Annotated in this window: 36 protein-coding genes, 1 pseudogene and 2 riboswitches; of the genes and pseudogenes, 20 read left to right on the forward strand and 17 right to left on the reverse strand. The window is 77.0% G+C overall.

Annotated elements, in window-relative coordinates; translation table 11 throughout:
* Positions 1-13 precede the first annotated feature (13 nt).
* Genes V9U69_RS02800 through V9U69_RS02815 form a run of 4 tightly spaced genes read right to left on the reverse strand, consistent with a single transcriptional unit; the run spans position 14 to position 3,727 of the window.
* Positions 14-979, reverse strand: a complete 966-nt coding sequence (locus tag V9U69_RS02800) for a helix-turn-helix transcriptional regulator (protein WP_442907560.1) — start codon at positions 977-979, stop codon at positions 14-16.
* A gap of 45 nt (positions 980-1,024) precedes the next feature.
* Positions 1,025-1,693 (reverse strand): response regulator transcription factor, encoded by a 669-nt coding sequence (locus V9U69_RS02805; protein WP_337059776.1) that lies wholly within the window; start codon positions 1,691-1,693, stop codon positions 1,025-1,027.
* Positions 1,690-3,291, reverse strand: coding sequence for a sensor histidine kinase (locus tag V9U69_RS02810; RefSeq protein ID WP_337059777.1), 1,602 nt, complete (start codon positions 3,289-3,291; stop codon positions 1,690-1,692). The genes V9U69_RS02805 and V9U69_RS02810 overlap by 4 nt, the downstream gene beginning before the upstream one ends.
* Entirely contained in the window at positions 3,251-3,727 is a 477-nt protein-coding gene (locus V9U69_RS02815) for a hypothetical protein (protein WP_337059778.1), read from the reverse strand. The genes V9U69_RS02810 and V9U69_RS02815 overlap by 41 nt, the downstream gene beginning before the upstream one ends.
* Before the next feature lie 183 nt (positions 3,728-3,910).
* On the opposite strand from V9U69_RS02815, the gene V9U69_RS02820 reads away from it, so the two are divergent.
* The 6 genes from V9U69_RS02820 to V9U69_RS02845 are packed head-to-tail and all read left to right on the forward strand — an operon-like array spanning position 3,911 to position 11,746.
* Positions 3,911-5,260, forward strand: coding sequence for a glycosyltransferase (locus tag V9U69_RS02820; RefSeq protein ID WP_337059779.1), 1,350 nt, complete (start codon positions 3,911-3,913; stop codon positions 5,258-5,260).
* A complete protein-coding gene (locus V9U69_RS02825) occupies positions 5,250-6,470 on the forward strand; it encodes a glycosyltransferase (RefSeq protein WP_337059780.1) in 1,221 nt (406 codons plus the stop codon). Before V9U69_RS02820 ends, V9U69_RS02825 begins: the two co-directional genes overlap by 11 nt.
* Positions 6,467-7,708 carry a glycosyltransferase family 4 protein gene (locus V9U69_RS02830; RefSeq protein ID WP_337059781.1) on the forward strand — a complete coding sequence of 414 codons (1,242 nt, stop codon included), beginning with the start codon at positions 6,467-6,469 and terminating at the stop codon, positions 7,706-7,708. Before V9U69_RS02825 ends, V9U69_RS02830 begins: the two co-directional genes overlap by 4 nt.
* Complete coding sequence (locus V9U69_RS02835) at positions 7,705-9,510, forward strand: ABC transporter ATP-binding protein (protein WP_337059782.1); 1,806 nt, start codon at positions 7,705-7,707, stop codon at positions 9,508-9,510. Before V9U69_RS02830 ends, V9U69_RS02835 begins: the two co-directional genes overlap by 4 nt.
* The gene (locus V9U69_RS02840; protein ID WP_337059783.1) at positions 9,507-10,661 is read left to right on the forward strand and encodes a phosphotransferase family protein; all 1,155 of its coding nucleotides are present in this window, start codon (positions 9,507-9,509) and stop codon (positions 10,659-10,661) included. Before V9U69_RS02835 ends, V9U69_RS02840 begins: the two co-directional genes overlap by 4 nt.
* The gene (locus V9U69_RS02845) at positions 10,655-11,746 is read left to right on the forward strand and encodes a hypothetical protein (protein ID WP_337059784.1); all 1,092 of its coding nucleotides are present in this window, start codon (positions 10,655-10,657) and stop codon (positions 11,744-11,746) included. Before V9U69_RS02840 ends, V9U69_RS02845 begins: the two co-directional genes overlap by 7 nt.
* A 30-nt stretch (positions 11,747-11,776) precedes the next feature.
* On the opposite strand, the gene V9U69_RS02850 is transcribed toward V9U69_RS02845, so the two are convergent.
* On the reverse strand, positions 11,777-12,328 hold the full coding sequence (locus V9U69_RS02850) for a 2'-5' RNA ligase family protein (protein WP_337059785.1): 552 nt from the start codon (positions 12,326-12,328) through the stop codon (positions 11,777-11,779).
* Positions 12,329-12,379: 51 nt separating this feature from the next.
* Between V9U69_RS02850 and V9U69_RS02855 the strand changes: the two genes are divergently transcribed.
* Positions 12,380-13,117: an LmeA family phospholipid-binding protein gene (locus tag V9U69_RS02855; protein WP_337059786.1), complete on the forward strand. Its 738-nt coding sequence runs from the start codon at positions 12,380-12,382 to the stop codon at positions 13,115-13,117.
* A gap of 74 nt (positions 13,118-13,191) precedes the next feature.
* Here V9U69_RS02855 and V9U69_RS02860 read toward each other — a convergent pair whose 3' ends face one another.
* Both V9U69_RS02860 and V9U69_RS02865 read right to left on the reverse strand, forming a co-directional pair.
* Positions 13,192-13,413: a hypothetical protein gene (locus V9U69_RS02860; RefSeq protein ID WP_337059787.1), complete on the reverse strand. Its 222-nt coding sequence runs from the start codon at positions 13,411-13,413 to the stop codon at positions 13,192-13,194.
* Positions 13,414-13,508: 95 nt separating this feature from the next.
* Positions 13,509-14,093 (reverse strand): TetR/AcrR family transcriptional regulator, encoded by a 585-nt coding sequence (locus V9U69_RS02865; protein ID WP_337059788.1) that lies wholly within the window; start codon positions 14,091-14,093, stop codon positions 13,509-13,511.
* Positions 14,094-14,220: 127 nt separating this feature from the next.
* Here V9U69_RS02865 and V9U69_RS02870 point away from each other — a divergent pair.
* The 4 genes and pseudogenes from V9U69_RS02870 to mgrA all read left to right on the forward strand — a co-directional run.
* Positions 14,221-14,664 (forward strand): annotated as a pseudogene (locus V9U69_RS02870) (GNAT family N-acetyltransferase); the annotation flags it as partial.
* 102 nt (positions 14,665-14,766) lie between these two features.
* The gene (locus V9U69_RS02875; protein ID WP_337059790.1) at positions 14,767-15,270 is read left to right on the forward strand and encodes a GNAT family N-acetyltransferase; all 504 of its coding nucleotides are present in this window, start codon (positions 14,767-14,769) and stop codon (positions 15,268-15,270) included.
* 61 nt (positions 15,271-15,331) lie between these two features.
* Positions 15,332-15,411: riboswitch (cyclic di-GMP riboswitch) on the forward strand.
* A gap of 11 nt (positions 15,412-15,422) precedes the next feature.
* On the forward strand, positions 15,423-16,103 hold the full coding sequence (locus tag V9U69_RS02880) for a hypothetical protein (RefSeq protein ID WP_337059791.1): 681 nt from the start codon (positions 15,423-15,425) through the stop codon (positions 16,101-16,103).
* Positions 16,104-16,166: 63 nt separating this feature from the next.
* Positions 16,167-17,207 (forward strand): L-glyceraldehyde 3-phosphate reductase, encoded by a 1,041-nt coding sequence (gene mgrA, locus V9U69_RS02885; protein WP_337059792.1) that lies wholly within the window; start codon positions 16,167-16,169, stop codon positions 17,205-17,207.
* Between the two features lie 48 nt (positions 17,208-17,255).
* Here the strand turns inward: mgrA and V9U69_RS02890 are convergent, their stop codons facing one another.
* Genes V9U69_RS02890 through V9U69_RS02905 form a run of 4 tightly spaced genes read right to left on the reverse strand, consistent with a single transcriptional unit; the run spans position 17,256 to position 23,251 of the window.
* A complete protein-coding gene (locus V9U69_RS02890; RefSeq protein WP_337059793.1) occupies positions 17,256-17,702 on the reverse strand; it encodes a DUF4383 domain-containing protein in 447 nt (148 codons plus the stop codon).
* Positions 17,703-17,754: 52 nt separating this feature from the next.
* Positions 17,755-19,926 carry a PAS domain S-box protein gene (locus V9U69_RS02895; protein ID WP_337059794.1) on the reverse strand — a complete coding sequence of 724 codons (2,172 nt, stop codon included), beginning with the start codon at positions 19,924-19,926 and terminating at the stop codon, positions 17,755-17,757.
* Positions 19,923-22,868: a hybrid sensor histidine kinase/response regulator gene (locus V9U69_RS02900; protein ID WP_337059795.1), complete on the reverse strand. Its 2,946-nt coding sequence runs from the start codon at positions 22,866-22,868 to the stop codon at positions 19,923-19,925. Before V9U69_RS02900 ends, V9U69_RS02895 begins: the two co-directional genes overlap by 4 nt.
* Positions 22,865-23,251, reverse strand: a complete 387-nt coding sequence (locus V9U69_RS02905) for a response regulator (RefSeq protein WP_337059796.1) — start codon at positions 23,249-23,251, stop codon at positions 22,865-22,867. The genes V9U69_RS02900 and V9U69_RS02905 overlap by 4 nt, the downstream gene beginning before the upstream one ends.
* Positions 23,252-23,542: 291 nt before the next feature.
* Between V9U69_RS02905 and V9U69_RS02910 the strand changes: the two genes are divergently transcribed.
* From V9U69_RS02910 to V9U69_RS02950, 9 genes are all read left to right on the forward strand, one after another.
* The gene (locus V9U69_RS02910; protein WP_337059797.1) at positions 23,543-25,513 is read left to right on the forward strand and encodes a sensor domain-containing diguanylate cyclase; all 1,971 of its coding nucleotides are present in this window, start codon (positions 23,543-23,545) and stop codon (positions 25,511-25,513) included.
* A 110-nt stretch (positions 25,514-25,623) separates the two neighbouring features.
* Positions 25,624-25,717: riboswitch (TPP riboswitch) on the forward strand.
* A complete protein-coding gene (gene thiM / locus V9U69_RS02915) occupies positions 25,710-26,537 on the forward strand; it encodes a hydroxyethylthiazole kinase (RefSeq protein ID WP_337059798.1) in 828 nt (275 codons plus the stop codon). (Overlaps the previous riboswitch by 8 nt.)
* On the forward strand, positions 26,534-27,190 hold the full coding sequence (thiE, locus tag V9U69_RS02920; RefSeq protein WP_337059799.1) for a thiamine phosphate synthase: 657 nt from the start codon (positions 26,534-26,536) through the stop codon (positions 27,188-27,190). The genes thiM and thiE overlap by 4 nt, the downstream gene beginning before the upstream one ends.
* Positions 27,187-28,014 (forward strand): bifunctional hydroxymethylpyrimidine kinase/phosphomethylpyrimidine kinase, encoded by an 828-nt coding sequence (gene thiD / locus V9U69_RS02925; RefSeq protein WP_337059800.1) that lies wholly within the window; start codon positions 27,187-27,189, stop codon positions 28,012-28,014. The genes thiE and thiD overlap by 4 nt, the downstream gene beginning before the upstream one ends.
* Complete coding sequence (locus V9U69_RS02930; RefSeq protein WP_337059801.1) at positions 28,011-28,694, forward strand: TenA family protein; 684 nt, start codon at positions 28,011-28,013, stop codon at positions 28,692-28,694. The genes thiD and V9U69_RS02930 overlap by 4 nt, the downstream gene beginning before the upstream one ends.
* A 199-nt stretch (positions 28,695-28,893) precedes the next feature.
* Entirely contained in the window at positions 28,894-30,135 is a 1,242-nt protein-coding gene (locus V9U69_RS02935; RefSeq protein ID WP_337059802.1) for an acetate/propionate family kinase, read from the forward strand.
* A 35-nt stretch (positions 30,136-30,170) separates the two neighbouring features.
* On the forward strand, positions 30,171-32,270 hold the full coding sequence (gene pta, locus V9U69_RS02940; RefSeq protein ID WP_337059803.1) for a phosphate acetyltransferase: 2,100 nt from the start codon (positions 30,171-30,173) through the stop codon (positions 32,268-32,270).
* A 216-nt stretch (positions 32,271-32,486) separates the two neighbouring features.
* Entirely contained in the window at positions 32,487-34,139 is a 1,653-nt protein-coding gene (locus tag V9U69_RS02945; protein WP_337059804.1) for a DEAD/DEAH box helicase, read from the forward strand.
* 138 nt (positions 34,140-34,277) lie between these two features.
* A complete protein-coding gene (locus V9U69_RS02950) occupies positions 34,278-34,715 on the forward strand; it encodes an OsmC family protein (protein ID WP_337059805.1) in 438 nt (145 codons plus the stop codon).
* Between the two features lie 81 nt (positions 34,716-34,796).
* Here the strand turns inward: V9U69_RS02950 and V9U69_RS02955 are convergent, their stop codons facing one another.
* The 6 genes from V9U69_RS02955 to V9U69_RS02980 all read right to left on the reverse strand — a co-directional run bounded on the left by V9U69_RS02955 (position 34,797) and on the right by V9U69_RS02980 (position 41,831).
* On the reverse strand, positions 34,797-35,873 hold the full coding sequence (locus tag V9U69_RS02955; protein ID WP_337059806.1) for a sugar ABC transporter substrate-binding protein: 1,077 nt from the start codon (positions 35,871-35,873) through the stop codon (positions 34,797-34,799).
* A 71-nt stretch (positions 35,874-35,944) separates the two neighbouring features.
* Positions 35,945-37,582, reverse strand: coding sequence for a methyl-accepting chemotaxis protein (locus tag V9U69_RS02960; RefSeq protein WP_337059807.1), 1,638 nt, complete (start codon positions 37,580-37,582; stop codon positions 35,945-35,947).
* Between the two features lie 135 nt (positions 37,583-37,717).
* A complete protein-coding gene (locus V9U69_RS02965; protein WP_337059808.1) occupies positions 37,718-38,635 on the reverse strand; it encodes an oxygenase MpaB family protein in 918 nt (305 codons plus the stop codon).
* A gap of 50 nt (positions 38,636-38,685) precedes the next feature.
* Positions 38,686-39,543: an NAD(P)H-binding protein gene (locus V9U69_RS02970; protein ID WP_337059809.1), complete on the reverse strand. Its 858-nt coding sequence runs from the start codon at positions 39,541-39,543 to the stop codon at positions 38,686-38,688.
* Between the two features lie 138 nt (positions 39,544-39,681).
* Positions 39,682-41,340 (reverse strand): catalase, encoded by a 1,659-nt coding sequence (locus V9U69_RS02975; protein ID WP_337059810.1) that lies wholly within the window; start codon positions 41,338-41,340, stop codon positions 39,682-39,684.
* Positions 41,337-41,831 carry a Fur family transcriptional regulator gene (locus tag V9U69_RS02980; protein ID WP_442907561.1) on the reverse strand — a complete coding sequence of 165 codons (495 nt, stop codon included), beginning with the start codon at positions 41,829-41,831 and terminating at the stop codon, positions 41,337-41,339. The genes V9U69_RS02975 and V9U69_RS02980 overlap by 4 nt, the downstream gene beginning before the upstream one ends.
* Positions 41,832-41,964: the final 133 nt, after the last annotated feature.

Genomic DNA, 41,964 nt, shown 5'->3' on the forward strand with positions numbered 1-41,964 from the left:
CCGGCGCAGCCCCTCACCGCGGCAGCGGTGAGGGGCTGCGCCCGTACAGGGAGGCCGTCGCCCGCGCTCGCGCGGCGACGGCCTCCCGCACGTCGGGCGGTGCGACGACCTCCACGTCCGGCCCGAAACCCAGCAGCGTCGTCAGCGCCCACTCGCGCGCGTCGAAGGGCACCCGCAGCTCCACCCGCCCGTCCGCGTCCAGCGGCAGGCCGTCCGCCACGACCGGCAGGTGCGGCTGCGCCGCCGCCGACGCCACCCGCCGCAGCCCCGGCAGCGCACCCGGCAGCGCCCGCACCGTCACCTCCAGCGCCTCGCGCGCCGCCTCGGCCCGCGCCAGGTGCGCGCGCCAGGCCCGGTCCAGGTCGAAACCCGCCGGCCGCCGCGCCGGCTCCTGGAGCACCTCCACCGCGCCCAGCCGCGAGACCCGGTAGGTGCGCGTCTCGCCGTCGCGCTGCGCCAGCAGGTACCACTCGCCCTTCAGGACCAGCCCGAGCGGGTCCAGCACCCGCTCGGTCACCTCGCCGGTGCGGCGGTGGTGGCGCACCCGCACCCGGCGGTCGTCCCACACCGCGCGCGCCAGCGCCACCAGCGCCGGCGCCGGCTCGGCCGTGCCGAACCAGCGGTCGGTGTCCAGGTGGAACCGGGACGCCACCCGCCGGGCGCGCTCGCGGCCCTCGGGGGTGGTGCCCGCCAGCAGCTTCAGCTGCGCGCCGCCCACCACGTCCGCGAACCCCAGGTCCTGCGCGACGCCGGTGAGGCCCAGGAACGTCACGGCCTCCGCCTCCGCGGGCGACAGCCCGCTCGTGCGGTGCCGGTAGCCGTCGGCGATGCGGTACCCGCCGGCGGAACCGCGCACCGTCACCACCGGGACCCCGGCCGCGACCAGTTCGGCGACGTCGCGCTGCACGGTGCGCTCGGAGACCTCCAGCCGCTCCGCCAGTTCGCGCGCCGTGACCAGCGGCCGCGTCTGCAGCAGCATCGCCATCGTCAGTAACCGGGCCGCGCGCACCGGACCAGGATGCCGTCAGCCGGTGCGCAACCGGTAGCCCATGCCGCGCACCGTCTCGAACCGCTCCGCACCCAGCTTCTTGCGCAGGTAGCGCACGTACACGTCCACCACGTTCGACCCCGGGTCGAAGTCGTACCCCCACACCGAGCTCAGCAGCTGCTCGCGGGAGAGCACCTGCCCGGGGTGGCGCAGGAACGCCTCGGCGAGGGAGAACTCCCGGCTGGACAGGCTCACCGAACGTCCCGCCACCGCGGCGGTGCGGGTCAGCAGGTCCAGCTGCAGCTCCCCGGACGCGAGCACCGTCACCTCCCCGGTGCGGTCCTCGCCCGGCCGCAGCCGCAACCGCACACGGGCCAGCAGCTCCTCGAACCGGAACGGCTTGGTGACGTAGTCGTCCGCGCCGCCCTCCAGGCCGGCCACGGTGTCGGTGACGTCGTCGCGGGCGGTGAGCATGATGACCGGCAGGGAGTTGCGGGCCTGCCGCAACCGGCGCAGCACCGAGAAACCGTCCAGCTCCGGCAGGCCCACGTCCAGCAGCAGCAGGTCGAACATCCCGCTGCCCGCCAGGTCCAGCGCGGTGCGCCCGTCGGGCGCGATCGTCGTGGCGTACCCGCCGGCGCGCAGGCCCTTCTCGACGAACGCCGCGATGCGCGCCTCGTCCTCGGCGATCAGGATGCTGGTCAACGGCCCTCCCGGGCGTGTTCGGCGGGTGGTGCGGTGCGCGGGGTGGTGGGTGGTGCGGTCGGGACCGGGTCGGCCGCCCCGGGGTCGCCGGGGATCTCCTCCACGGGCAGCGGCAGCGGTAGCGGTAGCGCCAGGGTGAAGGTGGCGCCCGCACCCGGCAGGCTCGCCACCTCCACCCGCCCGCCGTGCGCCTCGGCGATGGCCGCCACGATCGACAGCCCCAGGCCGGAACCCTCCACGCCCCGCCCGGACTCCGCCCGGCCGAACCGCTCGAAGATGCGCTCGACGTCCTCGGGGGCGATCCCGGGCCCGCTGTCGCGCACCCACAGCAGCAGCTCACCGTCGTGGACGGCGCTGCCCAGGGCGACGACGTCACCGGCGGAGGAGAACTTCACGGCGTTGGACACCAGCTGGATGAGGGCCTGCTGCACCCGTTGCGGGTCGGCCACGACCTCCACGTCGGCGCGCGCGTCCACCCGCCACCCCCGGTCGCCCAGCGGCACCACCTTGTCGAACGCGTCGTCCAGCAGCCGGCCGGCGTCCACGGGTTGCGGGTTGACGAAGTCCGGCTGGCGCGCCTTCGCCAGCAGCGTCAGGTCGTCCACCAGGCGCGTCATGCGGGTCAGCTCGTCCAGCACCAGCGCGCGGGTCTCCGCGACGTCGCGGGGGTCGGTGTCGTCCACGAGTTCCAGGTGGCCCTGCACGATCGTCAGCGGTGTGCGCAGCTCGTGGCCGACGTCGTCGAGGAAGCGGCGCTGCGTCTCGAAGGACGTCTCCAGCCGTTCCAGCATCGCGTTGAAGCTGCGCGCCACGTCGGCGACGTCGTCGTCGCCGTGGACGCGGACCCGCCGCGACAGCTCCGTGGCGCCGACGCCGACGGCCGTGGCGTGCAGGTCGTCCAGGGGGCGCAGCAGCCGCACCGCCGTCAGCCACCCGGCGGTGCCCACCACCAGCAGCGCGGCCAGGCCCAGCACCGCGAACGTGCGGGCGTTCTCGGCGACGACCGCGAACTCCGGGTCCAGCGCGTGGCCGACCACGTACAGGCCCAGCGCCGGTTCGCCGGGAGCGGCCCCGGGCAGCGAGACGGGCACCGCGATGATCCGGGTGGGGCCGGCCTCGGTCTCCACGGTCTCCTGCACCGGCGCGCTGTCCGGCGTGGTGGACCGCACCAGCTCCTGCACCCGCTCGTTCTCCTGCAGCGCGAACGGCGGCCGCCGCCCCGGCACGTACGTGTTGCCGCCCACGACGATGCCCACGGCCGACTCGTGCGCGTCGGCGATGTCGTTGCGGATGCTCGCCGCCAGCAGGGCGTCCACGGACGTGAACTGCTGCCCGTTGAAACCGCGGGCGGCCAGTTCGCGCAGCTCGGCGACCTCCTGGCGCATCGAGGCGTGCACGCGCGCCTCGGTGGCGTCGCGCTGCACGACGTACGAGACGACGCCGGTCAGGCCCAGCCCCAGGGCGGTCGCGCCGACCACGGCCAGCACCACCTTCGTCCGCACCGGGCGCAGCAGCGCCCGGACCCGGTGCAGCGGCGCCCCCCGGCGCGGCGCCACCTCAGTCGTCGCCGTCCCCGTCGTCGTCGTCCTGGTCGTCACCCGCGTCGTCACCCGCGTCGTCCCCGTCGTCGTCCTGCCAGTCGTCGTCGCCACCGACGACGACCGGCCCCGGCGGCGCCACCGGGACCACGCCCTCGCCGCCTTCCGCGCGCGGGGCGGGGTCCGGCACCGACGGTACGCCGCCGCCACCGCCGCCACCGCCGCCGCCACCGCCGGCGGGAGCGGGCGGGGGCGGGGGCGGCGCGGGCGCCGGGGGAGGCGGGGGCGGTGCGGTGCCGGCCGCGGCCTCGGGGACGTCCGACGGCGACGCGGACGGTTCGGGGGCCGGGGTGCTCGCGGGTGCGCTGGGCGAGGCGACGACGACGGCGTCGCCGAGGTCCTCGCCGGGCCGGTCCGCCCAGGCCATCGACAGCCCCAGGGCGGCGACACCCGCGGCGCTGACCGTGAGCGCGGCCACGACCAGTGGAGTTCGCATGCCGGGAGGCTCGCACCCGAGCGTGAGGCGGACGTGAGGCGGACGTGAGAGGACTCTCATCCGGGCGGGCGGCGGGAGCCACCGCCCGGATGAGAGCCCTCTCACCGCCGTGTCACCCGCCGCTCATCCGCCGTCGCCACAGTCGTCACCCGGAAGGCATCGCGACGACGGGCGGAGGACACCGTGCGAGGACCGGCAGAAGGTCTCCGGGAGGGACCGGGCGCCACCCGCGGGCCGCGGGTGGCGCTGTACGGGCACGACACGTGCGGGCTGGGTCACCTGCGCCGCAACCTGGCGCTGGCCGGTGCGCTGCGCGCCTCCCCGCTGCGCCCGGACGTGCTCGTCGTCACCGGCTCCCCGCAGGCGCAGCGCTTCGACCGGCCCGACGGGGTGGACCTGCTCGTGCTGCCGTCGGTGCGCAAGGACGCCACCGGCCGGTACGCCGCCGGTGCGCTCCACGTCCCGCTGGGCGACGTCGTCGCGCTGCGCCGCGCCGTGCTCACCGCCACCCTGACGGCCTGGCAGCCGGACCTGCTCGTCGTCGACAAGGTCCCCACCGGGTTCCGCGGGGAACTGCTCGACGCCCTGGCCGCCCTGCGCGCCGCCGGCCGCACCCGCACCGTGCTGGGGCTGCGCGACGTCCTCGATGACCCGGCGACCTCCCTGGCCGAGTGGCACCGCGACGGCGGGCCGGAAGCCCTGGCGCGGTCCTACGACGAGGTGTGGGTCTACGGCGACGCCGCCGTGCACGACGTGCGGGCCGACCTGCGCATGGACGCCGCCCAGTCCGCCCGCACCCGCTTCCTCGGGTACCTCGCCGCAGGCAGGCCCGCCGGCGGCGGCGCCCCGCTGCCCCGCCGGGACCCCGCCGCCCGCACCGTCCTGGCCACCGTCGGCGGCGGCACCGACGGCGCCGAGCTCACCCGGGCGCTGCTGCGCACCCCGCTGCCCGCGCGCACGGAACTGGTGCTGCTGCCCGGCCCGTTCGCGCCCGCGGACCTGGGCGCGGACCTGGCGGCCGCCGCGGCGCGACCCGACGTGCACGTCGTGCCGTTCAGCGACGCGGTGGGGGAGTGGGCCGCCGCCGCCGACGCGGTCGTGTGCATGGGCGGCTACAACTCCGTCGCCGAGGTGCTCGCCACCGCGACCCCCGCGCTGGTCGTGCCCCGCACCCGCCCGCGCCTGGAGCAGCAGGTGCGCGCGGCGGCGCTCGCCGCCGCCGGCCTCGTCGACACCGCCCCGCACCCCGAACCCGCGGTGCTCGGCGCGTGGATCGAGCGGGCCCTGCGCACCGGGCCCGTGCACCGCGCCGGCCTCGCCCTCGACGGGCTGGCCGCGGTGCGCCGCCGCGCCACCCGCCTGCTGCGCGCCCGCCCCGGCACCCGCGCCCCGTCGGTCCCGGCCCCGTCCGTTCCCGCCCCGTCCGTTCCCGCCCCGTCCGTCCCCGCCCCGTCCGTCCCCGCCCCGTCCGTCCCCGCCCCGTCCGTCCTGCCCGTCCCCGCGTTCGAGAGGAGCGTCCCCCGTGCCTGCTGAAACCCCCACCCGGCCCCGGATCGGCTACGTCGTCAAGGTCTACCCGAGGTTCTCCGAGACGTTCGTCGTGCGCGAGGTGCTGGCGCGCGAGGCCGCCGGCGAGGACATCGCGATCGCGTCCCTGCGCCCCACCACCGACACCCGCTTCCACGCCCTGCTCGCCCGGGTGCAGGCCTCCGTCACCTGGATCGGGGAGTCCGCCGGGCGGTCCGCCCCGCCGCTGTGGCAGGCGCTGCGCGAGGCGGCGGACCTGCCCGGGTTCGCGGACGCGCTGCCGCAGCTGCTCGCCGACGACGTCGAGGTCGCCGCCCAGGGGGCGCTGCTGGCGCTGTGGGCGCGGCGCGAGCGCGTCACCCACCTGCACGCGCACTTCGCGACCCTCCCCGCCCGCACCGCGCGGCACGCCGCTGCGCTGCTGCGGATCCCGTACTCGCTGACCGCGCACGCCAAGGACCTGTACGTCTCCGGCGGCGACGCCCTCACCGGCGTCCTCGCCGACGCCGCCACCGTCGTGACCGTCAGCGACCACAACGTGCGCTGGCTGGCCGAGAACCACCCCGCCGCCCGGGTGGTGCGCGTCCACAACGGCCTGGACCTGGCGGAGTTCCGCTTCACCGAACCCGTGGACCGGCCGCGCGTGGTGGCGGCGGTGGGCCGGCTGGTGCCGAAGAAGGGTTTCGCCGACCTGCTCGACGCGGTGGCGCTGCTGCGCGCCGCGGGCGACCCGGTCCGGCTCGTGATCGCCGGTACGGGCTCGTGCGAGGCGGCGCTGCGGGCGCAGGCCGCCGCCGCGGGTCTCGGCGCGGCCGTGGAGTTCCGCGGCCCGGTGCCGCAGCACGAGGTGCACGCGCTGCTGCGCTCGGCCGCCGTGTTCGCCGCCCCGTGCGTCGTCGCACCCGACGGCGACCGCGACGGCCTGCCGACCGTGCTGCTGGAGGCGATGGCGCTGGGCACGCCCGTGGTGTCCACGACCGTCACGGGCATCCCCGAGGCCGTCGTCGACGGCGTCACCGGGACCCTCGTGCCGCCCGGGGAACCGGTCGCCCTGGCTGCGGCCCTGCGCGACGCGCTGGACGACCCGGCCGCCGCCGCCCGGCGCGCCGCAGCGGCCCGCGCCCGCGTCGAGGACCTGTTCGACGCCTCCGCGCAGGCGGCGCGGCTGCGCGAGATCACCGCCGCCGCCGCGACCCCGGCCGGGGTGGCCCGGTGAACGGCCTGGGGCTCCTCGGCCCCGGCAGCGTCGTGGTGCACGCCTGCCTGGACCCGGGAGTGCCCGTGTTCGGCGGCAAGGGCTGCTCGGTGCACGTGCAGGAGGTGCTGCGCGTCCTCGTCGCCACCGGCGCGCAGGTCCACGTCGTGGCCGCCCGAACCGGCGGGGAACCGCCCGCCGGGCTGGAGGGCGTGCACGTGCACCACCTGCCGCTGCCGTCCGGGCGCCGCGGACCCGAGCGCGAGCGCGACCGGCGCGCCCTGGACGAGCGCGCCGGGCGGCTCGTGGCGGACCTGGTGCGCGGCAGCGCCTCCGCCCTCGTCTACGAGCGGTACTCCCTGTTCGCGCACGCCGTGCAGGAGAACGCCCGGGGGCTCGGTGTCCCCTCCGTGCTGGAGGTGAACGCGCCGCTGCCGCTGGAGCAGGCGCAGCACCGCACCCTGCACGACGCCGCCGGTGCCGACGCCTCCACCCGCCGCGCCCTGCGCGCCGCGACCCGCGTGGTCGCCGTCAGCAGCCCGGTCGCCCGGTGGGCCCGCGAGGTGGGCGGGACCGGTGTGGACGTCGCCGTCGTCCCCAACGGCGTCGACCTGGACAGGTTCCGGCCCGCCGCGCCCGGCACCCGCGCGGGCACGTCCGGGGGTTCCTCCGGGCGCTTCACCGTCGCGTTCGTCGGCGCCTTCCGCCCCTGGCACGGCGTGGACCTGCTCGTCGAGGCCGTCGGCCGGCTGACCGCGCTGCCCGGGGACCCGGTGCGGCTGCTGCTCGTCGGCGACGGCCCGCAGCGCGCCGCCGCCCTGGCGCGCGCCGCGCAGCTCGGCGTCGACGTGGTGGCCCCCGGCGCGCTGGACCCGGCCGACGTGCCCGCCGCGCTCGCCGGCGCCGGCGCCGCCTGCGCCCCCTACCCGCCGGGCCGGGCGTACTTCTCCCCGCTGAAGGTCGCCGAGTACCTGGCGTGCGGGCTGCCGACGGTGGCCGCGGCCGTGGGCGACCTTCCCGGTTGCTACCGCGACGGGCACGAGCTGCTGCTCACCGAGCCCGGCGACCTGCACGCCCTCACCGCTGCCCTGCAGCGGCTGCGCACCGATGCGGCCCTGCGCGCCCGCCTGGGTGCCGTCGGTCGCGCCGCCGTCGAGCAGCGGCACAGCTGGCGGCACACCGTGGAGCTGTCCCTGCCGGTGCCCGCCGCGGCGGCGACGGCCGCGACGGTGCCCGCCGCGACGGGGGAGGCCGCGTGAGCCGCGACCGCACCGCTGCCGGCAGCCGCGGCAGCCGCGGCCGCCGCAGCCGCCGGGACCGGCGCGGCGGCCCCTCGCCCCTGCGCCGCACCGTCGCGCTCGTCGTCCCCCACACCCGTGGCTCGCGCACCACCGCCGCCGGTGGCCTGCTCGCCCTGCTCGCCGAGGTCGCCTTCCGCCTCGCCGAGCCGTGGCCGCTGAAGCTCGTCCTCGACACCGTGGTGCCCGCCGCGGCCGGTGGCCGCGCGGCCCCCGACGCGGTGCGGCTGATCGTCCTGGCCGGCGTGGCCGTCGTCCTCGTCGCGATCGGCCGTGCCGCCGCCGCCTACCTGACCACGGTGGCGTTCGCGCTCGTCGGCTCGCGCACCACCACCCGGTTGCGCGCCACCGTCAACGACCGCCTGCTGCACGCCGCGCCCGCCTTCCACGCCGGCGCCCGCACCGGCGACCTCGTCACCCGCGTCGTCGGCGACGTCGGCCGCGTGCAGGAGGCCGCCATCACGGCCGGGCTGCCGCTGCTCGGCAGCGTCCTGACGTTCACGGCGATGGCCGTGGTGATGCTGGTGCTGGACCCTCTGCTGGCGGTGGCGGTCCTCGCGGTCGCCCCGCTGCTGCTGCTCACCGGCCGCCGCAGCAGCGAGCGCATCACCGGCGCCTCCCGCGACCAGCGCACCCGCGAGGGCGCGCTGGCCGCCGACGCCTCCGAGACGTACGCGAGCATCGCGTTCCTGCAGGCGTACGACCTGCAGGACCAGCGGGCCCGCGCCTTCCGCGCCGCGGACGACGGGTCGCTGCGCGAGGGGGTCCGCGCCCGCCGCCTCGCCGCCGGCCTGGAACGCCGCGTCGACGTCCTCGTCGGCGTCGCCACCGCCGTCGTCCTCGTCGTCGGCGCCCAGCGCGTCCTCGCCGGCGTCCTCACCGTCGGCGACCTCGTCGTGTTCCTCACCTACCTCAAGGCCGCGTTCAAACCCGTGCGCGACCTCGCCAAGCACACCGGCCGCATCGCCCGCGCCGCCGCGTCCGGGGAGCGGGTCGCCGAGACCCTGGAACGCGCCGCACCGCTGGCGGAGGAGACCGACGCGCGCCGGCTGCGCGTCCTGCACGGGTACGTGCAGCTGGAGGGCGTCACCGTCGAGCGCACCCCGGGCACGCCCGTGCTGCGCGGTGCGGACCTCCAGGTGCGGCCGGGGGAGCGGGTGGCGGTCGTCGGCCCCAGCGGCTGCGGCAAGAGCACCACCCTGCAGCTGCTGCTGCGGCTGCTGGACCCGGTCGCCGGGCGGCTCCTGCTGGACGGGCACGACGCGCGGCGGTTGCGGCGCCGCGACGTGCGCGACCGCACCGCCGTGGTGCTGCAGGAACCCGTGCTGTTCGCCGCGAGCGTGCGCGAGAACGTCCGCCTGGGACGCCCCGGCGCCAGCGACGCGGACGTGGAGGCGGCCGTGCGCGCCGTCGGTGCCGAGGGCTTCGTGCGCGCGCTGCCGCAGGGTTACGACACGCCCGTCAGCGAGCGCGGGGGGTCGCTGTCCGGCGGGCAGCGCCAGCGCCTGGCCATCGCCCGGGCGCTGCTGCGCGAACCCGGCCTGGTCCTGCTGGACGAACCCACCACCGGCCTGGACGGTGAGTCCGCGCGCACCGTCCTGCACGCCCTGGACCGGCTGACCGCCGGGCGCACCACGATCCTCGTCACGCACGACGCGTCGCTGCTGCCCTGGTGCGACCGGGTCGTGGAACTGCGCGACGGGCGGTTCACCGAACGCGCCCACGAGGCACCCGGGCACGGCGAACCGGCGGTGGCGCGGTGAGCGCGCTCGACGCCGTGGACGCCGTGGACGCCGTGCACGCGGTGGAGCGCGAACTGCTCGCCGCCGAACCCGCGCTGCCGGCCCTCGCGCTGGCGCTGGACGACACCGCGCTGCGCTCCTGGGCCGCCGCGCACGGCGTCGACCTGCCCCCCGCGGCGCGCGTGGACCGGTTGCGGCACAAGGCGGGCACGTCGGTGCGTGTCGCCGTGGACCCCGGCGACGGAGGCCCGTGGTGGCTGCTGCACGGGTACTGCGCCGACGCGGCCGGCAAGGCCGCCAAGGACGTGCGCCACGCCCGCGGCACCGGACCGGCCGTCCTCGACGAGCGCCTGCGCGCCGCCCTCGTCCCGGCGTTCGCCGATCGCGACCTGCCGGGACTGCGCGAACCCCGCGCGGCGGGATCGCGAACCCTGGCGCACAACCCCGGCCGGCGCGCCGTCCTGCGCCGCGGCGACGTCCTGCTGAAGGTGCACGCGACCGGCGGGACCGCGGCGCGAGCCGTCGCCGCCGCCGGGCTGCTCCGCGCGGCGGGCACCCGGACGCCCGCGACCGCGCTGCGCGGGGAGCGCACCGCCGAGCAGGCCGTCGCCGCGGGAACCCCCTTCGAGGCGGGGTCCGCGGCGGGCGCGGTGGAGCACCTGCTGCGCCGCTGGTCGCGCGCCGGGACGGGGACGCTGCCGGTGCTGGGACCCACCGGGATCGACACCGCCGTGCGGGACGTGCTGCGTTCCCCCGGCCCGCTGCCGCCCGCGGCGCGCGACCGGGTGCGCGCGCTGGGACCCCGGTGGGAGGTGGCGGTGCGCGAGCACGCGCCCGCGCTCGCCCCGCGGGTGCTGTGCCACGGGGACCTGTCCCCGGACCAGCTGCTGCGCGGCCCCGACGGGGAGCCGACGGTGCTGGACCTCGACCGCGCCGCCCGCGGCCCCGCCGGCTGGGACGCCGCCTCCTGGCGCGCCGCCTGCACCGCCCTCGGCGTTCCGCCCGGCGACGTCCCGGCGCCGCACCCGCTGCTGCTGGCGGCCGCGGCCCTGCTGCGGCTGCCGGAGCCGTTCCGGCGCCGCCGTCCCGGCTGGACCGCTGCCACCGCCGACCTGGCCGCGCTGGCGTCGGCCGCCCTCGACGAGCTCACCGGCCGGGAGGAACCGTGCTGAACCGCGTGCCGGCCGAGGACGGCGTGGTGTGGCGGCGCGCCTGGCCCGGTGGCCGGCCCGGGGAACCGGAGCGGCCCCTGGTCCTGGAGGGCGTGCGCCCCGGCGGGCGGGTGGTCGCCGCCACCGCCGAGGTGCGCGTGAGCGGCGGCGTGCTCACCGGCGCCCGGGTGCACCTCGTCGCCGACGACCACCGCCTGCCCGCGCTGGCCGCCGAGCGCCGCGCGGGGGCGGCCGTCGTCGGCCACCGCGCCGGCAAGCGGGCCGTGCTGCGCACCGGCCCGGCCCACGCACCTCGCGAGTTCGTCAAGGTCGCCCGGCCCGCCGCCACCCGCGACGCCCTGGAGCGGCTGGACGCGGTGCGCGCCGCGCTCGGCGAGCACCCCGACCGCCCTGGCCTCGTGGAGGTCACCGCCCGGTCCGAGGGCGTGCTGCGGCTGCGCCCCGCCGCCGGCACCGCGCTGAGCGCGCTGCTCGGCCCGCGCGCAGGCCCGGCGCACCTCGTGCGCTGCCGCGCAGCCGGGCACCGCACCGCCCTGGCCACCGGGGCGCTCGCCGCCGCTCCCGCCGGTGCGCTGCCCGAGCACGACGCTCACCGGGAAGCGGGCGTGCTGGAGCGCTGGGCCGGTGACGCGCGCGCCTTCGGCGTTCTGCCCCCGCCCCTGGCGGGACGGCTGGTCTCCCGCGCCGCGGAGGTCGCCGACCGGTTGCGCGCCCTGCCGCCCGCCCCCGCCGTCGCCTCCCACCGCGACCTGCACGACGGGCAGGTGCTCGTGCGGTCCGCGCCGGACGGGATCGCTCCGGGCGTGACGTTCCTCGACGTGGACACCGCCGCGCGCGCCCACCCGTGCCTCGACCCGGCGAACCTGCTGGCCCACCTGGACCTGGCGCTGGTGCGCGGCGCCGCACCGGCGGCCGTGGCGGCCCTGACCGCGGGGTTGCGCGAGGGGTGGGCGGCGGGCGGGCACCCGCTGCGCGCGACCGGCCCGGACGCGCTGGCGGCGTGGCGGGCGGCGGCGCGGCTGCGGCTGGTGGCGGTGCACGCCTTCCGCGGGCCGGTGGACGACCTCGCCACCTGGCTGGGCTGAGCGGAGCGGGGCCGGCTCGCGGGGCCGCCGTCAGCCGCGCAGCGGTGCCAGCGCCACGTCGCCCGCACCGCCGACCTCCACGACGGCCAGCGCCTCGACCCGCCCCGCCACCGGAAGGTGCTCGCGCAGCGCCGCCACCGCCGGGGCGGGCCGCACCCGCCGCGCCAGCGTGCAGTGCGGCACCCAGCGCCCCGGGGCGGCCGTGGCGAACGCGTTGACCAGCCCGGCCGACGTCAGGGCGGCGCTCGCGGCGGCGTGCCAGTCGCGCAGGGGGCCGGGATCGCGGCAGCCCGCCCACAGCACGGCGCCGCGCCCGAACGTGCCCGCCTCGTCCAGCACCACGTCCACCGCGGGCACGAGGGCCGCCGCTCGCGCCACCGCGTCCGCGAACCCCGCCGTGCCCCCGGGCGGGCAGGGGGCGCCGAGGACGGTCAGGTGCGGGCGGTGCCGCGGGGCGGCGGGGGTGCGCACCCCGGCGGTGCGCAACCGCCGGCGCACCTGCTCCAGCGAGGCGTCCAGCGGCGCGTCGAAGGCGGCGCACACCACCAGCGTCCGCTCGCGCGCCCCGGCTGCCTCACCCACCCCGGCAGGGTAGGTGGCCCGCGACGCGCCCGCCTGCGGCACAGTGGGGCCGTGGCGCGGTCCCGGAGCACCCTCGTGCGTGTCGTCGTCACCGTCGCGGCGCTGGCGGTGGTCCTCGTCGCCGCCGACCTCGCCGCCCGCAGCTGGGCCGTGGGCCGGGCCGAGCGGGAGCTGCAGGAGCGCCTGGCGCTGCCGCAGCCGCCGCAGGTGGACCTGGCGGGCGGCTCCTTCCTGTGGCAGGTGCTGCGCGGGCGCTACGAGGACGTCACCGTCACCGCGCAGCGGGTGCCCGCGGACGACCTCGTCCTCGACGACGTGCTGGTGCACCTGCCCGCAGTGCGGGCCCCCCTGGGGGCGCTGGTGAGCGGTGCGGGCGCGGTGGACGTGGCGGCGGGGACCTTCCGCGCCGAGGTGGGGTTCGAGGAGCTCGTCACCCGGGTGGACACCGGCTCGCTGGACGTGACGCTGACGCGCGACGGCGACGACGTGCGGGCGCTGACCACGGTGGGCGTGCTCGGCTTCGGCGTCGAGGTGGGGCTGACCGTCGAGCCGCGCCTGGTGGGCGAGGAGGTGCGGCTGGTGCCGGTGTCCGCGGAGGCCGCCGGGCGCGAGGTGCCGCTGAGCCGGGCGCGGCAGCTGCTGGGCGCGGCCGGCGTGGACGTCCTGGACGGCTGGACCGTGACCCTGGACGAGGTGCCCGAGCAGGTGCGGGTGCAGGACCTCGCGGTCGCCGACGACGGCGTCGTGCTGCGCGGGGCGGTGGCGGCCACCTCCGCGGAACTCGGCTGAACCCGGCCGGACGGCGCGACCCCCGCACCCGGGCGGGTGTGCGCCGGGCTGCGGGGGTCGTGGTGCCGGTGCGGCTACAGGCCGATCTTGCCGGCGAGGCCGCCGAGGCCCCCGCCCCCGCCGCCGGTGAACTTGGCGATCAGCTCGGACGGGTCGACGCCGAACTTGCTGAGCAGGCCGGAGTGCTGCTCGGTGTCGACCTGGCCGGGGAGCTGGGAGTCGGCCTCCTGCGCCTTGCCGTCGTCGTTGAACTTCTCCCGGATGAGCTGCAGGACCAGTTCCTTGGGGATCTGCACGGGTCTTCCTCCTCCTGCTGCGCGGACGCGGTCGCGCTCAGCCTGCCCCCGCACCGGTCGCACCGCACCCGGGCGGGGTCCCGCGCAGTGCCGTGTCACAGCGCGGCGGCGCGCACCGCGTCGTCGATCACGGCGCCCTGGGTGCGCGCGGGGTAGGTGGTGGGGTCCGCGGCGGCGAGCGCGTTGAAGCCCTCGACGAGCGCGACCAGGCCGCGGGCGCGCACCGCGCGCTGCGCCCGCGGCAGGTCCGGCCTCGCCCGTTCCAGCAACCGCTCGACGCGGCGGACGAACGCGCGGTTGTTCTCCCGGTGCACGCGGGCCAGCTCCTCGTCGCCGGCCGCCGCGGCGAGGAACGCCACCCACACGCGCGCGCCGTCGCGTTCGGCCGGTGTCAGGCAGGCGGCCCGGCGCAGCACGGCGCGCAGCTGCTCCACCGGCTCGCCGGCCGGTTCCTCGGCGGCGTCGAAGGCCGCGGCGGCGCGCTCGTGCAGCAGGCGGCGGGCGTGGACGAGGAGCTCGCGCTTGCCGGCGAAGGCGTGCATGACCAGACCGGTGGTGCAGCCGGCCCGCTCGGCGACGGCGCGCACCGTCAGCCCGTCCAGGCCGCGCTCGGCGAGCACCGACCAGACGGCCTCGGAGAGCATCTCCCGCTGGGAGTCGACGTCGCGTCGCCTGGGCACCCGGCCACCGTAGCGGAACAGGTGTTCCGGTCCCTGCCGGTCCGGTACCCACCCGCTCGGTAACGAATGTTACGGTTCGGACCGTCGTGGGACACCGGGTGGAGGAGGGGCCGTGGGGCGCTGGCGGATCGCCGTGGAGGACTGGGACGCACCGGACGCAGCCGCGCTGCGCGCCGCCCAGCGCGCCGAGCTGGACGCGCGCTACGGCTCGGACGACCACGAGCCCGGGACCGCCCCCACCGCGGCGGACGTCGCGGTGTTCCTCGTCGCCCGCGACGAGCGCGGGACCGCGATCGCCTGCGGGGGCCTGCGCCCCCTCGCGCCGGGTTCCGCCGAGGTCAAGCGCATGTACGTGCGCCCCGAGCACCGCGGCAGCGGGGTCGCCACCGCCGTCCTGCGCGAACTGGAACGTGCCGCCGGGGACCTGGGCGTGACGCGCCTGCTGCTGGAGACCGGTACCGCGCAACCGGAGGCGGTGCGCTTCTACGAGCGCGAGGGGTACGAGCGCGTCGAGAACTTCGGCCCGTACGCGGGCGAACCGCTGTCCGTCTGCTACGCGCGGGACCTCGCCGCGCCCGTACCGGGCCGGGGCGGTGCCGCGCACCGCGCCGCCGGCGGCGCGGACCGCGAAACCCCGTTGCGCTCCTGACCCCTCCGGCGCCACGCTCCCGCCGTGACCGACCTGGAGTTCACCACCGACCTCACCCGCGTCGACGTCGACGCGCTGGACGCGGCCCTGCGCGAGGACGGCTTCCACAACGGCCGCACCCCCGCCGAGCTGCGGCGCTCCTGCGAGAACTCGCACGCGACGGTGTTCGCCCTCGACGGCGGGCGCGTCGTCGCCATGGGCCGCCTGCTCAGCGACGGGGTGGGCAACGCGTACCTCGTGGACGTGTGGACCGCCACCGGGCACCGGCACCGCGGGATCGGATCGGAGGTGGTGCGCCGGCTGGTGCAGACCGTGCCCGGCCAGCACGTCGCCCTGTTCACCGACGACGCGGGGGAGTTCTACGAGGGGCTGGGGTTCTCCCCGCAGGAGGGCGGGATGAGCCGGGTGGTGGGCCGCTGGCTGGGGCGCTTCGACCCGCCGCCGCACCCGGCCGTCGTGCGGGCCGCCACCGGCGACGGCGGCGGCGACACGGCTCGCCCGGGCCACGGCGCACCTCCGACCGGGTGAGAGCGCTCGACACCACCCCTTCCCGTCCCGCACGGTGAGCGGTGGGCACCTCCCCGTGCCCACCGGACAAGGGCAAACCCGTCGCGAGGCGGGGACGCAAAGCACAGGGGCCTCAGCAGCTGAGGCGGCCCGGCTACCCAGGAGGAAGAACGTTGCGCCGTACCACCACCCTCGCCCTCACCGCCGCGCTCGCCGCGGCGCTCGCCGTGCCCACCACCGGCGCCGCGCTCGCGGCCCCGAAGGCGAAGCCCACGACGAGCCCGACCGCCACCGCCACCGCGGAGCCCACGGCGACCCCGACCGAGGCGCCCACCGCCACGCCCACCGCCGTCCCCACGGCCACGGCCACGCAGGCCCCGGTCCCGCGCATCACCCGCGGTGCCCGCGGCGCGAAGAACGTCCTCGTCGTCCACGGCACGGTCAGCGCCGTCGACGCCACCGCCGGCACCCTGACGATCACCGTGCGCGGCGGGCGCGACAAGAAGCTGCGCGGCACGGAGTTCACCGTGACCGTCGCCGAGGGCGCGAAGGTCGTCCGTGACGACGCCCCCGCGGAACTGGCCGAGATCACCGTCGGCGACCGCGTCAACGTCAAGGGCACCCGCGGCACCGACGGGCCCGTCGCCACCCGCATCAGCGCCGGCAGCGGCGAGGACGGCGGCGAGCCGACCGAGACGCCCACCGCCGAGCCCACCGCCGAGCCGACCGCGACGCCCACCGCCGAGCCGACCGCGACGCCCACCGCCGAGCCCACCGCTGGGCCGACCGCGACGCCCACCGCCGGGCCGACCGCGACGCCCACCGCCGAGCCGACCGCGACGCCCACCGCCTGACGGTCCGCCGGGTCAGCGGCCGCCGGGAGCGCCCGGCGGCCGCGGCCCCTAGAGTCCCCGGGCGTGAGCTACCTCGCGGCCCCCGACCGCTACGACTCGATGCCCTACCGCCGCTGCGGCCGCAGCGGCCTGGAGCTGCCCGCGGTGTCGCTGGGCTTCTGGCACAACTTCGGCGACGACAAGCCGTTCCAGACCCAGCGCGACATCGTGCGCCGCGCCTTCGACCTCGGCATCACGCACATGGACCTCGCCAACAACTACGGACCCCCCTACGGGGCGGCCGAGACGAACTTCGGCCGGCTCGTCAAGGAGGACCTCGCCCCCTACCGCGACGAGCTGGTGATCTCCTCCAAGGCCGGCTGGGACATGTGGCCCGGCCCCTACGGCGACCGCGGATCGCGCAAGTACCTGACGGCGTCCCTGGACGCGTCGCTGAAGCGCATGAACCTCGAGTACGTCGACATCTTCTACCACCACCGGCCCGACCCGGACACGCCGCTGGAGGAGACGATGGGCGCCCTGGACGCCATCGTCCGCTCCGGCAAGGCCCGCTACGTGGGGATCTCCTCCTACGGACCGGAGCGGACCCTGGAGGCGTCGCGGATCCTGCGCGAGCTGGGCACGCCGCTGCTGATCCACCAGCCGTCGTACTCGATGTTCAACCGCTGGATCGAGTCCGGTCTGCTCGACGTGCTGGAGGCCGAGGGCGTCGGGTGCATCCCGTTCACCGCGCTCGCCCAGGGCCTGCTCACCGACCGCTACCTCGACGGCGTCCCGGCGGACTCGCGCGCCGCCCAGGGCAAGTCGCTGGACCCCGGGATCCTCACCGAGGAGAACCTGCGGCGCGTGCGCGGCCTGAACGAGATCGCGGCCGGGCGCGGGCAGACGCTGGCGCAGCTGGCGCTGTCGTGGGTGCTGCGCGACCGCCGCGTCACCACCACCCTCATCGGCGCCAGCAGCGTCGCGCAGGTGGAGGACAACGTCGCCGCCGTGTCGAAGCTCGACTTCACCGACGAGGAGCTGCGGGCGATCGACGAGTTCGCCGTCGACTCCGGCGTCGACCTGTGGGCGCAGGCCCGGCGGGCGGGCGACAGCACCTCCTGACGCACCGGTGCACCGTTCCCCGGCCGCGAGGGCCGGGGAACGGCGCCGTCAGCCCAGCTCGGCGGTGCTCGGCCGCTTCCCGGCCCGCACCGGCACGAACGCGATCACCAGCCCGGCGAACGCGAACACCAGGTGCAGCGCGCTCGTCGGCCAGTTCGCGTTCAGGACGCCGCCGCCGACGTTGCGGGAGTACAGGAACATCGCCACGCACGCGGCGATCAGCAGGACGCCGTACCAGCGGGCGCGGCGGGCGCCCGTGCGCGCCAGCACGCCCAGCGCCCCCAGCACCAGGTGCACCACGTTCGCCAGCGGGTTCACGGCGAAACCGATCACCTGCTGCTCGCGGGTGCCCTCCGTCCACCCGCTGAAGCCGGTCACGAAGAACCCCGCGACCCCCAGCGCGATCAGCAGGACGCCGGCCAGGAGCGACAGGTGCTGCCCCGCGGTGGTGCGGGGCCGCTCCACCGCGACCCTCCCCGCCATGTTCAGGCTCATGCGGGACAGGTGCCCCGCAGGGCCCCGCCCGAAACCGCCGGCGTCCCGGCGGTCACCCCGCGGCGGGCAGCTGAACGGTGAACACCGATCCGCCGCCGGGCCGCGGGGCGTGGTGCACGTCCCCGCCGTTGGCGCGCAGCAGCTCGCGCACGATGTACAGCCCCAGGCCGGTGCCGCGCACCGTGCCGGCGGTGGCGTCGGCGCGGGCCAGGCGGTCGAACAGCCGGTCGCGGAACCCCTCCGGCACGCCGGGACCGGCGTCCTCGACGCTGACCACCACCCGGTCTCCGGCGACCCCGGCGCGCACCGCCGTGGCGCCGCCGCCGTACTTCGCCGCGTTGGACAGCAGGTTCACGAGCACCTGCTCCAGGTGGCCCGGCTGCACGGACGCCGCGAGCTCCGGCGGGCAGTGCACCTGCGGGGCCGCACCCGGCACGCTGGCCAGGGCGGCCTCGACCACGGCGCGCACGCGCACCCGCTCCGGGGTGGCGCTCAGCTGCCCGGCGTCCACGCTGACCATCGCCAGCACCTCGCGCAGGATGGTGTCCAGCCGCTGCGCACCGCGGTGCACGGCCTCGGCGCTGCTGCGCCGGTCGGCCTCCTCCAGCTGGTCCCAGCACTGCACGGCCAGCTCGGAGTACCCCTGGATCGAGGCGAGCGGGTTGGCGATCTCGTGCCCGAGCATGCCGATGAGGTCCAGCTTGAGCTGGTTGGCCTCCTCCAGCTCCCGGTTGCGCTCGGCCAGCTGCGCCTGCTCGGCGAGCCGCTGCGTCACGTCCTCCACCTGCGCGACCAGGTACAGCGGGTCCCCCTGCTCGTCGCGGACCACGGCGCTGCGCAGGCGCACCCACAGGGTGCGCCCGTCGGCGTGCACGAAGCGCGTCTCGGTCGTCGCGGCCCCCAGCTCCCCGGCGACCAGGCGGGCGGTCAGCTCGGCGCTGTCGGCCGCGTCCCACGGGTGCTGCAGGTCGCGCAGCCCCATGCGCGCCAGGCGCTGGGGGGAGTGGCCGGTGATCTCGGCCATGGCCGCGTTGGCCTGCAGGAAGTCACCCGCGTCGGCCGCGTCCAGGCTGGTGAGCACCATGCCCAGCGGGGAGCCGTCGAACATCATGCGGAAGCGCTGCTCGCTCATCTCCAGCGCCTCCAGCGCGGCGGTGCACTCGGCCAGCAGCGCGGCGTTGCGGGCCGCGTCGTCGGCGTGGCGCAACCCGGCGGCCAGGCTGCCGGCGAGCAGCTGCAGCAGCTGCGCGTCCTCCGCGGTGAAGGCGCCGGCGCTGCCGCTGGAGACCTTCAGCACGCCCACCGTCCGGTCGCCGCTGACCAGCGGGGCGGTGCACGTGGAGCGCACGCCGATGCGCTCGCACGCCTCGGCGTCCACCCGGGGGTCGGTCGCGGTGTCCTCGCACAGCACCGAGGTGCCCCGCTCGATGGCGGTGCCCGACAGCGACCCGGCGGCGGGCAGGCGCAGCCCCGCGTGGGCGACCAGCGCACCGGCGACGGCGGCGTAGCGCAGCTGCACGCCCTCCAGCAGCTCCACGACGGCCCCGTCGGCGGCCTCGAACGCGGCCACCGCACCGTCGGCGACGGCCTGCAGCACCGCCGCACGGTCCGCACCGGCGGCGGCGACCGCCTGCTGCACCCGCACCGTGCTCAGCAGCACCCGGCTGCGGCGGTGGGTCCGCTCCTGCTCGGCGCGCGCCAGCTCCTCGCTGCGGGCCAGCGCCCGCTCCGCGGCGCGGCGCGAGCGCAGGTCGCGCAGGAACGCGTGGCAGCGCCACTCACCGGCCACCCGGGTCGGCCAGACGGTGATCTCCACCGGTACGCGGGTCCCGTCGCGGTGCAGCGCCTCGACCTCCACGGGACGCCCGGACACCGCCCGCTCGCCGGTGGTGCGGTAGCGGGCCAGGCCGGCGTCGTGCACCTGCCGCAGCTCCGGCGGGACGACGACCTGCGTCATCGGCAGGCCCAGCACCTCGGCGCGGTCCCAGCCCAGCAGGTCGGCGGCGGCCTGGTTCCACTCGGTGAGCATCCCGTCGCCGTCGATGGAGACGAACGCGTCCGGTGCGCAGGCCAGCGCCTGGCGCAGCGCCTCCAGCTCGGCGCGCTCACCGGCACCCAGCCGGCCCGCGACCCCCTGCTGCACCCGCTCCTGCCGCTCCTGCACCTGCACCCGTCCCCGCTCCTCGCGCTCGCCGACCGTCGCCCGTGGGCCCGGTGCGCTCACCACCCACCACCCCCCTCGCCGAGCACCGCCCCGGCGCTGCTCCGCGCCGTGCCCGCGAACTCCTCCGCGAGCGCGGCGAAGGTGCGGCACGTGCGCTCCAGCTCCTCGTGCAGCTGCGCCGCCCAGCCCGGCGCGGGCGCCTCACCGGCGCGGGCGCGCGCCTCCAGGTCCGCGCACAGCTGCGCCAGGACCTCCGCGCCCAGGTTGGCCGCGGAGCCCTTCAGGCTGTGCGCGCGCGTCTCCAGCTCACGCGCGTCGGCGGCCGCCAGGGACTCCTCCAGGCCGGCGACGGCACCGGGGGCGCGCTGCACGAACGAGGTGAGCAGCTGCGCGAACAGCAGCCGGTCCTCGTCGGTGTCGGCGCCGCCGAGGTCGGCGATGCGGGCGCGCACCGCCAGCTCCAGCGGCACGGTCGCCGGCACCGGTGCGGGGCCACCGGGGAGCGGCGCGCTCGCGCCGGTGGCGGCGCCCGCCTCCGCGGGCTGCGTGGCGGTGCGGGCGCGCCACACCCCCAGCGGGTCGTGGCGCACCGCCTCGAGCACCTGCGACAGGGCGCTCTCCAGCTCGCGCGCCCGCACCGGCTTGGTCAGGTGCGCGTCCATCCCCGCCGCCGCGCACGCGTCGCGGTCCTCGGACAGGACGCTCGCCGTGAGGGCGATGATGCGCGGCTGCCGGTCCGCGGGGACCTCGGCGCGGATGCGCCGCGTCGCCTGCAGGCCGTCCATCTCCGGCATGTGCAGGTCCATCAGGACCACGTCGTAGCGGCCGGCGAGCACGGCCCGCAGCGCCTGGCGGCCGTCGGCGACGGTGTCGACGTCGTGGCCGAACCTCGCCAGCAGCAGCTGCGCGACCCGCTGGTTGACGGCGTTGTCCTCGGCGAGCAGGACGCGCAGGGACCGGCCGGTGCCGTCCCCGTCCGGGCCGGTGGCCGGCACCGGCGCCCCGGTGGGCGTGCGCCGCGCGGCCGGGACGGTCCCGCCGGCCGGGCCGGCGGGAGCTGCGGGGGCCGCGGGGGCCCTGCCGCTCAGCAGGTCCCGCAGCGTGCTCTCCAGCAGCCCCGTGCGCACCGGCTTGCTCAGGGTCGCGTCCACCACGCCGGCCGCGGCGGCCGAGGGGTGCCGCTGGCCGCTGGTCAGCAGCACGATCGGCAGCTCGCGGCCGGTGGGCAGCGCGCGCAGGGCGTTGGCCAGCTGCTCGCCGTCCGTGTCCGGCATGTGCATGTCCACCAGCGCGGCGTCGAAGGCGCGCCCCGCGGCCACCAGGGCCAGCGCTTCGCCCGCGGACGCCGTGCCGGTGCAGACCGCGCCCCAGCCCTGCAGCTGCAGCTGCAGCACGCGGCGGTTCGTGGCGTTGTCGTCGACGACGAGCACGTCGCGGCCGGCGAGGTCGGCGGCAGGCCGCGGCGCGGCCGCCGCGAGCGCCCCGGCCTCGCTCAGCGGCACCCGCAGCGTGAACGTCGAGCCGATGCCGGGGGTGCTGTCCACCGTCAGGGTCCCGCCCATCGCGGCGGCCAGGCCCGAGCAGATCGCCAGGCCCAGGCCCACGCCGCCGTGCTCGCGCACCGCGTACGGGTCCATGGGCGCGAAGGAGCGGAACAGGGACGCCACCCGGTCCGCGGGGATGCCGATCCCGGTGTCCCGCACCGAGAACCGCAGCAGTGCAGCCCCGCCGGGGGAGCCCGGGCCCTCCGGCGCCACGGTCAGGGCGACCTCGCCGCGGGAGGTGAACCCCACCGCGTTGCGCAGCAGGTGCACCAGCACCTGGTGCAGGCGCGCGGCATCGCCGCGCACCGCCGCCGGGACGTCAGCGGAGACGTCCACGACGAGCTCCAGACCCTTGCCGCCGGCCTCGTGGCGCACGACCGCGGCGGCGGACTCCGCACCCGCGCGCACGTCGAACGGCTCGTCCAGCAGGCGCAGCGTGCCCGCCTGCAGCTGGGAGAAGTCCAGCACCTCGTCGATGACGACGAGCAGCGCCTCGCCGCTGTCGCGCACCGTCTCCGCCAGCTCCCGCTGCGCCGCGTCCAGGGGCGTGTCCAGCAGCAGGTCCGTCATGCCGATCACGGCGTTCATCGGGGTGCGGACCTCGTGGCTCATGGTCGCCAGGAACGCCGACTTCGCGCGGTCGGCCGCCACGGCCTTGTCCCGGGCGGTCACCAGCGCCTCCACGGCGGTGTTCACGGCCTCGCCCACTGCGACGACCTCGGCCGGGCCGCTGACGTGCGCCGGCTCGGTGATCTCCCCGGCCGCGAGCTGCTGCGCGGCCGCGGCGACGCGCTGCACGGGCCGCACCACGCGGCGGGTCACCCACGCCGCGCCGGCGGCCAGCAGCAGCACGGCGGCGGCGGTGCCGACGGCGACGAGCAGACGGGTGCGGGCCGCGCTGGCGGCGGCGCTCGCCTGCTGCTCGGCCAGCAGCGCCCGCTGCTCCTCCTCCAGCACGTCCAGGGCCGCGGTGGTGCGCTGCATCTGCTCGCGCCCGGCGTCGGTGGCCACCACCGCCTGCGCGGCCTCGAACCCGCGCTCGCGGCGCAGGCCGATCGTGGTGCGCATCTCCGCCAGCTTCGCGTCGACCGCCGCGCGCAGGTCCGCGCCCGCCACCGCACCGGCGGCGCTGGTCCCCGTCTCGCGCACGATGCCGTCGAGCACGCCGTCGAGGCCGGTGAGGGCCTCGGAGTAGGGCTGCAGGTAGTACTCGCGGCCGGTGATGACATACCCGCGCTGCCCCCGCTCGGCGTCGCGCAGCAGCACGCGCAGCCGGCCGATGTCGTCCAGCACGCCGTACGTGGCCTCCACCTGCGCGCGCTCGGCCACGAGCGTGCCGATGCGGGCGTACGAGCTGCCGCCGATCACCAGCAGGGTGGTGACCACCACCAGCAGGCCCGCGGTCAGCATCCGCGCGATGGACCAGGGGGAGCGCCGCACCCCGGGCGCCGCGATCACCAGCTCGCGCCGGCGTCTGCGGTGGCGAGGGACTGCTCGATCGCGGTGCACAGGGCGGTCAGGACGACCGGCTTCGTCAGGTACGTCCCGCCCAGGGCGCGACCGGCCTCGATGTCCGCCGGCTGCACGCGGCCGCTGAGGAAGACCACCGGCAGGCGCGCGTAGCGCTCGTCCTCGCGCAGCCCGCGCACCAGCTCCAGGCCCGTGGTGCCCGGCAGCGTCACGTCGGTGACCAGCACGTCGGGAGCGCCGCGCTCGGCCATGACCGCCAGGGCGGACGCGGCCGAGTCGGCACCGATCACCCGGTGCCCGGCGGCGCGCAGCCGCAGGTCGAGAAGGGTGCGGATGTCCGCGTCGTCCTCGACGACCAGCACCTTGGCCATGATCCGGGGTCCTCCCTGAGGGGTTCGGCGGTGCGCGGCCCTCGCCGCCGCACCGGCCCTGCGCACCCGCGCCGCAGCGGCCGGGTGCACCTGACCCACCGGTCATCGGCAGCGGTGGCGCTGAGGTGAAGCGACCGCCCGTCCGGCGGCACCACCGCACGGGCGTCAGGTCACGCACCGTGACCGCTCCGGGCTCAAGGCGGCCGCCCCGGTGCCGATGACCACCACGGCGCGGTTCGGCAGTGAGCCCCGGTCGCGCTCCGCCGATCGACAGACGGGAGAGCGGAGGACGTGCACCACCACGACGCCCCGGCACCCGCTGCCGCCGCGCCCCGCGCGCGCGCCCACCCCACCCGCACCAGCGTCCTGTTCGCTGCGCTGTTCGCCGCCACGATGGTGGCCGGCCGCCACACGGTCCCCGAGGGCGCCGCGCTGGCGCTCGTCTCGCCCTGCGCCGGGGTCGCCGCCGTCTGGTTCAACGCCCCGCGCAGCGCCCGCGGGCGCGCGCTCGACGCCGCCCTGCTCCTGGTGGCCGGCGTCCTGGTGCACCTGGCGACCGCCGCGGCCCCCCTGCTGGCCGTCGCCGCCACCGTGGCCACCCTCGTGCAGACCCTCCTGTTCACGGCGCTGCTGCACCGCTGGTGCCCCGGCGCCGGGCCCGGGCGGCCGCTGCGCGGGGTGCCGCAGCTGGTCCGCCTGCTCGCCGCGTGCGGCATCGCCGTCACCGCAGGCGGTGTCCTCGCCGCCTCCGCCGCCGCCTGGGGGACCGACCGCACCGGGTGGGTCGACCTGCTCACCTGGGTGGCGCGCAACGGCCTGGCGGTGCTGCTGGTCGGCTGCGCCGGGCTGCGGCTGGTGACGGCGAGCACCCGCCGCCGCGGCGCACCGGACGACGACGGACCCGGCTGCGCCGCCGGGCGCCGACCGCGCACCGCCGAGGCGGTCCTCGCCTTCGCGGTCTCCGCGGTCGCCTACACCGCGCAGTTCGCGCTGCTGGGCAGCCTGCCCGTGACGTTCCTGCTGCCGGTGCTCACCGTCTGGGTGGCGCTGCGGTTCTCCAGCCGCACCGTCGTGCTGCACTGCCTGTTCACCGGCGCCTGCGCCGTCGTCTTCACCCTGCACGGGCACGGGCCGTTCGCCGCGGTCGCCGACCAGACCGCGCGGGCCCTGCTCGTGCAGGGGCACGCCGCCGTGGCCGCCGTCATCGGCCTCGTGCTCGCCCTCGGCCGCGACGAGCGCGACGCGCTCCTGGCGGAGGTGCGCCGGCAGGCCGCCGACGCGCAGCAGCAGGCCGAGACCGCCGAGCTGCTCGCCGGTGCGCTGCGCTCCCTCAACGCCGCCGCGGACACCCGCGAGGCGCTGTGCGAGGCCACGGCCCGCATCACCGGCGCCGACGGGGTGTACCTCGCCGAGCCCGACGGTCGCGGCGACCTGGTCAGCCGGGCGGTCTGGGGCGAGGGGATGGTCCCGGTGACCGTCGCGATCGGCGAACCCACCGTCCTCGCCGACGCGTTCCGGCGCGGTGAGCCCCTGTTCGTCAGCGACCTCTCCGGGTGCACCGGCGCCTCGGCGCGGCTGCGCGACGCGCTGGGCGCCGTCTCGGTCGCCTACCAGCCGATCACCACCGCCGACGGGCAGACCGCCGGCCTGCTCGCCAGCGTCTGGCGCACCCGGGTGCAGGAGCTGCCCGCGCGGGTGCGCGTCGTCATGGCCACCCTGGCCCAGGAGGCCGCGCACGGCATGGAGCGCGCCGACCTGCTGACCCAGCTGGCCCTGGCCGCCGAGCGCGACCCGCTCACCGGGCTGGCCAACCGCCGCCGCTGGGACGAGGCCACCGGCAAGGAGATCGCCCGCGCCGCCCGCACCGGCCTGCCGCTGTCGTTCTGCCTGCTCGACCTGGACCACTTCAAGCGCTACAACGACACGCAGGGCCACCTGGCCGGCGACGACCTGCTGCAGGAGTTCGCCACCGCCGCGAGCGGGTGCCTGCGCGAGGTGGACACCCTGGCCCGCTGGGGCGGGGAGGAGTTCGTCCTGGCCCTGCCCGGGTGCAGCGCCGCCGGGGCCCGCGCGGTCGCCGACCGCATCCGCGCCGCCGTGCCGCGCGGGCAGACGTGCACCGTGGGCGTGGCCCAGTGGCGACCGGGCCTGAGCGCCGCCGAGGTGATCGCCCTGGCGGACCTGGCCCTGTACGAGGGCAAGCGGTCCGGGCGGAACACCACCGTCGTCAGCGACCCGGCCCCCGCCGTCCCCACCCCTTGACCCGAACCTCCGCCCCGCCCCCGAACCCCCGCCCCCTCGGTGATCAAGGAAGTGGCAACTTCCTTGATCACCGAGGGGGGCGGGTGGGGTTCCGCGGCGGTGCTAGGTTCACCCGTGACACGGGGTGCCCCGCGAGGGGCTGAGATCACACCCGTCGAACCTGACGCAGGTAGTGCTGACGAAGGGATGTCACGGCGTGGGAGCCGCAAACCCCGCGCGCCTCGGCGCACAGCAGGTCGCGGACGTCCGCGACGCCCTGGCCCGCGAGCACCCGCTCGTGCAGTGCCTGACGAACTCGGTGGTCACCACCATCACCGCCAACGCCCTGCTCGCCGCGGGGGCCGCCCCCGCGATGGTCGACAACCCCCGCGAGGCCGCCGAGTTCGCCCGCGCCGCCTCCGCGGTGCTCGTGAACGTCGGAACCCTCGACGAGGAGCGGGCCCGCGCCATGGCGCTGGCGGCGGGCGCGGCGCACGAGACCGGCACGCCGTGGGTCCTGGACCCCGTCGCCGTCGGTGCGCTGGCCTTCCGCACCGCCGTCGCCCGCGATCTGCTCCAGCACCGCCCGGTCGCTGTGCGCGGCAACGCCTCCGAGGTCATGGGCCTGGCCGGTTCCGGTGCCGGCGGGCGCGGGGTCGACTCCACCTCCGACGCCGAGGACGCCCTCGCCGCCGCCCGTGCGCTGTCGGGGCGCACCGGTGGCGTCGTCGCCGTCTCCGGCGCCGTCGACGTCCTCGTCCACGGCGAGCGCGTCGTGCGGGTGCGCGGCGGTTCGCCGCTGCTGACCCGCACCACCGGCGCCGGCTGCTCGCTCGGCGCCCTCCTGGCCGCCTGCGCGGCCGTGACGGACGACCCGCTGCTGGCCGCCGTCACCGCGCACGCGCACGTCGCGGTCGCCGCCGAGCGCGCCGCCGCCCGCAGCAGCGGGCCGGGGGGTTTCGCGATCGCGTGGATCGACGAGCTGGACGCCGTGGACGCCGCCGCGCTGCGCGCGGACCTGGAGGACTCCGGGAGGCTGGTGTGAGGGCGCGCCGGGGTTTCGACCCGACCCTGTACCTGGTCACCGACACCGCGCAGTGCGGCGCGCGGGGGGTTCCCGCGGTGGTGCGCGAGGCCGTCGCCGGCGGCGTCACCGCCGTGCAGGTGCGCGGCAAGGACGCGAGCGACCGGGAACTGCTCGCCCTCGTGCGGTCGGTGCGGGAAGCGCTGCGCGGCACCGGCGTCGCGGTGCTGGTCGACGACGCCGTGGACGTCGCGCTGATCGCCGGCGCGGACGGCGTGCACCTGGGGCAGTCCGACCTGCCGGCCGAGGACGTGCGCCGCCTCGTCGGCCCCGACCTGCTCGTGGGGTTGTCCGTCTCCACCGTCGAGGAGGTGCGCGCGGTTCCCGCCGGGGTGGTCGACCACCTCGGCGTCGGCCCCGTGCACGCCACCGCCACCAAGACCGACGCGGCCGCGCCCCTGGGGCCGGAGGGGGTGCGCGCCGTCGTCGAGGCCGCCGCGGGAACCCCGTGCGTGGCGATCGGCGGGATCGACGCCCGGAACCTCCACGAGCTGCGCGGCACCGGGATCGCCGGGTTCTGCGTCGTGTCCGCGGTGTGCGCGGCGCCCGACCCGCGCGCGGCGGCGGCGGAACTGCGGGCGCGCTGGGACGGGCGTGCGCAGGTGACCCGGTGAGCGCCCGCGTCGCCCTCACCGTCGCCGGCAGCGACCCCAGCGGCGGGGCGGGGATCCAGGCGGACCTGAAGACGTTCGCCGCCCTCGGCGCGTACGGCACCGCCGTCCTGACCGCGCTCACCGCGCAGAGCACCCGCGGCGTGGCCGGCGTGCACGTGGTGCCCGCGGAGTTCGTGCGCGAGCAGCTGCAGGTGCTGCTGGACGACGTCGCCGTGCACGCGGTCAAGACGGGGATGCTCGCCGACACCGCTGTCACGCGCGTGGTCGCGCAGGTCCTGGGCGCCCACCCGGCCCCGCTCGTGGTGGACCCCGTCATGGTCGCCACCAGCGGCGACCGGCTGCTGGACGCCTCCGCCGTCGCCGCCGTGCGCGACGAGCTCGTGCCGGTGGCGGACCTGGTGACGCCCAACGTCCCCGAGGCCGCGGTGCTGCTGGGGGCCGAGCCCGCGCGCGACGCCGGCGAGGTCGTCGCGCAGGCCGAGGAGCTGCTGCGGCGCACCGGCACCGCGGTGCTGCTCAAGGGCGGGCACCTGGGCGGGCCGGAGAGCGTGGACGTGCTCGCCGAACCCGGCGGCACCCACCGCATCACCCGCCCCCGCCTGGGGACCGGTTCCGCCCACGGCACCGGCTGCACCCTCTCGTCCGCGATCGCCGCCGTCGCCGCGCGCGGCGACGGGGTGCCGGTGAGCTGGCTGCCCGCCGTGGAGGAGGCGCGCGACTACCTGCAGGGCGCCCTCGCGGCCGCCGGCGACCTGCGCGTCGGTTCCGGCGCCGCGCCCCTCGACCACTCCTTCGCCCAGCGGACGCACCGGAGGACGACGTGAGCTTCACCGACGAGGCGTGGGTGCGCACCGCGCACCTGCGCACCGCGATCGACGGGTGCCGGTTCCTGCGGGAGCTCGGCGACGGAACCCTGGACCCGGCGGTGTTCCGGCACTACCTGGAGCAGGACGAGGTCTACCTCGCCGGGTACGGGCGGGCGCTGGCGCTGCTGGCCTCCCGGGCGCCGGACGTGGCGAGCGCGGCGTTCTGGGCGTCGTCCGCGCACGGCGCCGCCGTCGTCGAGACCGCCCTGCACGGCGACCTGCTCGGCTCCGGGGCGCTGCCCGCCGCGACGGGACCGGTGAGCGCCTCACCGACGACGCTGGGGTACGTGTCGTACCTGGTGGCGACGGCGGCGACGGCGCCCTACCCGGTCGCGGCGGCCGCGGTGCTGCCGTGCTTCTGGGTGTACGCCGACGTCGCGCGCCGCCTGGCCCGCTCGGCGGCGGCCGTGCTCGACGCCGGCGCGGAGCACCCGTACGCCCGCTGGGTCGCCGCCTACGACGCGGAGGAGTTCCACGCCTCGGTGGCCACCGCCCGCCGCCTGGTGGACGAGGCGGCCGCACCCCTGGCCGACACCGGTCCCCTGCACGAGGCGTTCGCCACCGCCACCCGCTACGAGTTCCTCTTCTGGGAGACGGCGCTGCACCGCGAGGACTGGCCGCTGACCCTGGGCGCCTGACGCCCGACCCCGCGGAAACCATCGTTTCCGCCCCCGGGAGGCGCTTCCCAGGGGCGGAAACGATGGTTTCCGCGGGGCGGGGAGGGCGTGAGAGCGATCACGGCGCCCCGCGTCGGGGGGTGCGCCGCGGCGGTCCGTGCCAGGCTCGGGAGCGGGCCGGTGACCACCCGGGTCGCCGGTGCGGTGAGGGGAGCGTCCAGTGTCCACCGGGAAGTCCAGCGGTGACGGTTCCGTCGTCGTCGTCAACTGCGGCAGCTCCTCCGTGAAGCTGGCCCTCGTCGACCCCGTCACCGGTGAACGCTCGCTGTCCTGCCTGGGCGAGCGCCTGGGCACCCCGGACGCCGTCGTGCACTTCAAGACCGCCGACGGCGAGCGCACCATCACCCCCGCCGCCACCACCCACCGCGGGGCGCTCGCGCACGTGCTGCAGCGCCTGCTCGACATGGACCTGCCGCCGCTGCTGGGCGTGGGGCACCGCGTCGTCCAGGGCGGCAAGCGGTTCCGCACCTCGGTGCGCATCGACGACCACGTCCTGGCCGACATCTCCGACCTGTCGGCGCTCGCCCCCCTGCACAACCCCGCCAACGTCTCCGGCATCGAGGCCGCCCGCGCCGTCCTGCCCGAGCTGGACCACGTCGCCGTCTTCGACACCGCGTTCCACCAGACGATGCCCGAGCACGCCTACCGCTACGCCGTGCCCACCCGCTGGTACGAGGAGTTCGGGGTGCGCCGCTACGGCATGCACGGCACCAGCCACCGGTTCGTCAGCGCCCGCGCCGCGCAGGTCCTGCAGCGCGACACCGGCGCCGACCCGCGCTCGCTGAAGCTCGTCGTCGCCCACCTGGGCAACGGGTGCAGCGCCACCGCCGTGCTCGGCGGCCGCTCGGTGGACACCACGATGGGCATGACCCCGCTGGAGGGGCTGGTCATGGGCACCCGCTCCGGCGACCTGGACCCGGCCGTGCTGGAGCTGGTGGCCGAGCGCACCGGCGCCAGCACCGCCGAGATCGTGAACCAGCTGAACAAGGAGTCCGGCCTGCTGGCCCTGTCGGGGCTGTCCAACGACGTGCGCACCCTGGAGCAGAAGGCCGACCAGGGCCACCCCGGGGCGAAGCTGGCCCTGGAGGTGTTCACGTACCGCGCCGCCAAGCACGTCGCCGCCCTCACCGTCGCCCTCGGCGGCCTGGACGCCCTCGTCCTCACCGGCGGCATCGGGGAGAACGGGGCGCGGATCCGCTCGGCGCTGCTGGGCCGGCTGCGCCACCTCGGCCTCGAGGAGGACCCGGTCGCCAACGCCGAGCACGGCCGCTCCTCCACCCCCGCCGGTCGCATCACCCGCGAGCGCCCCGACGGCCGGCCCGGGCCGCTGGCGATGGTGGTGCCCACCGACGAGGAGCTGCTCATCGCCCGCGACACCGTCGACCTCGTCCAGCACGGCTGACCCGCGAGAGCGGACCGACCCGAGAGGAGCGCGCGGTGCCCCGCACCCTGCTCGTCGTCCCCACCGGCCACGGCGCCGGCCTGACCTCGACCTGCCTGGGCCTGCTGCGGGCGCTGGACGCGCGCGGCGTGGCCGTGGGCTTCCACAAGCCGCTGGCGCAGCCCGGGGGCTCCGGGGGCACCGACCGCTCCGTCGCCCTGGCGCGGCTGACGACGGGCCTGAGCGTCGCCGAGCCCATCCCCGCCGCCCGGGTCGTGGAGCGCCTCAGCCGCGGCGAGGTCGACGACCTGATGGAGGAGGTCGTGGCCGCCGCCGAGGGCGTGCTCGCCCGGCACGACGTCGTGGTCGTCGAGGGCCTGGCGCCCTCCGCCGACCAGGTGTTCTCCGGGCGGGTCAACCAGGCGCTGGCGACCGCCCTGGACGCCGACGTGCTCCTCGTCGGCTCCGCGGGCGCCGACGGCTCCGACCCCGGCGCCCCCGAGCGCATCGCGGAGGACATGGCCGTCACCGCCGGCACCTACCGGGCGGGGGAGGGGCTGCGCGTCATCGGCGGTGTCGTCTCCCGCTGGCCGGTGCCGGAGGACCCCGAGGTCGCCGTCTCGCGCGTCGCGGCGCTGCGCGGGGCGCTGGAGCACCACGGCGTCCCGCTGGTGGCGGCGGTGCCGTACCGCACGGAGCTGACGTGGGGGCGCGTGCGCGACCTCGTGCGCGCCCTCGACGTGGACGTCGTCACCCACGGCGACCAGCAGCGGCGCGTGAAGGAGGTCGTCGTCGCCGCCCAGGCGGTGCCCGGGATGCTGCCGCTGCTGCGCGAGGGCCGCCTCATCCTGGTGCCCGGCGACCGCCACGACGTCGTGATGGCGGCGTGCCTGGCGGCGCTGAACGGCACCCGGCTGGCCGGGCTGCTGCTGACCGCCGGCGTCGGCATGGACGAGCGGGTCGCCGACCTCACCCGCGCCGCCGCCGCGACCGGCCTGCCGATCCTGCGCACCGACCGCAGCACGTACGCCACCGCCACCGCCGTGAACCGCCTGGACCCGGACGTGCCCGCCGACGACGCCGAGCGCGCGCACGCCGTCACCGCCGCCGTCGCCGACGCGCTGGACCCCGCCTGGCTGGCGGCCCTGCGCACGGCCGCGCACACCCCGCGGCTGTCGCCGGCGGCGTTCCGGCGGCGGCTGACCACGCTGGCCGCCGAGCGGGTGCAGCGCATCGTGCTGCCCGAGGGCACCGAGCCGCGCACCGTGCAGGCCGCCGCGCTCTGCGCGCAGCGCGGCATCGCGCGCCCGGTGCTGCTGGGCGCACCCGCCGAGGTCGCCTCGGTGGTCGCGGGCCTGGGGCTGACCCTGCCCGACGGCGTGGAGGTGCTGGACCCCGCCGACCTGGTGGACCGCTACGTCGACGTGCTGGTGGAGGCCCGCAAGCACAAGGGGATGCGGCCGGACGTCGCCCGCGACTCCCTGGCCGACCCGATCTGGCTGGGCACCACCATGCTCAAGGCCGGCGACGTCGACGGCCTGGTGGCCGGCGCGGTGCACACCACCGCCGCCACCGTGCGCCCCGCGCTGCAGATCATCCGCACCAAGCCCGGCGCGAAGCTGGTCTCCAGCGTCTTCTTCATGTGCCTGCCCGACGACGTCGTCATCTACGGCGACTGCGCCGTGAACCCGGACCCGAACGCGGAGGAGCTGGCCGACATCGCCCTGCAGTCGGCGGCGTCGGCGCGCGCGTTCGGCATCGAGCCGCGCGTGGCGATGATCAGCTTCTCGACCGGGTCGTCGGGGGCCGGCTCGGCGGTGGACAAGGTCGCCGAGGCCACCCGCATCGCGAAGGAGCGCGAGCCGGACCTCGTGATCGACGGGCCCCTGCAGTACGACGCCGCCGCGGTCGCCTCCGTGGCGCGGGCGAAGGCGCCGGGCTCGCCGGTGGCCGGGCGCGCCACGGTGTTCGTCTTCCCCGACCTCAACACCGGCAACACCACGTACAAGGCGGTGCAGCGCAACGCGGGCGTGATCTCGGTGGGGCCGATGCTGCAGGGCCTGGCGAAGCCGGTGAACGACCTCTCGCGGGGCGCGCTGGTGGACGACATCGTCTACACGATCGCGCTGACCGCGATCCAGGCGTCCCGCGGGTGAGGCGTCGGCGCGCCGGGGGAGGGGTGCTCGGGAAGAGGGAACGGGGCGGGGCTGTTAGGCTTGACGTGACGGTCTGATGCCGTCCACTCAGCGGGCGAGCCGCCCGCGAGGTCGCTCGAGTCTCATCCCTCAGCTTCTGCGCGCAGCACCGTGCGCGCCCGTGCCTGGGGGCGGACCGCCTTAGCGGCCGCAGATCCACGTGGAGTCCACTCCCGCATGCCCCAGTTCGACCGCACGTACCGCTCCGCTCGCGACGACTCCTCCCGCGGTTCCTCCGAGGACCGCTTCCCCCGTCCCCGTCGCGGTGACCGCGACGACTTCCGCTCCGACCGCGGCGGCGAGTCCCGCGGCTTCCGCTCCGACGACCGCGGTCCCCGCTCCGGCGGTGGTTCCCGCGGCTCCTACGGCGGCTCCAGCGGCTCCTACGGCGGCTCCGGCGGCTACCGCGGCCGCCGTTCCGGCCCGCCGCGCAGCCCGCGCTCCTTCGCGCCCAGCGCCACCGAGCAGGCCCTGACCGCCGCCGAGCAGGTCGAGGTCGCCGACCTCACGTTCGCCGAGCTCGGCCTGCCCGAGGAGCTCGTCGCCGCCCTGGAGCGTCGCGGCATGTCCAAGCCGTTCGCGATCCAGTCGCGCACCCTGCCCGACGGCATCGCCGGCCGCGACATCCTCGGCCGCGCCCGCACCGGCTCCGGCAAGACGCTCGGCTTCGGCCTGCCGATGCTGGCGCGCCTGGCCGCCAACCGGCGCGGCCGCATCACCGGTGCCCCCCGCGGCCTGGTGCTCGTGCCCACCCGCGAGCTGGCGATGCAGGTCGCCGACGCGCTGCGCCCCCTGGGCGACGCCCTCGACCTGCGCATGTCCGTCGTCGTCGGCGGCGTGCCCTACGGCCGGCAGATCTCCGCGCTGCAGCGCGGCATCGACGTCCTCATCGCCACCCCGGGCCGCCTGGTGGACCTCATCGAGCGCGACGCCGTCTCGCTCGGCGAGGTCGACGTCACCGTCCTGGACGAGGCCGACCACATGGCCGACCTCGGCTTCCTGCCGGGCGTGCGGGCCATCCTGGAGGGCACCAAGCCCGGCGGGCAGCGGATGTTCTTCTCCGCCACCCTCGACCGCGGCGTCGAGGCGCTGGTGAAGGACTTCCTCACCGACCCGGCCTTCCACGCGGTGCCGGCCGAGCCGGACTCGGTGGGCAACATGGAGCACCGCGTCTTCGCGGTGCGCCCGCACGACAAGCTGTCGATCCTCACGGAGATCAGCCACCGGCCCGCCCGGAGCATCTTCTTCGTGCGCACCAAGCTGGGCGCGCAGCGCCTGGCGGACCAGCTGCGCGAGGCCGGTGCCCCGGCGGAGGCCATCCACGGCGACCTGCGCCAGGCGCAGCGCTCCAAGGCGATCGACGCGTTCTCCGCGGGGGAGACCCGCGTGCTCGTCGCCACCGACGTCGCCGCGCGCGGCATCCACGTCGACGACGTGGACCTCGTCGTGCACGTCGACCCGCCGAACGACCACAAGGACTACCTGCACCGCTCCGGCCGCACCGCGCGCGCCGGCGCCAAGGGCACCGTCCTGGCGATCGCGCTGCCGGACCAGGTCCGCCGCTACGGCTGGCTGCACCGCGACGCCGGTGTCGAGGCCAACGACGTCGAGCGCGTCGCCGCCGGCGACGACACGGTGCGCGCCGTGGCCGAGTCCGGTGAGCCGGTCGTGGTCAAGCCCCGCACCCGCCCCGAGCGGGAGGGGCGCGGCCCGCGCCGCAGCGGCGGCTTCCGCGGCGGCCCGCGCCGCGACGGCGGTTCCCGCGGCGGCCCGCGCCGCGACGGCGGTTCCCGCGGCGGCCCCCGCCGCGAGGGCGCCGCGCGCGACTGACGTCCCGCACCCGGACGGCCCCGTCCCCTCCACCGAGGGGGCGGGGCCGTTCCGCGTCCGGGACGGGTGGCGCGCCGGCGCCCCGCGCGGTGAGGATGGGCCCGCACGATCACCGCAGGACCCACCCGAGGAGGCCCCGTGCCCACCCGCACCGCCCGCACCGCCTGGAACGGCGGCCTGAACGACGGCTCCGGCCAGGTCGAGCTGACCAGCTCGAAGGTCGGCACCTACGACGTGTCGTTCCCCCAGCGCGCCGCCGACGAGGCCGGGGGCACCACCAGCCCCGAGGAGCTCATCGCCGCCGCCCACTCCTCCTGCTTCGCGATGCAGTTCTCCGCCCTGCTCGGCGAGGCCGGCGGCACCCCGGAGAGCCTCGAGGTCGTCGCCGACGTCTCCCTCGGTCCGGACCCGGCCGGCGGCTTCCGCCTCACCGGCATCGCCCTGAAGGTCACCGGCGAGGTCAGCGGCATCGACGCCGACACCTTCGCGAAGACCGCGCAGGCCGCCAAGGAGACCTGCCCGGTCTCCAAGGCCCTCACCGGTGTCGAGATCACCCTCGACGCGCGGATGGACTGACGCAGCAGCACGGGCAGGGCCCCGGTGCGCGTGCACCGGGGCCCTGCCCGTCCTCGCCGGCGAGGTGCCGGCCGGTGGTCCTCAGCCGGTGATGCCGGCCTCCTGGCACAGCGTGCTGGCCGCACCCGCGCACAGCGCCTCGGCGGTGGTGTAGCCGGAGTCCAGGACCTTCGTGCGGATGTCCGCCTTCGTGACCGCCTCCGGCTGCAGCAGCACGGTGGGCACCGCGCCGGCGCCGTTGTCCGTCGTGGTCGTCGTCTCCGGTTCCTCGCCGGCCAGGACGTCGGCGACGAGGTCGGCGGTGGTGCGCGCCTGCGCGGGCAGGTCCTTGAACACCGTCATCGTCTGCGTGCCGGCCAGGATGCGCTGCAGCGCAGCGACCTCCGCGTCCTGCCCGGTGATCGGCACCCCGCTGTAGCCGGCGGCGGTCAGCGCCTCCAGCGCACCCGCGGCCAGGCCGTCGTAGGACGTGTACACGCCCAGCAGCTCACGACCGCCCAGCTCGCGCAGCGCCGCCGCCATCTCCACCTCGGCCTGCTCCGCGCTCCAGCCGGCCACCGAGCGGTCCGCGGCGATCTCCACCTCCCCGTCCAGCACGGAGTGCGCGCCGGCGGCGAACAGGCCCGCGTTGTTGTCCGCCGGGTCGCCCTGGAGCATCACCACGGCGCCCTGCCCGGCTCGGTCGCCCACCGCGTCCAGGATCGCCCGCCCACCCAGCTCGCCGACCGCACCGCCGTCGAAGGAGACGTAGTAGTCCAGGGGGGCGTCCTTGACGAGCCGGTCGTAGGCCACCACGGGCACGTCGGCGGCGTCCGCGCTGGTGAGCAGGGAACCGGCCTCGGCGCCGTCGACGGCCACGACCACGAGGGCCTCGGCGCCGTCGGCGAGGGCCTGCTCGCCCTGCCGGTTCTGCTCCGCCTGGTCGGCGGCGGTGTGCAGGTCCACCACGCAGTCCCCGCAGCGCTCCTGCAGCCGGACGGCGAAGTTGGGGTAGTCGTACGCCAGGGCGCGCAGCGACGTGCTCGGCGCCAGGAACGCCACGCGGCGCTCACCGCCCTCGGCGGCGGTGGTGGTGGCGGCGTCCCCGCCGCAGCCGGCCAGGGCCAGGGCGCCGAGGGCGGCGAGGGCCGCTGCGGCGGTCCGGCGGGTGCGGTTCACGGGGGTCCTCCCGGAGGTGGGGGCGGGGTGCTTCGGACGGCGGGCGGTCGGGGTGCGCACGATCGGCCCCGTCAGTACCGGAAGGTGGCGACGGTGGCGCGCATGCGGTCGGCCATCCCGGCCAGCTCGCGCACCGCGCGGTCGGACTCGGCCGCACCCGCACCGCTGGCCTGGGCGGCGGTCGCCACCGTGCCGATGGTGCCGGCGATCTCGTTGGCGCCGTTCGCGGCGTCGCCGACCAGTCGGCTCATCTCCTGCGTCGTGGCCGCCTGCTCCTCCACCGCCGCGGCGATGGTGCCCTGGTAGTCGCTGATCTCGGCGATCACGGAGGAGATGCTGGAGATCGCCGTCACCGCGCGCTCCACGTCGCCCTGGATCGCCTGGACGCGGGTGGCGATGTCCTCGGTGGCGCGGGCGGTCTGGCCGGACAGCTCCTTGACCTCCCCGGCGACCACGGCGAAGCCCTTGCCGGCGTCGCCGGCGCGGGCGGCCTCGATGGTGGCGTTCAGCGCCAGCAGGTTCGTCTGCTCCGCGATCGAGGTGATCGTCTTGACCACGTCGCCGATCTCGGCGGAGGAGCGGCCCAGCGCGGCCATCGTCTCGCCCGTCTCCGTGGCGATGCCCACCGCACGGCCCGCGACGTCCGCGGCCCGCGAGGCGTTGGAGGAGATCTCCGTGATCGACACGCCCATCTCCTCCGCACCGGCGGCGGCGCCGGCGATGTGGCCGCTGACGTCGTGCGCCGAGCGCGCCACCGTGCCGGCGCGGTCGGAGACGTCGACGACGCTGCCCGAGATGGCCGACGTGGTGGCCTGCAGGTCCCCGGCGGCGCGGGCGAGGGTGCCGGCGTCGGCGTCCAGGCCGGCGACGGTGCGGCGCATGCTCTCGGTGGCGGTGCGCAGGGCCTGCGCCATGCGGCCCACCTCGTCCCGGCGGTCCACGTCAGCGGTGGCGGTCAGGTCCCCCTCGGCGACGCGGCCCAGGACGTCGACCACCTGCCGCAGCGGGCGCACCACCAGGTTCGTCGTCCAGCGCGCCAGCAGCACGGTGACGAGCAGCCCGGCGACGAGCACGGCGACCATCGTGGTGCGGGCGGTGGAGTAGGTGCCAGCCGCCGCCTCCACGGAGGTGCGGGCCTGCTCCTCGCTGAGGTCGTCCAGCTCGGCCAGCGCCTGCTCGGCGTTGTCGGCCAGCAGCGCGACGTTGCCGAGGTACAGCTGCTGGAACTTCGCGCGGTCCCCGGCCTCGCCGGAGGTCGCCAGCGGGGTGAGGAACCCGTCGCGGGTGCCGCGGTAGGAGGTCCACCAGGTGCTGAACTCCTGCAGCTTCGCCCGCTGGGCGTCGGTGCTCAGGGCGGCGGCGTAGGAGGCGGTGAGCTCGTCGACCCGCTCGTCGTCCGCGCGCACGCGCTCGGCGAGGTCGGCCCGGGCCGCGTCGTCGTCCGCCAGGGCCAGGTTCGCCAGGTCGCGCTGGCTCGCCAGGGCGGCCGAGCGCAGGTCCGCCAGGTCGGCGGCCGGCAGCAGGTCGCGCTCGTACACGTCGCCGGTGCGGGCGTTGACGTCGGCCAGGCCGCCCAGACCCACCACGAGCAGACCGGTGGCGACGGTGCAGGACAGGGCGACGATCGCGCCGATCTTCGTGGCGACCGAGCGGTCGGCGAAGCGCCGGCGGCCACCGGCGCCGGCGGGGGGCGGGGTCGTCGTGCTCAAGGGAGCCTCCATCGTCCGGGCGCACCCCGGGGACAGGGGTGACCGTTCCCCATCGGCACCTGGCGGGCACCGCTTGAGGCGCCCCCCGGGTACCCCCTCCTCCCCGCCCCTCCGTGGTCGTGCACGGTTGAGCACTCAACCGCGCATGGTCGCGGAAGGGTGGGGAGAGGGGGCGAGGCGGCGCTCGGCGACGGCCGCGTGCGGCCAGCGGGCCACCCGGTCCGGCAGCACCGGGCGGGCCGTGCGCAGCAGCGCGCGCACCGACCCGGCGGCGGCGCGGCGCCCGGGGGTGCGCACCAGGCCGTAGCCGTCCGCGACGGACGGCGGCAGCAGGTCGGCGGTGACGCTGCGCACCAGCGCAGCGGCACCCGGCAGGGGAGGACGGGTGCGCTGGGTGAGGATGCCGTCGGCCACGCGGCGCGCAGCGGGGGTGACGACCAGCCCGGCGACCGCCTCGTCCCAGTAGCGCTCGAAGTCGGCGGCCGTGGGCGGCAGCACCGCCTGCGGGACGGCGAACAGCCGCGCGAACGGCCAGGACTCGCGCCAGTGCCGCTCGCGCTCGTCGGCGCTCAGCGCGCGGCCGACGTAGCGCTCGGCGACCCGGCGCGCGGTCCACACCAGCGTCGCGTGCACCCACAGCGCCAGGTGCGGGTCGCTCGCGCGGTACGGCGTGCCGGCGGGCACGCCCGGCGCCCCCTCGCGCAGCGCGCCGCGCACGCGGGCGTGCTGCGCGCCGACCTCGCGCGCCGCCGCCCGCGCCTGGGCGGTGTCGCCGAAGGTGACGGTGAGGGCGGCCTGCAGCGTCGCCAGCAGCCGGTGCGCCGGGCCCGCCTCGTAGTCGCTGTGCACCGCGACCCCCTCGGCGACGAGCGGGTGCGCCACCTGCAGCAGGATCGCGGCCGGCCCGCCCAGGACGGCGGCGCGCTCGCCGGTGACGGCGCGGAACACCCCGCCGGGTTCGCACACGCCCGGGTCCCCGGGCACGCCCGGGCCGGGTGGGGGCGGGAAGGCGGCGCGCACGGGCAGGCGGGGCAGCCGGTCGGTGGTCCTCACCGCACCCACCCTCGCCCCCGGCGGGCCCGGGCGCACGGGGGGCCGGTGCGTCAGGCCCGGGCGGCGCGCACGGCGTCGGCGAGCGCGGTGGCCGGGCGCCCGGTCAGCCGCTGCAGGTCGTCGCGGTCGGTGTGCAGGTCCCCGGCGGCGAGCGAGGCGTCCAGCGCGGCGACGAAGCCGGCGGTGCCCTCGTCCAGGCCCAGCCCGCGCAGGTGCGCGACGTGCTCGGCGGTGGTCAGGTCCCGGTACGCCACGGGCGTGCCGGTGACCTCGGAGACCGTCGCGGCCAGCTCGCCCAGGGTGAACCCGGGGCCGCCGAGCTCGTGGACGCGGTTGCCCTCGTCGTCGGCGAGCAGCGCGGCGGCGGCCGCGGCCGCGTAGTCGGCGCGGGAGGCGGCCGACACGCGCCCGTCGTGGGCCGAACCGACGACCTCACCGGCGGCCAGGTACTGCCCGAGGGCCTCGGTGTGGTTCTCCAGGTACCAGCCGTTGCGCAACAGGGTGGTGGGGATGCCGGAGGCCGCCAGCGCCTCCTCGGTGGCCCGGTGGTCCGGGACCAGGGGGTTTCCGGAGGTGTCCGCGCGCAGGATGCTCGTGTAGGCCACGCGCTGCACGCCCGCGGCCCGCGCCGCCTCGACCACGTTCGCGTGCTGGGCGACGCGCTGTCCGGGGGTGTCGCCGGAGACGAGCAGCAGCCGGTCCACGCCGTCGAGCGCCTCGCGCAGGGTGCCCGGCTCGGAGTAGTCACCGCGGCGCACCCGCACGCCGCGCTCCGCCAGGTCGGCGACCTTCCCGGGCGTGCGCACGACGGCGACGACGTCGCCGGGGGCCACGCCGCGCTCCAGCAGGGCCTCGACGACGAGGCGGCCGAGGCGGCCGCTGGCGGCGGTGACGGCGAAGGTGGTCACGGTGTTCCCTCCCGGGGTCGGCGATCTCGCGGGCGCCAACCCCCGCGCGCCGGGAGTTGTTCCGCGCCTCCCGCCGGGACGACGACGGGCGCCGCCCCCTCCGGGGGCGACGCCCGTCGCGTCACGAGCGGGTGGTCGTCAGCCGGCGACCGCGACGTGCTCGTTGGGGACGCAGTGCGTCATGACGTGGCCGGAGACGTCGCGCGGCCCGTTCTTGCCGAGGTTCGCCAGGCGCTCCAGCTCGGCCTCGTTCAGGGTCTGCGACGCCAGCGGCGGCAGGTGCCGCACGTCGTCCGGGGTGATGCCCAGGCCCTCGCCCACGCGCAGGCCCAGCTCGTCCTCGCACATGAGGAAGTGCCAGACCATGCGCTCCTGGATCTCGCGGTTGCACTGCTGCAGCGCACCGACCAGGTTCGCCACCAGGTCGTCCTTCTCCCACTGCTGCGAGAGCAGGTAGCGCTCGCCGGCCTGGGCGTAGTCGTTGGTGCGGGAGATGCGCTTGCGGGTCAGGCGGCCGCTGACGACCGGGCCCTGCTCGTCGTGCGTGGGGTAGGACGCCTCGCGCAGGCCCCCCGTGATCGACGGCTCGTAGTTCACGTGCGGGTTCGAGCCGACCTCGTCGCGGCCGTACGACATCGGGCCGCCCTGCTGGTTGGTGGCGACCGGCGCCTTGGGGCGGTTCACCGGCAGCTGCAGGTAGTTCGGGCCGACGCGGTAGCGCTGGGTGTCGGAGTAGGAGAACGTCCGGCCGACGAGCATCTTGTCGTCGGAGAAGTCCAGGCCGTCCACCAGCACGCCGGTGCCGAAGGCGATCTGCTCGTTCTCGGCGAAGTTGTCGCTGACGTTGCGGTTCAGGACCATCTTGCCGACCGGGCGCAGCGGGAAGACCTCCTCCGGCCACACCTTGGTGTCGTCCAGCGGGTCGAAGTCCAGCTCCGGGTGGTCGTGGTCCTCCATGATCTGCACGTGCAGCTCCCACTCGGGGTAGTCGCCCGCCTCGATCGCGTCGTAGAGGTCCTTGGTGTGCGCGCCCAGGGTCTGCGCCTGCACCGCGGCCGCGTCGGCGGCGGTCCACGACTTCACGCCCTGCTTGGGCAGCCAGTGGTACTTCACCAGCACGGTCTCGCCCTGCGCGTTCACCCACTTGTAGGTGTTCACGCCGAAGCCCTGCATGTGGCGGTAGGACGCCGGGGTGCCGCGGGGGCTGAAGACCAGCGTGACCATGTGCATGGCCTCGGGGGTCTGGCTGAAGAAGTCGAACGCCCGCTGGGCCACGGAGGCCTCGAAGGTCACCGGGTCCGGCTTCTGCGAGTGGATGAAGTCGGGGAACTTGATCGCGTCGCGGATGAAGAAGACACCCAGGTTGTTGCCGACGAGGTCCCAGTTGCCGTCCTCGGTGTAGAACTTCACCGCGAAGCCGCGCGGGTCGCGCGCGGACTCGGAGGAGTCGCGGCCACCGGCGACGGTGGAGAACCGGATCGCCAGGTCGGTGCGCTTGCCCTTCTCCTGGAAGAGCTTCGCGCGGGTGTACTTCGAGATCGGCTCCTCGCCCAGGGAGCCGTACGCCTCGAAGTAGCCGTAGGCGGTGGTGCCGCGGGCGTGCACCACGCGCTCGGGGATGCGCTCGCGGTCGAAGTGGCTGATCTTCTCGAGGAACTGGTAGTTCTCGAGCGTGGCGGGCCCGCGCTCACCGATGGTGCGCTGGTTCTGGTTGTCGTAGACCGGGTGGCCCTGACGGTTCGTCAGGACGGGGCGGTCGTCACCCGGGGCGGACTGCTGGCTGGCGACGTCGGTCATCGCGCTTCCTCTCGTGGGGTCTGCCGCTGGGAGGCGGTGGTTCGGGTCGGTCCGGGGTCCGCCGCCTGGGCGGCCCGGCAGTCGGGGCACCGGCCCCAGAAGACCACCTCGGCCTCGTCGACCGCGAAACCGGCGGTGTCGGAGGGCGCGAGGCAGGGGGAGGGGCCGACGGTGCAGTCCACGTCGACGGTGCGCCCGCACTCGCGGCACACCAGGTGGTGGTGGTTGTCGCCCACGCGCGCCTCGTACCGCGCCGGGTGCCCGGCCGGTTCGATGCGCCGGGCGAGGCCGGTGCGGGTGAGGGCGTCGAGGCAGTCGTAGACGGCCTGGGTGGAGACCGCCGGAAGCGCCGTGCGGGCGCGGTCGACGACCTGGGCGACCGCGAGGTGCTCGGCGGTGGCGGCCGCGTCGTCGAGCACCCGCAGCACGACGGTGCGCGGGCGGGTCGCCCGCAGGCCGCGGGCGCGGAGGCGGTCCTCGGTCGCGGTCACCGCCGGGGTCGTCGTGGGGTCGGGCACCCCCCGATCACACCAGGCCAGTCTGGAACGAGTCAAGAAAGGGTCACCTACCTCGCCCAGTCCACCCCCACCCCCTCCCGGGGGGGGGGGGGGAGGGGGGAGCTTC

It is taken from the genome of Kineococcus sp. G2 (assembly GCF_037154035.1).
GTDB lineage: Bacteria > Actinomycetota > Actinomycetes > Actinomycetales > Kineococcaceae > Kineococcus.

Excerpts from the sequence above, each read along its gene's own strand:
- V9U69_RS02815 (WP_337059778.1), bottom strand. The coding sequence starts at position 3,727 with ATGCGAACTCCACTGGTCGTGGCCGCGCTCACGGTCAGCGCCGCGGGT.
- V9U69_RS02800 (WP_442907560.1), bottom strand. The coding sequence starts at position 979 with ATGCTGCTGCAGACGCGGCCGCTGGTCACGGCGCGCGAACTGGCGGAG.
- V9U69_RS02945 (WP_337059804.1), top strand. The coding sequence starts at position 32,487 with ATGCCCCAGTTCGACCGCACGTACCGCTCCGCTCGCGACGACTCCTCC.
- V9U69_RS02905 (WP_337059796.1), bottom strand. The coding sequence starts at position 23,251 with ATGGCCAAGGTGCTGGTCGTCGAGGACGACGCGGACATCCGCACCCTT.
- V9U69_RS02890 (WP_337059793.1), bottom strand. The coding sequence starts at position 17,702 with ATGAGCCTGAACATGGCGGGGAGGGTCGCGGTGGAGCGGCCCCGCACC.
- V9U69_RS02975 (WP_337059810.1), bottom strand. The coding sequence starts at position 41,340 with ATGACCGACGTCGCCAGCCAGCAGTCCGCCCCGGGTGACGACCGCCCC.